Source organism: Streptomyces sp. NPDC045026, assembly GCF_056432625.1.
Window position 1 is genome coordinate 1 of the sequence record NZ_JBWKIS010000005.1, and the last position, 54,410, is coordinate 54,410.

57 protein-coding genes and 5 pseudogenes (1 of these 62 running past the window's edge) are annotated in these 54,410 nt (G+C 70.7%); 42 read left to right on the forward strand and 20 right to left on the reverse strand.

All coding sequences use genetic code 11. From position 1 onward, the window contains the following. The first annotated feature begins 164 nt into the window (after positions 1-164). Positions 165-329 (forward strand): hypothetical protein, encoded by a 165-nt coding sequence (locus AC07EJ_RS13065; protein ID WP_478884267.1) that lies wholly within the window; start codon positions 165-167, stop codon positions 327-329. 119 nt (positions 330-448) lie between these two features. On the opposite strand, the gene AC07EJ_RS13070 is transcribed toward AC07EJ_RS13065, so the two are convergent. Then, positions 449-1,471: a LacI family DNA-binding transcriptional regulator gene (locus AC07EJ_RS13070; protein WP_362898303.1), complete on the reverse strand. Its 1,023-nt coding sequence runs from the start codon at positions 1,469-1,471 to the stop codon at positions 449-451. Between the two features lie 23 nt (positions 1,472-1,494). Then, a complete protein-coding gene (locus AC07EJ_RS13075; RefSeq protein ID WP_478884268.1) occupies positions 1,495-2,367 on the reverse strand; it encodes a response regulator transcription factor in 873 nt (290 codons plus the stop codon). Positions 2,368-2,650: 283 nt separating this feature from the next. On the opposite strand from AC07EJ_RS13075, the gene AC07EJ_RS13080 reads away from it, so the two are divergent. The 11 genes from AC07EJ_RS13080 to AC07EJ_RS13130 all read left to right on the forward strand — a co-directional run bounded on the left by AC07EJ_RS13080 (position 2,651) and on the right by AC07EJ_RS13130 (position 10,941). Further along, positions 2,651-3,484, forward strand: a complete 834-nt coding sequence (locus tag AC07EJ_RS13080) for an alpha/beta hydrolase (RefSeq protein WP_478884269.1) — start codon at positions 2,651-2,653, stop codon at positions 3,482-3,484. Positions 3,485-3,546: 62 nt separating this feature from the next. Then, positions 3,547-3,801, forward strand: coding sequence for a MoaD/ThiS family protein (locus AC07EJ_RS13085; RefSeq protein ID WP_389480762.1), 255 nt, complete (start codon positions 3,547-3,549; stop codon positions 3,799-3,801). A gap of 5 nt (positions 3,802-3,806) precedes the next feature. Then, on the forward strand, positions 3,807-5,228 hold the full coding sequence (locus tag AC07EJ_RS13090; protein WP_389480760.1) for a chromosomal replication initiator protein DnaA: 1,422 nt from the start codon (positions 3,807-3,809) through the stop codon (positions 5,226-5,228). A gap of 126 nt (positions 5,229-5,354) precedes the next feature. Beyond that, complete coding sequence (locus AC07EJ_RS13095) at positions 5,355-6,083, forward strand: LmeA family phospholipid-binding protein (protein ID WP_389480757.1); 729 nt, start codon at positions 5,355-5,357, stop codon at positions 6,081-6,083. Between the two features lie 238 nt (positions 6,084-6,321). After that, positions 6,322-6,402 (forward strand): putative leader peptide, encoded by an 81-nt coding sequence (locus tag AC07EJ_RS13100; protein ID WP_351257108.1) that lies wholly within the window; start codon positions 6,322-6,324, stop codon positions 6,400-6,402. Positions 6,403-6,547: 145 nt separating this feature from the next. Further along, complete coding sequence (locus AC07EJ_RS13105; RefSeq protein WP_362898293.1) at positions 6,548-7,387, forward strand: sulfurtransferase; 840 nt, start codon at positions 6,548-6,550, stop codon at positions 7,385-7,387. Between the two features lie 49 nt (positions 7,388-7,436). Continuing rightward, positions 7,437-7,724: a DUF1416 domain-containing protein gene (locus AC07EJ_RS13110; RefSeq protein ID WP_328311485.1), complete on the forward strand. Its 288-nt coding sequence runs from the start codon at positions 7,437-7,439 to the stop codon at positions 7,722-7,724. Between the two features lie 276 nt (positions 7,725-8,000). Then, positions 8,001-8,384 (forward strand): hypothetical protein, encoded by a 384-nt coding sequence (locus AC07EJ_RS13115; RefSeq protein WP_389480754.1) that lies wholly within the window; start codon positions 8,001-8,003, stop codon positions 8,382-8,384. 14 nt (positions 8,385-8,398) lie between these two features. Then, positions 8,399-9,970, forward strand: coding sequence for a peptidoglycan-binding protein (locus AC07EJ_RS13120; protein WP_478884270.1), 1,572 nt, complete (start codon positions 8,399-8,401; stop codon positions 9,968-9,970). A 19-nt stretch (positions 9,971-9,989) separates the two neighbouring features. Further along, entirely contained in the window at positions 9,990-10,460 is a 471-nt protein-coding gene (locus AC07EJ_RS13125; protein WP_389480749.1) for a protease inhibitor I42 family protein, read from the forward strand. Positions 10,461-10,524: 64 nt separating this feature from the next. Next, a complete protein-coding gene (locus AC07EJ_RS13130; RefSeq protein ID WP_389480747.1) occupies positions 10,525-10,941 on the forward strand; it encodes a hypothetical protein in 417 nt (138 codons plus the stop codon). 15 nt (positions 10,942-10,956) lie between these two features. On the opposite strand, the gene AC07EJ_RS13135 is transcribed toward AC07EJ_RS13130, so the two are convergent. Both AC07EJ_RS13135 and AC07EJ_RS13140 read right to left on the reverse strand, forming a co-directional pair. Continuing rightward, the gene (locus AC07EJ_RS13135; protein WP_383086186.1) at positions 10,957-11,214 is read right to left on the reverse strand and encodes a DUF3099 domain-containing protein; all 258 of its coding nucleotides are present in this window, start codon (positions 11,212-11,214) and stop codon (positions 10,957-10,959) included. Positions 11,215-11,311: 97 nt separating this feature from the next. Then, a complete protein-coding gene (locus AC07EJ_RS13140; protein ID WP_100595624.1) occupies positions 11,312-11,674 on the reverse strand; it encodes a DsrE family protein in 363 nt (120 codons plus the stop codon). Between the two features lie 150 nt (positions 11,675-11,824). Here AC07EJ_RS13140 and AC07EJ_RS13145 point away from each other — a divergent pair, with 150 nt between their 5' ends. From AC07EJ_RS13145 to ygfZ, 6 genes are all read left to right on the forward strand, one after another. Then, positions 11,825-12,523, forward strand: a complete 699-nt coding sequence (locus AC07EJ_RS13145) for a hypothetical protein (protein ID WP_478884271.1) — start codon at positions 11,825-11,827, stop codon at positions 12,521-12,523. Continuing rightward, positions 12,520-13,455: a hypothetical protein gene (locus AC07EJ_RS13150; protein WP_478884272.1), complete on the forward strand. Its 936-nt coding sequence runs from the start codon at positions 12,520-12,522 to the stop codon at positions 13,453-13,455. Before AC07EJ_RS13145 ends, AC07EJ_RS13150 begins: the two co-directional genes overlap by 4 nt. Beyond that, positions 13,452-14,456 (forward strand): hypothetical protein, encoded by a 1,005-nt coding sequence (locus AC07EJ_RS13155; protein WP_478884273.1) that lies wholly within the window; start codon positions 13,452-13,454, stop codon positions 14,454-14,456. Before AC07EJ_RS13150 ends, AC07EJ_RS13155 begins: the two co-directional genes overlap by 4 nt. A 237-nt stretch (positions 14,457-14,693) precedes the next feature. Then, positions 14,694-15,266, forward strand: a complete 573-nt coding sequence (locus AC07EJ_RS13160) for a heme-binding beta-barrel domain-containing protein (protein WP_362898278.1) — start codon at positions 14,694-14,696, stop codon at positions 15,264-15,266. A gap of 73 nt (positions 15,267-15,339) precedes the next feature. Then, entirely contained in the window at positions 15,340-15,786 is a 447-nt protein-coding gene (locus AC07EJ_RS13165) for a Fur family transcriptional regulator (protein ID WP_389480739.1), read from the forward strand. Between the two features lie 34 nt (positions 15,787-15,820). After that, a complete protein-coding gene (gene ygfZ / locus AC07EJ_RS13170) occupies positions 15,821-16,786 on the forward strand; it encodes a CAF17-like 4Fe-4S cluster assembly/insertion protein YgfZ (protein ID WP_478884274.1) in 966 nt (321 codons plus the stop codon). Between the two features lie 53 nt (positions 16,787-16,839). Here the strand turns inward: ygfZ and dtd are convergent, their stop codons facing one another. After that, a complete protein-coding gene (gene dtd, locus AC07EJ_RS13175; RefSeq protein ID WP_389480734.1) occupies positions 16,840-17,265 on the reverse strand; it encodes a D-aminoacyl-tRNA deacylase in 426 nt (141 codons plus the stop codon). A gap of 140 nt (positions 17,266-17,405) precedes the next feature. Here dtd and AC07EJ_RS13180 point away from each other — a divergent pair, with 140 nt between their 5' ends. From AC07EJ_RS13180 to AC07EJ_RS13215, 8 genes are all read left to right on the forward strand, one after another. Then, positions 17,406-18,026, forward strand: a complete 621-nt coding sequence (locus AC07EJ_RS13180; protein WP_389480732.1) for an RsiG family protein — start codon at positions 17,406-17,408, stop codon at positions 18,024-18,026. An 84-nt stretch (positions 18,027-18,110) separates the two neighbouring features. Continuing rightward, positions 18,111-19,073: an asparaginase gene (locus AC07EJ_RS13185; protein ID WP_389480730.1), complete on the forward strand. Its 963-nt coding sequence runs from the start codon at positions 18,111-18,113 to the stop codon at positions 19,071-19,073. A gap of 164 nt (positions 19,074-19,237) precedes the next feature. Continuing rightward, a complete protein-coding gene (locus tag AC07EJ_RS13190; protein ID WP_389480728.1) occupies positions 19,238-20,491 on the forward strand; it encodes a GNAT family N-acetyltransferase in 1,254 nt (417 codons plus the stop codon). 70 nt (positions 20,492-20,561) lie between these two features. Further along, positions 20,562-21,449 (forward strand): GntR family transcriptional regulator, encoded by an 888-nt coding sequence (locus tag AC07EJ_RS13195; RefSeq protein ID WP_478884275.1) that lies wholly within the window; start codon positions 20,562-20,564, stop codon positions 21,447-21,449. Continuing rightward, positions 21,398-22,183: an HAD family hydrolase gene (locus AC07EJ_RS13200; protein ID WP_478884276.1), complete on the forward strand. Its 786-nt coding sequence runs from the start codon at positions 21,398-21,400 to the stop codon at positions 22,181-22,183. The genes AC07EJ_RS13195 and AC07EJ_RS13200 overlap by 52 nt, the downstream gene beginning before the upstream one ends. Before the next feature lie 153 nt (positions 22,184-22,336). Continuing rightward, positions 22,337-23,224, forward strand: coding sequence for a hypothetical protein (locus AC07EJ_RS13205; protein WP_389480720.1), 888 nt, complete (start codon positions 22,337-22,339; stop codon positions 23,222-23,224). Between the two features lie 26 nt (positions 23,225-23,250). Further along, the gene (locus AC07EJ_RS13210) at positions 23,251-23,892 is read left to right on the forward strand and encodes a TetR/AcrR family transcriptional regulator (protein WP_478884277.1); all 642 of its coding nucleotides are present in this window, start codon (positions 23,251-23,253) and stop codon (positions 23,890-23,892) included. Between the two features lie 32 nt (positions 23,893-23,924). Continuing rightward, the gene (locus tag AC07EJ_RS13215) at positions 23,925-26,012 is read left to right on the forward strand and encodes a HelD family protein (protein ID WP_478884278.1); all 2,088 of its coding nucleotides are present in this window, start codon (positions 23,925-23,927) and stop codon (positions 26,010-26,012) included. A gap of 9 nt (positions 26,013-26,021) precedes the next feature. On the opposite strand, the gene AC07EJ_RS13220 is transcribed toward AC07EJ_RS13215, so the two are convergent. The 3 genes from AC07EJ_RS13220 to AC07EJ_RS13230 form a co-directional block, all read right to left on the reverse strand. Further along, a complete protein-coding gene (locus AC07EJ_RS13220) occupies positions 26,022-26,486 on the reverse strand; it encodes a PPOX class F420-dependent oxidoreductase (protein WP_389480715.1) in 465 nt (154 codons plus the stop codon). Between the two features lie 49 nt (positions 26,487-26,535). Next, positions 26,536-27,981, reverse strand: a complete 1,446-nt coding sequence (locus AC07EJ_RS13225; RefSeq protein WP_393586602.1) for an MFS transporter — start codon at positions 27,979-27,981, stop codon at positions 26,536-26,538. A 140-nt stretch (positions 27,982-28,121) separates the two neighbouring features. Then, positions 28,122-28,607, reverse strand: a complete 486-nt coding sequence (locus AC07EJ_RS13230) for a MarR family winged helix-turn-helix transcriptional regulator (protein ID WP_393586604.1) — start codon at positions 28,605-28,607, stop codon at positions 28,122-28,124. Positions 28,608-28,729: 122 nt separating this feature from the next. Between AC07EJ_RS13230 and AC07EJ_RS13235 the strand changes: the two are divergent. The 4 genes and pseudogenes from AC07EJ_RS13235 to AC07EJ_RS13250 all read left to right on the forward strand — a co-directional run. Continuing rightward, positions 28,730-29,126 (forward strand): annotated as a pseudogene (locus tag AC07EJ_RS13235) (helix-turn-helix domain-containing protein); the annotation flags it as partial. A 276-nt stretch (positions 29,127-29,402) separates the two neighbouring features. Next, the gene (locus AC07EJ_RS13240) at positions 29,403-29,831 is read left to right on the forward strand and encodes a helix-turn-helix domain-containing protein (RefSeq protein ID WP_383882142.1); all 429 of its coding nucleotides are present in this window, start codon (positions 29,403-29,405) and stop codon (positions 29,829-29,831) included. A 28-nt stretch (positions 29,832-29,859) separates the two neighbouring features. Beyond that, on the forward strand, positions 29,860-30,456 hold the full coding sequence (locus AC07EJ_RS13245; protein WP_389480710.1) for a hypothetical protein: 597 nt from the start codon (positions 29,860-29,862) through the stop codon (positions 30,454-30,456). A gap of 128 nt (positions 30,457-30,584) precedes the next feature. Further along, complete coding sequence (locus AC07EJ_RS13250; RefSeq protein WP_116512297.1) at positions 30,585-30,926, forward strand: DUF2516 family protein; 342 nt, start codon at positions 30,585-30,587, stop codon at positions 30,924-30,926. A gap of 71 nt (positions 30,927-30,997) precedes the next feature. Here the strand turns inward: AC07EJ_RS13250 and AC07EJ_RS13255 are convergent, their stop codons facing one another. The 3 genes from AC07EJ_RS13255 to AC07EJ_RS13265 all read right to left on the reverse strand — a co-directional run bounded on the left by AC07EJ_RS13255 (position 30,998) and on the right by AC07EJ_RS13265 (position 34,701). Then, positions 30,998-32,254, reverse strand: coding sequence for a PP2C family protein-serine/threonine phosphatase (locus tag AC07EJ_RS13255; protein ID WP_389480869.1), 1,257 nt, complete (start codon positions 32,252-32,254; stop codon positions 30,998-31,000). A 376-nt stretch (positions 32,255-32,630) separates the two neighbouring features. Beyond that, positions 32,631-33,692, reverse strand: a complete 1,062-nt coding sequence (locus AC07EJ_RS13260; RefSeq protein ID WP_389480709.1) for a C40 family peptidase — start codon at positions 33,690-33,692, stop codon at positions 32,631-32,633. A 214-nt stretch (positions 33,693-33,906) separates the two neighbouring features. After that, positions 33,907-34,701 (reverse strand): class I SAM-dependent methyltransferase, encoded by a 795-nt coding sequence (locus AC07EJ_RS13265; protein ID WP_389480708.1) that lies wholly within the window; start codon positions 34,699-34,701, stop codon positions 33,907-33,909. 188 nt (positions 34,702-34,889) lie between these two features. Here AC07EJ_RS13265 and mshA point away from each other — a divergent pair, with 188 nt between their 5' ends. From mshA to AC07EJ_RS13280, 3 genes are all read left to right on the forward strand, one after another. Further along, positions 34,890-36,239: a D-inositol-3-phosphate glycosyltransferase gene (gene mshA / locus AC07EJ_RS13270; protein ID WP_393586610.1), complete on the forward strand. Its 1,350-nt coding sequence runs from the start codon at positions 34,890-34,892 to the stop codon at positions 36,237-36,239. Between the two features lie 7 nt (positions 36,240-36,246). Then, the gene (locus AC07EJ_RS13275) at positions 36,247-36,741 is read left to right on the forward strand and encodes a type III secretion system chaperone family protein (RefSeq protein ID WP_389480867.1); all 495 of its coding nucleotides are present in this window, start codon (positions 36,247-36,249) and stop codon (positions 36,739-36,741) included. Positions 36,742-36,955: 214 nt separating this feature from the next. After that, positions 36,956-38,608 carry a glycoside hydrolase family 55 protein gene (locus AC07EJ_RS13280; protein WP_478884366.1) on the forward strand — a complete coding sequence of 551 codons (1,653 nt, stop codon included), beginning with the start codon at positions 36,956-36,958 and terminating at the stop codon, positions 38,606-38,608. 421 nt (positions 38,609-39,029) lie between these two features. Here the strand turns inward: AC07EJ_RS13280 and AC07EJ_RS13285 are convergent, their stop codons facing one another. Beyond that, positions 39,030-40,328: an MDR family MFS transporter gene (locus AC07EJ_RS13285; protein ID WP_478884279.1), complete on the reverse strand. Its 1,299-nt coding sequence runs from the start codon at positions 40,326-40,328 to the stop codon at positions 39,030-39,032. Positions 40,329-40,534: 206 nt separating this feature from the next. Here AC07EJ_RS13285 and AC07EJ_RS13290 point away from each other — a divergent pair, with 206 nt between their 5' ends. Continuing rightward, positions 40,535-41,296, forward strand: coding sequence for a phosphoglyceromutase (locus AC07EJ_RS13290; protein WP_326775137.1), 762 nt, complete (start codon positions 40,535-40,537; stop codon positions 41,294-41,296). A 30-nt stretch (positions 41,297-41,326) separates the two neighbouring features. Here the strand turns inward: AC07EJ_RS13290 and AC07EJ_RS13295 are convergent. From AC07EJ_RS13295 to AC07EJ_RS13305, 3 pseudogenes are all read right to left on the reverse strand, one after another. Further along, positions 41,327-41,506 (reverse strand): annotated as a pseudogene (locus AC07EJ_RS13295) (hypothetical protein); the annotation flags it as partial. A gap of 20 nt (positions 41,507-41,526) precedes the next feature. Further along, a pseudogene (locus tag AC07EJ_RS13300) lies at positions 41,527-41,628 on the reverse strand (transposase); the annotation flags it as partial. Beyond that, positions 41,629-41,706: pseudogene (locus AC07EJ_RS13305) on the reverse strand (helix-turn-helix domain-containing protein); the annotation flags it as partial. Between the two features lie 223 nt (positions 41,707-41,929). Between AC07EJ_RS13305 and AC07EJ_RS13310 the strand changes: the two are divergent. The 3 genes from AC07EJ_RS13310 to AC07EJ_RS13320 all read left to right on the forward strand — a co-directional run bounded on the left by AC07EJ_RS13310 (position 41,930) and on the right by AC07EJ_RS13320 (position 44,439). Next, a complete protein-coding gene (locus AC07EJ_RS13310; protein WP_389480699.1) occupies positions 41,930-42,148 on the forward strand; it encodes a hypothetical protein in 219 nt (72 codons plus the stop codon). 626 nt (positions 42,149-42,774) lie between these two features. Then, positions 42,775-43,794, forward strand: a complete 1,020-nt coding sequence (locus AC07EJ_RS13315) for a CorA family divalent cation transporter (RefSeq protein WP_389480697.1) — start codon at positions 42,775-42,777, stop codon at positions 43,792-43,794. Positions 43,795-43,932: 138 nt separating this feature from the next. Next, positions 43,933-44,439: a DinB family protein gene (locus tag AC07EJ_RS13320; protein WP_389480695.1), complete on the forward strand. Its 507-nt coding sequence runs from the start codon at positions 43,933-43,935 to the stop codon at positions 44,437-44,439. A 12-nt stretch (positions 44,440-44,451) separates the two neighbouring features. Here AC07EJ_RS13320 and AC07EJ_RS13325 read toward each other — a convergent pair. The 5 genes and pseudogenes from AC07EJ_RS13325 to AC07EJ_RS13345 form a co-directional block, all read right to left on the reverse strand. After that, positions 44,452-44,556: pseudogene (locus tag AC07EJ_RS13325) on the reverse strand (IS5/IS1182 family transposase); the annotation flags it as partial. Positions 44,557-44,703: 147 nt separating this feature from the next. Beyond that, positions 44,704-45,957 carry a serine hydrolase domain-containing protein gene (locus AC07EJ_RS13330; RefSeq protein ID WP_478884280.1) on the reverse strand — a complete coding sequence of 418 codons (1,254 nt, stop codon included), beginning with the start codon at positions 45,955-45,957 and terminating at the stop codon, positions 44,704-44,706. Between the two features lie 195 nt (positions 45,958-46,152). Beyond that, the gene (locus AC07EJ_RS13335; protein ID WP_478884281.1) at positions 46,153-46,689 is read right to left on the reverse strand and encodes a hypothetical protein; all 537 of its coding nucleotides are present in this window, start codon (positions 46,687-46,689) and stop codon (positions 46,153-46,155) included. Between the two features lie 85 nt (positions 46,690-46,774). After that, positions 46,775-48,730 carry a YncE family protein gene (locus AC07EJ_RS13340; protein WP_478884282.1) on the reverse strand — a complete coding sequence of 652 codons (1,956 nt, stop codon included), beginning with the start codon at positions 48,728-48,730 and terminating at the stop codon, positions 46,775-46,777. Positions 48,731-48,976: 246 nt separating this feature from the next. After that, positions 48,977-50,413 (reverse strand): purine-cytosine permease family protein, encoded by a 1,437-nt coding sequence (locus AC07EJ_RS13345; protein ID WP_389480686.1) that lies wholly within the window; start codon positions 50,411-50,413, stop codon positions 48,977-48,979. Positions 50,414-50,581: 168 nt separating this feature from the next. Between AC07EJ_RS13345 and AC07EJ_RS13350 the strand changes: the two genes are divergently transcribed. The 5 genes from AC07EJ_RS13350 to AC07EJ_RS13370 form a co-directional block, all read left to right on the forward strand. Next, entirely contained in the window at positions 50,582-51,490 is a 909-nt protein-coding gene (locus tag AC07EJ_RS13350) for a LysR family transcriptional regulator (RefSeq protein ID WP_326775143.1), read from the forward strand. A 137-nt stretch (positions 51,491-51,627) separates the two neighbouring features. Beyond that, positions 51,628-52,164 (forward strand): flavin reductase family protein, encoded by a 537-nt coding sequence (locus AC07EJ_RS13355; RefSeq protein ID WP_389480683.1) that lies wholly within the window; start codon positions 51,628-51,630, stop codon positions 52,162-52,164. Further along, on the forward strand, positions 52,161-53,633 hold the full coding sequence (locus AC07EJ_RS13360) for a 4-hydroxyphenylacetate 3-hydroxylase family protein (protein ID WP_478884283.1): 1,473 nt from the start codon (positions 52,161-52,163) through the stop codon (positions 53,631-53,633). Before AC07EJ_RS13355 ends, AC07EJ_RS13360 begins: the two co-directional genes overlap by 4 nt. Then, on the forward strand, positions 53,630-54,052 hold the full coding sequence (locus AC07EJ_RS13365; protein ID WP_389480680.1) for a RidA family protein: 423 nt from the start codon (positions 53,630-53,632) through the stop codon (positions 54,050-54,052). The genes AC07EJ_RS13360 and AC07EJ_RS13365 overlap by 4 nt, the downstream gene beginning before the upstream one ends. Next, positions 54,049-54,410, forward strand: the 5' portion of a protein-coding gene (locus AC07EJ_RS13370) for a DUF1028 domain-containing protein (RefSeq protein WP_478884284.1). 316 nt of this gene lie beyond the right edge of the window; 362 of the gene's 678 nt are visible here — the first part of the coding sequence; the start codon lies at positions 54,049-54,051; its stop codon lies beyond the right edge, outside the window. Before AC07EJ_RS13365 ends, AC07EJ_RS13370 begins: the two co-directional genes overlap by 4 nt.

The following is a 54,410-nucleotide window of genomic DNA, read 5'->3' on the forward strand; positions in this document are numbered from 1 at the left end:
ATTCGTCACCATGCCCGTCCCCGCCACCCCCGCATAGCCGGAACCGAAGGGGAGATGCGACCCGTGACCGTCCCGTCGTAGGGGACAGTCGGGAGTGCGACAAGGCGTAAACGACTCGGGGCGAACACGCTCGGTCGTTTACGGCCGAGAAGGTGACCTCGTACGTGACGAACGGGGACGTGACCGGCGACGGTATCGCCGACGTCATGGCCCGTGACTCGGGCGGCACGCTCTGGCTCTACCCGGGCACCAACAAGGCGTCCGCCGACGTCTTCGGCGCGGGCAAGAGGCTGGGCACCGGGTTCAACCAGTACAACCTGATGTTCTGAGCGATCAGTACAACCTGATGTTCTGAACGATCACGCACCACGAGTGACACGCGGCACGCGCGCCGGTCCGGTGTTCCCGGGCCGGCGCGCGGTCGTGTCAGGTCAGGGGCAGCCGCAGGTCACGGGCAGCCGCACGACTGGCGGACGACCAGCCGCGAGGGGAACACCTTCAGGCGCTCACGCCGGGACCCGGCGACGCGCAGCGAGTCGTCGAGGACGAGGTCGACGGCGGACCGCGCCATCGCCGAGCGGTCCGACGCGACCGTCGTCAGCGGCGGATCCGTCAGACCCGCCTCCTTCACGTCGTCGAAGCCGGCGACGGCCAGCTCGCCCGGCACCTCGATCCGCAGCTCGCGCGCGGCCCGCAGGATGCCGAAGGCCTGGTCGTCCGTGGAGCAGAAGATCGCCGGCGGCCGCTGCGGCCCGGCGAGCAGCTCAAGCCCGATCTTGTACGCGTCGTAGCGGTTGTACGGCGCCTCGAACAGTCGCCCCTCGGTGGACAGTCCCGCCTCGTGCATGGCCCGGCGCCAGCCCTCGACGTGGTCGGAGACCGGGTCGCCGACGGACGGCGTCTCGGCCGTGCCGCCGAGACAGGCCACGTACGGGTGGCCGTGCTCGAGGAGATGGCGGGTGGCCAGCTGGGCGCCGCCGATGTCGTCGATGACGACCGCGACGTCGTCGATCGCCTCGGGCCGCTCGTGCAGCAGGACCACGCGCGCGTCCCACGCCTCTATCTCGGCCGCGGCCAGATCGTTCAGGCCGTGGCTGACGAGGATGAGGCCGGACACCCGCATGCCGAGGAAGGCCCGCAGATAGTGGACCTCGCGCTCCTCGACGTAGTCGGAGTTGCCGACGAGGACCATTTTTCCGCGCTCGGAAGCCGCCTGTTCGACGGCGTGCGCCATCTCCGCGAAGAACGGCTGGCGCGCGTCCGGCACGATCATGCCTATGAGGTCGGTCCGCCGCGACGCCATGGCCTGGGCGACCCGGTCGGGCCGGTACCCCAGCTCCTTGATCGCGGCGAGTACACGCTCGCGCGTGGCCGGGGCAACCGGCCTAGGTCCGTTGTTGATGACGTAGCTCACGACCGCGGTCGAAGTACCCGCCAGTCGCGCCACATCATCCCGAGTCACCTTGGCCACGCGCGGAGTCTACGCGGATGGACCTACCGCTGGGCAGGGCGTCCGGCGGCGGCCTGGTGAGCGGCCGCCCGGGACTGCTCGACCGGCTCCCGCACGGCACCGGAATCGGGCCCGGAGTCCGTGTTGCCGGCCTTCTCCGCGGGTGCCGCGTGCGCCGTGTGCTCTGCGGGATCCGGCTTCGGAGCGGCCGCCTTGGCCTTCGCCGCGTCCGCCGCCCGCTCGACCTTCTCGGGCGTCACGAAGCGGTAGCCGACGTTGCGCACGGTCCCGATCAGCGACTCGTGCTCGGGCCCGAGCTTCGCGCGCAGGCGCCGCACATGGACGTCCACGGTGCGGGTGCCGCCGAAGTAGTCGTAGCCCCACACCTCCTGGAGCAGCTGGGCGCGCGTGAAGACGCGGCCCGGGTGCTGCGCGAGGTACTTGAGGAGCTCGAACTCCTTGAAGGTCAGGTCGAGGACCCGCCCCTTCAGCTTCGCGCTGTAGGTGGCCTCGTCGACCGACAGGTCGCCGTTGCGGATCTCCATGGGGGAGTCGTCGGCGACGATCTGCTGCCGGCCCATCGCGAGCCGCAGTCGCGCCTCGACCTCGGCCGGTCCCGCCGTGTCGAGAAGTACGTCGTCGATGCCCCAGTCGGCGGTGACCGCCGTCAGGCCGCCCTCCGTCACCACGAGGACCAGCGGACAGCCGGGCCCGGTGGAGCGGAGAAGCTGACACAGGCTGCGTACCTGCGGGAGGTCGCGGCGCCCGTCGATGAGGATGACGTCGGCACCGGGGGTGTCGACGAGAGCCGGGCCCTCGGCGGGGGCGACCCGCACGTTGTGCAGCAGCAGGCCGAGAGCGGGAAGCACCTCCGTCGACGGCTGAAGGGCATTGGTCAGGAGCAGCAAAGAACTCATCGCGCCCCACCTGCCTGGGTCGTCCTAAGGTCCTGCACGTTTCGCTCGCCCATAACGTCTGGTTCCTCCTCGGTCCCTGCGAGGACGTTTACGGCACTGCTTCGTACTGCTTTGTTCTGGTACTTCGTACTGCTACTTACTTCTGCTGCTTCGTACTGTTTTCGGGCCCGCGCCCTGGGCCCTGTGCGCCTTGCGGTCCGCGTTCGTATACAACGCCGTCCGAAAGCACAAAAGGACCCGGGGGCTTCGCTGCCCGGATCCTCTGCCAAGGAGAATAGCCCACATGAGTTCCGGTCCGGCAGGTCAAGACGCACGATCTTCTGTGCAGCCGATCACTGCCCGCTCACGGCGCATGATCCTGCGCACGCGGGACGGCGTCCCGATCGAGGCCGCCTACGACCCCGGTCCGGGCCCGGCCGGCGGCCCGGTGATCGTGGTCGCGCACGGGTTCACGGGCGATCTGGAACGGCCGCATGTCCGGCGTGCGGCGGGTGTGTTCGCGCAGGGTGCCGCCGTGGTCACGTTCTCGTTCCGGGGGCACGGGCGGTCGGGCGGGCGGTCCACCGTCGGCGACCGGGAGGTACTCGACCTGGTGGCCGCCGTGGAGTGGGCGAGGTCACTCGGGCATGAACAGGTGGTGACGGTCGGCTTCTCGATGGGCGGTTCCGTCGTGCTGCGGCACGCCGCGTTGCACAGGGGGCGCACGGAAGCGCGCTCCGACGCCGTGGTCGCGGTGAGTGCCCCGGCCCGCTGGTACTACCGCGGGACCGCGCCGATGCGGCGGCTGCACTGGCTCGTGACGCGGCCGGCCGGCCGTCTCGTGGGCCGCTTCGGACTCCGCACCCGCATTCACCCGCACGAGTGGGACCCGGTGCCGCTCTCGCCCGTCGAGTCCGTGCCGCTGATCGCGCCGACGCCGCTCCTGATCGTGCACGGCGACCGGGACCCGTATTTCCCCCTCGACCACCCGCGGATGCTGGCCGCGGCCGCGTCCGGCGGCGCCGAGCTGTGGCTGGAGACGGGCATGGGGCACGCCGAGCACGCGGCGGACGACGCACTCCTCGCGCGGATCGGTGACTGGGCCACGGCATCATGGACGACGGCAACCGCCGAATAGACCGCATGTACAGACTGCGTGTACTGACCGCATGTACAGACCGCATGGGAGGAGCGCCGCGCATGGCCAACGGGACCATTCGCTACTGGGCCGCGGCCAAGGCGGCCGCCGGTGTCGCCGAGGAGCCGTACGAGGCCGAGACGCTGGCCGACGCGCTGGAGGGCGCGCGTACGCGACACCCCGGAGACCTGGTGCGCGTCCTGCAGCGTTCCTCGTTCCTGATCGACGGTGACCCCGTCGGCAAGCGCGGGCATGAGACGGTACGGCTTGCCGAGGGCGGCACGGTCGAGGTGCTCCCGCCGTTCGCAGGAGGGTGACCGCGATGAGTGACGAGCCGCACGAAGACGAGTACGGGCAGCAGCAGCCGCCCCAGCAGACCCAGCCGCCCCAGCAGACCCAGCAGTGGCAGGGCCAGACCTGGGACACCCAGGTCCAGTCCACGCAGCTGCCGCCCCGGGCATACGAGCCGGGCCAGGCCGCGTACGGCCAGGCCGCATACGGGCAGCCCGGGTACGGCCAGGCCCCGTATGGGCAGGCTGCGTACGGGCAGGGCCCGGTGAGCCAGGCCGGCCATGACCAGCACGCTTACGGCGACCAGCAGGCGTACGGCGACCAGCAGGCGTACGGGGCCCAGCAGTCGCACGGGGCCCAGCAGTCGTCGCATGGGGCCCAGCAGTCGTACAGCGGTGACCAGCAGTCGTACGGCGGTGACCAGCACGCCTACGGCCACGGGCAGGTTCCGTACGCCCAGGGGCCCGCTGTCCAGACGCCGGGCGGGGAGACTCCGCCGCCGGCCGCGACGCATGCCGCGTACGGGCAGACTCCGCCGCCGCCCGTGCCCGCGTACGGCCAGACGCCGGGCGCCCCCGGTGGCGACCAGCAGACGCAGGTCTTCGGGACGGTCGCGGCGGCTCAGCCGCTGCCGACCGCCGAGCCGGAGGCCGGGGCGAGCGCCTACGGGCCCGCCACCGTCACCGGCAACGCCCGCGTCACCGACGCGCAGCGCGCCCGCGCCGAGGGGCGGTCGCCGATCATCGAGCCCGGGATGCAGCCCGCCGCGCTGACCGCGCTGCTCGCGCTGCTGCTCGCCGGCGGCGCCGCCGTGGGCCAGTACGCGCTGCTCGTCCCGCTCGTGCTGCTGCAGGCCGTCACGGCGGCCGGCTGGTTCCGGCTCAACGGGATGTGGCCCGCCCGGCAGGGCATCGCGCTCGCCTTCGCGGGCGGCCTCGCCGCCGACGCGGCGCTGCTCGTCAGCGGCCGGGAGAACGCGCCCGCCGCGATCCTCGGCACCCTCGGTGTCTGGGTCCTGCTCACCCTCGTCCTCCAGCTCCGCAGCCACGCGGCCCCGGACGAGCGCATGTACGGCCTGATGGCGACGGTCGCCTCCGCGGCGCTCGCCATCCTCGCGACCGGACACCTGGCGGCCGACCCGGACGCCGTGACCGTCGGCGCCGTGGCCGTGGCCGTCGCCGTCCTCGCACGGGCGCTCCCGCTGCCGACGCCCGCCTCCGTGGCCGTCGCGCTGCTGGCCGCCGCGGGCGCCGGCATCGCGGCCGGCGGCATGGCGGACATGGGGTCCAAGGGCGCGCTCCTCGGCCTCGGCGCCGGTGTCTGCGCCCTGATCGGCCACCGCGTCGCGAGCTACGACTATCCGTCCCGCTTCGTGCACATGACGGCGGGCGTGGCCCTGCCGCTGGCCGCCGCGGCCCCGGCCGTCTATCTGCTCGGGCGGGTCGTGGGCTGAGCGTCCGGCGGGCGTACGGCCTGTCACAGCTGATCGACAAGAATCGGGCCGGGCCCCCTTCACGGGGGTCCGGCCCGTACTCTCGCGATCAGGAACTGTCGTCCAGGTGGGGGGAAACACCGGGTCATGCGTGCTCTGCGGATACTTCTGATCGTCGTCGTGATCCTGGGCGGCCTGTTCGTCATCGCCGACCGGGTCGCGGTGAACTACGCGGAGGGCGAGGCGGCCGACCGCGTACGCACCAGCGAGGGCCTCCAGGAGAACCCCGACGTGTCGATCAAGGGTTTCCCGTTCCTGACCCAGCTCGCGGGCGGCACCCTGGACGACGTGGAGATCGGCATCAAGGACTACGACGCGAAGAGCGGCGGTGAGACGATCCGGATCGCCGATCTGAAGGCCGAGATGCACGGCGTCCAGTTCAACAGCAGCTTCAGTTCCGCCACCGCCGACTCGGCCACCGGCACCGCCCGCATCTCCTACGCCGAGCTGCTCAAGGCCGTCAGGAAGCAGGACGCCGCCCAGGTCGCCCCCGGCGTGACGGCGCAGATCGAAGGCCTCTCCTACGGCGGCGGCGACAGGGTCAAGATCGAGGTCGCCCTGCGCACGCCGGTGGGCACCCTGCACCCCACCGTCCTCAGCTCGGTCAAGGTCACCGGCGGCAAGGTCTCGGCGCGTGCCGACAGCCTGCCCAAGGCCGGCGCGCTCGACCTGGCCGAGGGCCGGATCCGCGCCGTCACCGACTTCCAGCAGGCGATCGACGACCTGCCGGCCGGGATCAAGCTGGACCGGGTCGAGGCGGTCAAGGACGGCGTCGAGATCTCGGTGAAGGGTTCGAAGCTCGACCTCGTCGGGTAGGCACCCTCGAACTCGTCGGACAGGCCCCCGCAGACTCGTCGGACAGGCACCCGTAAAACGGCGCGTCCGCACTGCGAGACGGCGCCGTCCGCACAGCAGTGATCGGCGGAGCCCCAGCGGCCCCGGAGCCTGGGAAATGAGGCTCCGGGGCCGCACTCGTCTCGCATTGCGGACGATCGTGTCTCACGATGCGACATGCCGGTGACACGGCCACCCGTGCCTACCTACGATCGGTGGCATGAAGCGACAGGCGGATCTTACGAAGCGGCGGGCAGTAGACCTGTGCCGCGTCGCCGCCATGCTCTGTCGCACCGCCTGAGCGGGACGGCAACTCCCGCTTTCCCAGGCCCCTTTGAGGCCTCCCCTCGCGTGCGCCGAATGCCGCCCTTGTCCGCATGCAGGGCCGTGCCCGCACCGCACCCGCACTTCCGTACCCCGCCGTAACTGCCCCGGAGGAGAAAAAAATGAGCCGCAGCGACGTCCTGGTAGACGCCGACTGGGTCGAGGCCAACCTCGACAACCCGAAGGTCGTCATCGTCGAGGTCGACGAGGACGCTTCGGCGTACGACAAGAACCACATCAAGAACGCCGTCAAGGTCGACTGGCAGCAGGACCTCCAGGACCCGGTCCGCCGCGACTTCATCGACCAGGCCGGCTTCGAGAAGCTCCTGTCCGCGCGCGGCATCGCCAACGACGACACCGTCGTCCTCTACGGCGGCAACAACAACTGGTTCGCGTCCTACGCCTACTGGTACTTCAAGCTCTACGGCCACGACAGCGTCAAGCTGCTCGACGGCGGCCGCAAGAAGTGGGAGCTCGACTCGCGCGACCTCGTCGCCGAGATCGTCCAGCGCCCCGCCACCGAGTACAAGGCCAAGGCCCAGGACACCTCGATCCGCGCCTTCCGTGACGACGTCGTCGCCGCGATCGGCAGCCTGAACCTCGTCGACGTGCGCTCGCCCGACGAGTTCTCCGGCAAGCTCCTCGCCCCGGCCCACCTCCCGCAGGAGCAGTCGCAGCGTCCGGGCCACGTCCCGTCCGCGCGCAACATCCCGTGGTCGAAGAACGCCAACGACGACGGCACGTTCAAGTCGGACGACGAGCTCAAGGCCCTCTACGAGGACGAGCAGGTCGACCTGGCCAAGGACACCATCGCGTACTGCCGCATCGGTGAGCGCTCGGCCCTGACGTGGTTCGTCCTGCACGAGCTGCTCGGCCAGGCCAACGTCAAGAACTACGACGGCTCGTGGACCGAGTACGGCTCCCTCGTCGGCGTGCCGATCGAGCTCGGCGCCAACAAGTAACCCTCCCGTACCCCTCAGACAGACCTGACCGACCTTTTTGGAGAAGCACATGTGTGGAGCGAAGGCCGGCGGCCCCGACGCCTCGACGATCAAGCCCGGTGAGACCACCATCCAGGGCCAGGTGACCCGCGACGGCGAGCCCGTCACCGGTTACGTGCGCCTGCTGGACTCGACCGGCGAGTTCACGGCCGAGGTCCCCACCTCGGCGACGGGCCAGTTCCGTTTCTACGCGGCCGAGGGCACGTGGACGCTGCGCGCCCTGGTCCCCGGCGGCTCGGCGGACCGTACGGTCGTCGCCCAGACCGGTGGTCTCGCCGAGGTCGCCATCGCCGTCTGACGCGGCTCGCCGCGTGACGGCGGCGCAGATACGGCCGAGGGGCCGCACCTCCGGGGGTTGGACGCCTACGGAATCGAGGTGCGGTCCCTCGGCTTTGCGCGGTCCCTCGGCTCTGTGCGGAGCTTCGGAGCCCCCGTGCGGAGCTTCGGAGCCCGTGCTGAGGGGGCGTGTACATGGCGGCGTTCTGCTAATTTTCTTGAAGGCTGTGACCTGACTCAACTTCCTTGTCCGGAAGGCGCGTCGAGGTCGGGGACTCAAGAAATCGGGGGAAGGGCCATGACCTCTCCGGACGGTTACCAGGTCGGACACAAAGGCATGTCGGGCCAGGCCGGCGAACTCGACGGCGCGGGCCGCGACGTCGGCAAGATCGGCAAGGCGATCGCCAGCACGATGTGCTACTCGCAGGACGCGCTCGGCGGCTCCGACACCGCGCCCGCGTTCAACACGTTCGCGGCCGCCTGGGAGTCCGAGACCAAGGTCCTCGAAGCGGCCCTGCACGAACTCGCGGACAAGGTCCGCCTGTCCAGCCGCGCGTACTCCGGTTCCGACACCGGAGTCCGTAACGGCGCGAAGTCCGTGTCCGTGGGCTCCGCGGCCGAGGAGCGCGTCAGCACGATGCCGACGTACGCCGAGCGCCCGTCCGCGCTGTCCGGCTACTGACAGGGCCGGCGACCGTGACGGAATCCACGAACGACCGCAGGCAGAAGCTCAACGGCCTGCGCGACAGGATCTCTTCGGCCGGTAGCAAGAACGACCTGATCGACGCGATCGACGACGCCCTCGGCGTCTCGGGTCCGGTGGGCGAGCCGAAGGTGATCGAGGCCCTCGGCAAGCGCTACACCGGCCAGACCGACGAGGCCGACGCCGTCAGCGACCGGATCGACAAGATCGCCCGCAAGGGCCTGCCGCAGGTCTGGGTCGGTGACACGAGCGTCCTCGCCTCCGACGTGGTCGGCGCCGCCTCCCGCGACGCCCAGCAGATGATCGAGGCGTTCCAGGGCGGCGGCAAGGCCCTGATCGCGCTGTCCGACGCGCTGGAGACGGCGCAGACCCTGGACGGCACCGGCCGCGGCAAGCTGCGCGACGCCCGCGGGATGCTCGGCGGCAAGGACGGCTGGTTCGACGACTGGCACGAGGACGACGACGAGGAAGCCCTCCGTCTGAAGGCCCGCTCGCTGGCCTCCCACGGGGTCGACGACCTGCACAAGGCGGCCGCCGACGCCGACGACGCCGCCCGCGTCGCGGCCCGCGACCTCAACAAGTTCGCGGCCGAGGCGCGCGCCGGCCAGATGGCCACCGACGAACTGACCGCCGCCGACCGGCTCGCCCTCGCCGACACCGCCAACCCCGGCGGCGACCCCGAGCTGAACGAGATCCTCAGCGCCAACGACCTCGAACGCTCGGGCCGCGCCATGGAGAACATGTCGCCGGCCGAACGGGCGCGCATGGAAAGGCTGTTGGCGAGCGCATCGAGCCCGCAGGAGAAGGCGTACCTCATGAAGGCCCTCGCCTCGGGCCACGACATCGGCGAGGTCGAGAAGTTCGGCGGGAAGATCCACGGCAAGGACTCGGCGTGGCTCGCGGAGCACCTGACCCCGATCTCCACGGACTCCGTCGCCTCCGGCAAGGAGCAGCAGGATTTCCGCGGCGAGCTCTGGGACCAGGACGACGAGACCTGCGTCCCGTCCTCGACGGTCACGGCGCGCGCCCTCGTCGACCCGGTGTACGCCCTCGAACTCACCGGCGGCCCTGACGGCACCGACGACGACCCCGCCCACTTCCGCAAGCGCCTGCACGACGAGCAGTTCCGGATGAACGACGAGGGCGACGGCGAGATGGACGGCATGTGGTGGGACCGCCACCCGGCCGGCATGGACTCCGACGGGCAGGAGGAGATCTCCGACAAGGAGCTCGGCCCGCACACCGGAGACAAGTACGACCAGCAGGACATGGGCGGCGCCGACGACCGGCGTGGCGTCCTGCCCGAGATCGAGAAGTCCGTCGCCGACGGCAAGCCCGTGCCCATCAACATCACGCGCGTCGACGAGGACGGCAACCGTCACGGCCACAGCCTGATGATCATCGGGCAGGAGGACGGCAAGCTGCAGGTCTACAACCCGTGGGGCACCACGTCCTGGATCAGTGAGGACGATTTCATCAACGGTGATGTCCAGGCCGTCGCCGACGACCGTTACTCCAAGGCCCACCAGGGCGACGTCAACGTTGTCTACATCCAGCAGGACTGAACTCACCGTGCGAATGCGAATGCGAATCATTGTGCGTGCCGCGGCCGCTTCGGCCGCCGCCCTCGTCACCCTTTCCGGATGCGGCGGCTCCACCGGGCCCACCGCGTTCGGGCCGGGCGAGCGGAGCGTCACCGTCGACAAGGGCGACACGTTCACGCTGGAGGTGCCGGCCAACCCGGCCCTCGGCCAGAACTGGTACCTGGCGAGCCCGCGTCCCGACAAGGGCGTCGTCACGTACCAGGGCAGGCGCGAGGAGGAGGACGGGGGCGACGAAGACCTCATCGGCAGCGGCGACGGCGCCCAGTTCTTCGACTTCGAGGCGCACGCGTCCGGCCGGACGACGGTGAAGCTGCTGTTCTGCCCGCACGGCCTGTGCGGGAGCGCCGCGGAGGTGAGCGCGAGCCCGGTCCCGACGGCCACGACCACGGCGGCCCCGACGAGGTCGGACGACGAGGTCGCCTACTACGTCTACACGGTCACCGTCCGCTGACCTGCGGGAACGGACGATGGAGCGGACGGCGGAACGGCCCGACGGAACGGAACGACGGAACGGAATGACCATGGTCCACGACCGCTCCCCACGCACCGACGACGAGGTGCTCGCCGCCACCGACGTCCCGACACTGCTGCGCCACGGCCTCACCCGGGAGACCTTCCGCACCGCGCTCTTCGGCGACGGCGCGATCGCCGCGGCCGTCACCCTCGACCGGCTCGGCGTGCTGCCGCGCTCGGTGACGTACGTGGCGAAGATCGTCCGGGCCGGGGGCCTGGAGTACGCGGCCGGACTGGCCGAGCCGCTGCCGTCACGTGAGGCGTCCGCGTGCCTGCAGGACTGGCTGGAGACGGCGGCGCAGGCGGGAGGGGCGCCGGGTGACGAGGCGCGGGCGGCGCGCTGGCTGGAGACGGTGGCCGAGATCGTCTCGATGCGCCGCGCCGGCCGGGGCGCGACAGCGGGTCCTGAGCAGTCCTAAGCCTGAGCAGTCGTCCTAAGGCCGCTTCTTCCCGTCCAGCTCGTCCCACCACTCGTCGGACTTCGCGTCCCCGGACGGGTCGTCCCACCAGCGGTCGTCGGGGCCGCGGCGGTTGGCGACGATCGCCGCGACGGGCGGAATCACCATGGCCACGATGCACATCGCCACCGCGGCAGGCACGGACCACAGGCGCACGACGGCCCAGGCCAGGACGAACAGGCCGATGCAGAGGCCCATCATGGCGAAGTACAGGTGCCGACGCCGCGAGTACATGTCTCAAGCGTAGGTCCGAGCGGCGTCGATAGCCGCGTCGACGGCGGCGTCAATTGCCGCCTCAAGCGCCGCGTCAATGGACGCCTCAATGGACGCCTCAATAGACGAGCGCCTGCGTCCCGTCCGTCATCGCCTCCTGCACGAAGACCTGCGCGCCCGCGATCCGGACCCCCTCGATGACGTCCTTCTCCGTGATCTCGCGGCGGGCCGCGCACTGCGTGCACAGCGTGATCCGCCCGGCCGCCAGGATCGACTCGATCAGGTCGGGCAGCGGCGCGGCGTGCGGCAGCTCGAACTCGGCGGCGCGGCCCGGCAGCGCGAACCACGACGACTCGCCGGTCAGCCAGAGCGAGACCTCCACCCCGCTGGCCACGGCCACCGCCGCCACCGTGAAGGCCTGCGAGCAGCGTTCGGGGGCATCGGCCCCCGCGGTCACCTTGATCACGAGCTTGTTCGCCATGGCTGAATCGTAATCAACTCCCGTACAACCAGGGATGTTGCCTGTGGGTCTCCTGTGCGCGCGGATACGGAATCCGTGCTTCGAGTTCCGTGGGGGGACCCGTTGGATGACGAACGAATACCGCAGGGGGCGTCGGAACTGCCCGCGCCCATGGCACCGGACAGACCCCGGCGCCGCGGCCGCACCACCCTGCTGATCGCCTGCGCCGCCGTGCTCGGCGCCGTCGCGGGAGTGTGCACCGGGTACGTCGTACAGGCGGACCGGAAGCCGACGGCGCTGCCGCCGCTGTCCATGACAGTGGTCGGCCAGGCGAAGGGCGAGGGGCCCGAGGTGGCGCCCCGGCCCCAGGACGGTGACCTGCGCAAACTCCTCGTGCCCAGGCCTGCCGGGACGCAGAAGGCGGACGGGCGGCAGGGCTGGGTGAACCAGTACGACTTCGCGAACGGCTTCAGAGATCCGCGCTGGATCTTCGGGCAGCTCGCCGAGGGAGGCTTCCGCCGGGCCACGGTCGAGGCCTGGCAGCGCGGCCAGTCCACGACGGAGGTCCAGCTCATCCAGTTCCGGGACGACACCGACGCCGGCTCGCGCAAGTTCCTGGACGGCCAGCAGAGCTACATGGGCGACAGCGGCTGGGCGGGCAACGAGGGCGTGCCCCTCACCGGCAGCGGCAACGGCCGCGTCTACGTCTACGACAAGCCGCACACCGAGGCCGGCTACCTCCCGATGTACCAGGCCAGGGCGCTCGCCGCCCGCGGCGACATCGTCATGGACATCCGGCTGTACGACACCAGGCCGATCCCCGAGAAGACCGCGATGTCTCTCGCGAAGCGGCAGTTGGAGCGACTGTGAGCGACCTGGACACGCAGCTTCCCGGCCCCGACCCGGACCCCGGTTCCGACCCCGGGCCCACCCCCGACCCCGGGCCCACCCCCGACCCCGGGCCCACCCCCGACCCCGGGCCCACCCCTGTCGCCGAGGTTCCCGCCCTCGTCGCCGAGGTTCCCGCCCCCGTCGCGGGAGGCGGGGCCCGTCGCCGTCGGCCCGCCGTGGCTGCGGCCATGGCCTGTGCCGTCGTGCTCGCCGTCGGGGCCGGCGCCGGCCTCACCGTCATGAAGGTGCAGGCCGCCGACCGCTCGGCGCCCACCAAGGTCTGGGCGAAGCCGAAGGAACAGAAATCGGCGAAGCCCGGCCCGGCCAGGGCCCAGGGGCTCAGCGCCCGGCTGCTCCCGGTCCCCAAGGCCTACCGGCCGGGCCCGGACATCGACGAGTACGGCAACGACAAGGCCCTCACCGGCAGGGAAGCCGCCGCCCGCCTCAAGAACGGCGCGCGCAACCTGCCCTCCCGCCAGCGCGAGGAGCAGGGCAAGGCCATCGACAAGCTGAAGCTCAGGGGCCTGGCCATGCGCAGCTACCAGCTGAACGGCTCCGACGGATTCGTGACCGACTACCACCAGAAGTCCCTCGTCGTCGAGATGCAGCTCGCCCAAATGCAGAACCGCAGGGCCGGGCGTCAGCTCAAGGAGTTCCGGAGCGAGTTCCTGCGAACAGTCGGCGTGTTCCCGAAGGGGCCGAAGGTCAAGGGGCACAGCAACGCCGACTGTTTCCTCGCACCCAAGGACAGCAAGGGCAAGCTCGAAATGGTCGTCTGCAGCGCGTACGAGGACGACGTCCTGGTCACCACCACCGGGTACGGCCCCAAGCCGCTCGACACCGCTGAGGTCGCCGACCTGCTCGCCCAGCAGCTCGACCGCCTGACGTCGCAGGGAGGGCAGCTCGTATGAGCGAGACACTGCAGCCGGCCGAGACACCGCAGCCCGGCCAGACACCGCAGCCCGGCCAGACGCCGCGGCTCGGCGAGACGCAGGAGCCTGGCGAGACACCGCAGCCTGCCGAGTCCCCGCAGCAGCAGGACCCCGTAGCCGTCGAGTCCCCGCAGCAGCAGGACCCCGTAACCGCCGAGTCCCCGCAGCAGCCGGGACCGGTCCCCGCCGAGGTGCACACGCCCGCGCCCGCCCCCAGGGACCGGCGCGTCCTGCGCGCCGTGCTGCGCTGGACCGCCGCCGTCGTCGTCTTCGGCTTGGCCGGCGCAGCCACCGCGTACGGCGTCACCGAGCAGAAGCGCACCGACCTGCCGGGGCTGGCCACCGAGAGCGACGGCCGCTGGGACTTTCCGGCGATGGAGAAGCCCCCGCTGCCCGAAGGTTCCCCGGCCCCCTTCGCCGACGGCAACGACAGCGAGACCCACTACGCCGATCTGCGCAAGCTGGTCCTGCCCATGCCCCGGGGTGCCAGGCCGGACAGGACACTGGCCGGAAAGGACGGGTGGCTGCCCACTCCGGCGTACCTCGACGCGTACGAGAAGGAGGCGCGGCGGGACCTGGGGCAGCAGCTCAAGGACGACGGGCTGCGGCAGATCGCGGCCCGCGGCTGGACCACGCCCGACGGCACGCACACGCGGATCTACGCGCTGCGCTTCACCTCGGCGGCGTTCACGCGGATCGTCCACGCCGACCTGACGGACAACGTGTACTCCCCGGCGGACGCGCCGTACGCCGACGAGGAGTACGGCGGCTGGGCGGAGAAGGTCGACGTCCCGTACACGAAGCGGAATGTCTTCACGGAGGCGAAGCCGTACGGCAGGACGGCGGCGCGCTACGCCTACATCGAGGCCGGTGACGTCATCGCCCTGGTGATCCAGTCCGGGAAGGCGGGGAAGGCCGCCCTGCCGCCCCGGATCACCTTCCAGCAGACCGTCGTGCTGCAGAGCCAGCTCCTGGGCTGACCCTCCGCACCCCGGTTGGGTGACCTCACCGAGAGAGCCGGGCCCCACCCGACTAAAGTGGGGCCCGGCTCTGTACCTGCCCACCACCGCTCACCGAGGAGCACCCCGTGCTTGAGGCCTTCTTCTCCGCTCTCCTTGTCCTGGTCTGCGTCGGCGTTATCGCGTTCGCCGGGCTGACCGTGAAGAAGCTGTACCAGGGCCAGCGCTGACCCCCACCAGAGAGACGCTTCGCAGACCATGATCGAGATCCCGTCCGACCTGCACCCCGACCTCGTCCCCCTGGTGTTCCTCCTCGGTAACTGGGCGGGCGCGGGCGTCACCGACTTCCCCGGCGCCGAGAAGGCGAACTTCGGGCAGGAGGTGTCCTTCACCCACGACGGGCGGGACTTCCTCGAGTACCACTCGCACACCTGGATCCTCGACTCCGAGGGCAACAAGGTGAAGCCCCTGGAGACCGAGTCCGGGTTCTGGCGCATCGACAAGAACCGCAAGGTCGACGTCGTCATGGTCCGCGACGACGGCGTCGTCGAGATCTGGTACGGCGAGCTGGCCGACCAGAAGCCGCAGATCGACCTGGTCACGGACGCCGTCGCGCGCACCGCGACCGCGGCACCGCACACCGGCGGCAAGCGGCTCTACGGCTATGTGAAGAGCGACCTGATGTGGGTCGGCGAGAAGCAGACCCCCGAGGTCGAGCTGCGCCCCTACATGTCGGCCCAGCTGAAGAAGGTCGTCTCCCCGGACGACGTGGCCGAGATGGCCCGCAATCTCCCGGACCTGCCCGACGACGGCATCGCTTTCTTCAAGTAGGCCCCCGGTTACCCCCGGCCTGTCCGCTCTTCCAGTAGGCCCACAGCCTGCAAGTGGTCCTAGACTCGGCGGTGTGGTGAGCACCGAGGGAATCGACTGGAAGAGCGATCTGCGGCAGCGCGGCTACCGGCTGACGCCGCAGCGTCAGCTGGTCCTCGAAGCTGTGGACACCCTGGAGCACGCGACCCCCGACGACATCCTCTGCGAAGTGCGCAAGACGGCGTCGGGGATCAACATCTCGACCGTCTACCGGACGCTCGAACTGCTCGAGGAGCTGGACCTCGTCAGCCACGCCCACCTCGGGCACGGCGCGCCGACGTACCACCTCGCCGACCGGCACCACCACATGCACCTGGTGTGCCGGGACTGTACGAACGTGATCGAGGCCGACGTCACGGTCGCCGCCGAGTTCACCGCCAAGCTGCGCGAGACCTTCGGCTTCGACACGGACCTCAAACACTTCGCGATCTTCGGGCGCTGCGAGGACTGCGCGGGGAAGAAGACCGACCCGCAGGAATAAGCGCGTCCGCGTGCTCGTCGTAGTGTCTGTGAACATGAAGAGCCCCCTCCTGTCCCTGCCCGGCGCCGTTCCCGCCGAGGGCGTGGACGAAGGCGTCGCCGCGCACTACGGCGACCTGTTCCGCGAGCAGCGCACTCTCGCCGACGGCAACGGCCTCGTCGACCTCTCCCACCGCGGCGTCATCACCGTCACCGGCGACGACCGCCTCGCGTGGCTGCACCTGCTCCTCACGCAGCACGTCAGCGACCTCCCGGCCGGCCAGGCCACCGAGGCGCTCGTCCTCTCCGCGCACGGCCACATCGAGCACGCCCTGTACCTCGTCGACGACGGCACCACCACGTGGGCGCACGTCGAGCCCGGCACCCAGGAGGCGCTGATCGCCTACCTGGAGTCGATGAAGTTCTTCTACCGGGTCGAAGCCGCCGACCGCACCGAGGAGTTCGCGCTCGTCCATCTGCCGGCCGGTTCGATCGCGCCGGTCCCGGACGGCGTCGCGGTGCGCGAGACGGCGTACGGCCGCGACGTGTTCCTGCCGCGCGCCGACCTGGAGACGTACGCGGAGCAGAACGGGCCCGCGGTCGGGCTCCTCGCCCACGAGGCGCTGCGCGTGGAGAACCACCGGCCGCGCCTCGGCTTCGAGACCGACCACCGCACCATCCCGCACGAGCTCGGCTGGATCGGCACCGCCGTCCACCTCCAGAAGGGCTGCTACCGCGGCCAGGAGACCGTCGCCCGCGTGCAGAACCTCGGCAAGCCGCCGCGCCGCCTCGTCTTCCTGCACCTGGACGGCAGCGACGTGCACCTGCCCCCGCACGGCGCCCCGGTCCGCCTCGCGTCCGACGGGCCCGAGGGCCGCAAGCTGGGCTTCGTGACGACGTCCGTACGCCACCACGAACTCGGCCCGATCGCGCTCGCCCTGGTGAAGCGGAACGTGCCGGTGGACGCGGACCTCATCGTGGAGACGACGGCGGCCGCGCAGGAGACCGTGGTCGAGCCCTAGAACCCCTAGAAGCCATAGGAGTCCTAGAAGCCCTAGGCCCCTCAGAAGTCCGGCTACATCTCCAGAAGCACCGTGAACGGGCCGTCGTTCGTCAGGGACACCCGCATCTGCGCCCCGAACCGGCCCGTCGCCACGGTTGCCCCCAGGGCCCGCAGCTGCGCGACGACCTCGTCGACCAGCGGCTCGGCCACCGGTCCGGGCGCCGCCGCGTTCCAGGTGGGGCGGCGGCCCTTACGGGCGTCCCCGTAGAGCGTGAACTGGCTGATCACCAGGAGCGGGGCGTCGATGTCGCTGCACGACTTCTCGTCGGCGAGCATCCGTACGGACCAGAGTTTGCGGGCCAGTTGGGCTGCCTTCTCCTTGGTGTCCTCGTGCGTGACCCCCACGAGGACGCACAGCCCCTCGCCCTTGATCTCGCCGACCACTTCTTCGTCCACCACGACGGCCGCGCCGTCCACCCTCTGCACCACTGCACGCATACGGACCATCATGCCGTGCTCCCGAACCGCCCATCCGGGGCGGATTAGGGGCACTCGTGCACAGAGCGGCCACTTCGAGTGGCACGATGCCTCTACGCGGTGCACCGCGTCGGTCCGGTCGAGGGGACGGTAGGGACGCAATGAGCCACACATCGAGCATCGGGCAGCCTCCAGGGGCGCCCGTTTCGTTGACGCACGCCAGTCGCATCACCGGTACGAACCGCCTCAGCACGACGCGCCCGCCCACGCAGCGGGTCGGCAGCCCCGAGCTGCCACAGCCGCCCGCGCACGACCTGTCCGCGCTGCGGTTCCCCGAGCTGCGGACGCTGCGCCGCGAGGCCCAGCAGGACGAGGCCGACCTGAGCTACGTACGACGGCTGCTCCAGGGCCGTATCGACATCCTGCGGGCCGAGGTGGCGCGCCGCAGGGACCCCGAGGCGCCGGTCGTGGACCGGCTCTCCGAGATCCTCACCGACAAGGCCGCCCGGCACCGCTCCTCCGCCCGTCACGTCACCCTCGGCACGCCCCGCAGCGAGGAGTACCGGGGCCTCGCCGCCGAGATGCTCGCCGAGGTCGAGCTGTCGGACCTGGACGCCCGAACGGACGATGAGCTGGACACGGCGATGGGCCGCCTCGTGCGCTACGAGCAGCAGGTCTCGCGCCGCCGTCACCTGCTCCAGTCGACCGCCGACGATTGCAGCGCCGAGATCGCCCGCAGGTACCGTGAAGGCGAAGCACAAGTAGACGACCTGCTCGCGTGACGCGGCCGCACCGGTGATCCCGGTGGCCCGCTGCGGGGCGGGTCTGTCCATGGCCCGCCATGGACCCGCCCCGGAAGGCCACCGATGTCCCCCTCCTCCGCCGCCGCCATACCCCCGGTCCTCGCCGAGGTCGTCCGTTCCGGCTTCGTCGAGGGCCATCACCGAGGCAGCCTGGTCGTGCTGGCCGCGGACGGGACCGTGGAGCTCGCCCTGGGCGACGTGACCGCTCCCGTCTTCCCCCGCTCGTCGAACAAGCCGATGCAGGCGGCCGGCGTGCTGCGCGCGGGCCTAGACCTGTCGGGCGAGCGGCTCGCGCTCGCCGCCGCGAGCCACTCCGGTGAGACCTTCCACCGCGATCTCGTCCAGAAGATGCTGGCCGAGCACGAGCTGACCGCGGCCGAACTCCAGTGCCCGCCCGATCTGCCGCTCGACCCCGTCGAGACCGAGACGTACCTGGCGGCGGGCGCCGTACGGGACAGGGTCACGATGAACTGCTCCGGCAAGCACGCGGCGATGCTGGCCGCCTGTGACGCGAACGGCTGGCCCAAGGAGTCGTACCTCGACCCCGAGCACCCGCTCCAGCGCCTCATCCACGAGGTGGTGGAGGAGGCCGCGGGCGAGCCCGTCGCCGCGGTCGGTACGGACGGCTGCGGGGCGCCCCTGATGGCGATCAGCCTCACCGGCCTCGCCCGCGCCTTCCGCCACTTCGTGCTCGCCCCCGAGGGCTCGGCGGAGCGCCGGGTCGCCGACGCGATGCGCACCCACCCCGAGTACGTCGCGGGTACGCGCCGCCCCGACACCTGGCTGATGCGCGAGGTGCCGGGCGTCCTGTCGAAGATGGGCGCGGAAGCGGTCCAGGCCGTGGCGCTCCCGGACGGACGGGCGCTCGCCTTCAAGATCGACGACGGCGGGACGCGGGCGCTCGGCCCGGTCCTGGCCCGCGCGCTGCGGATGCTGGGCGTGGACGGCGAGGTCGTGGCCCGCATCGGCGAGGCGCCGCTGCACGGCGGCGGGGGCGTCGTGGGGGAGATCCGGGCGGTCTTCTAGGCCCTGCCGCCACCCAGGGCCCTGCCGCCACCCAGGGCCCTGCCGCCACCCGGGGCGGGGCCGCCACCCCGGGCGGGGTCGCCCCGGTAATCGGTGGCCCCGGTAATCGGGTGGCCGCGGTAATCGGGTGGCCCCGCCCAGCGGACCCCGCTTAGCGTGACGGGATGACCCGCGACGACACCGACGTACGGCTGATCACGGACGACGAGTTTGCCGACTGGTCCCGAGCGCTGAACACCGGCTTCCTGCGCAGTACCCCCGACTCGCGGGAGACCCTCGAAAGACGCAGGGAGCAGGGGCGCGGCTCCCGGATCCTGGGCGCGTTCGACGGCGGGCGCTGCGTCGCCACGTTCCGCTCGTTCCCGCAGGAGCTCACCGTGCCGGGCGGCGCGGCCGTCCCCGCCGACGCGATCTCGAACGTCACGGTCAGCGCCACGCATCGCCGGCGCGGCCTCCTGAGCCGGATGATGGCGGCCGACCTGGCTGGTGCGAAGGCCCGCGGTGACGTCGTCGCGACGCTCATCGCCGCCGAGTACCCGATCTACGGCCGGTTCGGCTTCGGGCCCGCCACGTCGCTCACCGAGTGGGCGGTGGACGTGCCGCGAGCCGGCCTCGACCGGCGCCGCCCGGTTCCGGACGACGGGGGCCGTATCGATCTCGTCGACGGCGAGGACGTCCGCAAGACGGGCCCGGAGCTGCACGAGCGGCTGCGCGCGAGCCGGCCGGGAGTCATCGACCGCGACGGGTTCTGGTGGCGCCGCAGTACCGGACTCCTCGAAACCCCCGAAGAGCCCTGGAAAGAGCCCTTCTACGCGGTCTACCGCGCGCCGAACGGCGAGGCCGAGGGCCTGGTCGTCTACGCCGTCGACGACAACTGGGGCGACACCAAGCAGCCGCACAACACGGCGACCGTGCGGGACCTGATCGCCGTCACCCCGGCCGCCGAGCGCGCGCTGTGGCACTACGTTTGCTCGGCCGACTGGATCGCGACCGTCCGCACGGGCTACCGGCCCCCGGACGACCTGCTGCCGCACCTGCTGCCCGACCCGCGCGCGGCCCGCGTCGTCACGCACGCGGACTGGCTGTGGGTGCGGATCCTGGACGTCGTACGGGCCCTGGAGGCGCGTACGTACGCGGGAACGGGATCGCTGGTCCTCGAGGTCGGCGACGCGGCCGGCCTCTCCGGGGGCCGCTACCGCCTGGACGCGGAGCCCGGGGGCGCGGTGTGCGCACCGACCTCGGAGGAACCCGAACTCACGCTGGACGTGAGCGAGTTGGGGACGCTGTGGCTGGGCGACGAGTCCGCGGTGCGGCTCGCGGCGCTCGGCCGCGTCAGGGAGGAGAGGGCGGGCGCCGCCGCCCTTGCCGACGCCCTGCTGCGTACGTCCAGGCGCCCGTGGTGCCCGGACATCTTCTGAGGCGCATGTGCTGCGGTGTGCTGAGGCGTGAGCAAAGCAACTCCCCGCGAGTGATGGCTAGTTGTAGCGTTTGGGCGTGACCCAGGAGAGCGTTGCGGCGAACGACGACAGAAGGCCCTCACCCCAGGAGATTGCCGACGACCTGCGGGATCGCATCGACGCCGGTGAGCTGCGTGCGGGCGAGCGGCTGCCGACGCAGGCGGAGCTGGCCGAGGAGTTCGGCGTGGAGCGCGGCGCCGTACGCCAGGCCCTGCGCGCCCTCCAGGAGGACGGACTGCTCAGCAACGTGAGCAAGGGCAGCCCGCCGAGGATCGCCGAGCAGGCCGCCCCGGCCCGCGACGAACCGCAGCGCACGATGGTCGGCCTGGCGCCGCGCCTGTCCGAGGCGTTCGCGGCGCCGCAGGTGCGGATCGACGCCGTCTGCCTCACCGCGGAGACCCTGATGCTGGCGCTCGGCGAGCCGCTGAGCTTCATCCACGAGGGCCGTATACGCCCCGACTCGGTTGACGTCCGCATCCTGCTGCCGAGCCGCGACATCTCCCTCGCCTTCCCCGTATCGGTCGAGGGCGCCGGCGACGGGGAGGGCGACCTCGTGCATCGGCGCTGGCTCGATCAGCGCAACGCGCAGGGCCAGGTTCTGCGCCACAACCTGCGCTCGCTGCGGTCCTCGCACGGCATCGAGGTACGGGTCACGTTCCGCGCGCTGCCCTTCACTCCGCCGGTCAAGCTCTACCTGCTCAACGGGAACGAGGCGCTCCTCTCGTACTACCTGGTCACGCGGCGCGAGGAGGAGATCGAGAGCGGCACGCTCGACATCTACGACACGCTCGGCACGGAGTCGCTCCTGTTCTCGTTCGAGAGGCGGGCCGGGCAGCGGGATACGGCGTTCGTGGAGGAATCGCAGAAGTGGTTCGACGCCCTCTGGGAAACCATCACCACGGACCTGACACTTTCCTAGTGACTTCAGATGCGGCGAAGCAGACTGTTCTGGTGGCTGAAGCGACGGAACCACTGCGCGAACTGATCAAAAGGGCGCGCTTCGTGCTCTTCGACTTCGACGGGCCGATCTGCCGGCTCTTCGCGGGGCACTCCGCGGAGCGGGTGGCCGTCGAACTGGTGCGGTGGCTCGAGGAACGCGGTCTGCACGGTCTGCTCACCGAGGAGGAGCGTGCGGATCCGGACCCGCACGTCGTCCTGCGCGCCGTCGGCCGTCGGCGCCCCGGCAGTGACCTGGTCGTCGAACTGGAGGAGCGCCTCACCCGGCAGGAGCTCACGGCGGTGGCCTCGGCGTGGCCCACGCAGTACGCGGACCCGCTGATCAGGACGTGGAGTGCGGTGGGCGCGCAGCTGGCGATCACGACGAACAACTCCCCGGCGGCGGCGTCCCGTTACCTGGACACACGCGGCCTCACGGACTGCTTCGGCCCGCACGTCTACGGCCGGACCCAGGACCTCCACCTCCTGAAACCCCACCCGCACTGCGTGCAACGCGCCCTCGGCGCCCTGGGCGCGCCCCCCGAAGCGTCCCTGCTGATCGGCGACGCCCCCTCGGACTTCGAGGCGGCGACCGCGGCGGGAATCCCGTTCTTGGGCTACGCCCGTAATGAACGCAAGGAGAAGGCGCTGAGGTGGGCCGGGGCAAAGCTGCTGGTCGAGTCGATGGAACCGGTGCTGCGGGTGTTGCGGGGCTGAGCAGGGTCAGGGCGAAGAGCCCGCCGGCTCCGTAACGCCACACGGCCGTCTTGTCCGGCTGTTGCCGAGCGGAGACCATGGCGTCCGGCGACTACGAGGTATCCACCGGAGCGTGAACGGCCCTTGGTGGCCGCTGACTTGAGGGGGTCACGTATGTCCGACGGGGGCAGCGGCACGTCCGAGAGGGGTGTCATCCGAGCGCTGCGGCGCTATCAGGTGCGCCTCGAAGCCTTGGTCACGCGGGTTCTGCTGCTCGGGATCGCGGTCACGGCGCTGGTCGCCCAGTTCGTGAAGCCGGTGGGGGACGCGCTGGAGGGCAAGTCGTATCTCGGTGGGGCTCTGCTCAGCCTTGTGGCGTATGTCCTCTATGACGCGTTGAAGGATCTGTCCTCGTCGGTCTCGCTGCCTGTGCGCAGCCTTGTGAACTCGCGGAAGCTCGGCGGATATGTGAGCGAGGCGTTCCGCGCCAGGAAGGTCGAGATCAGTTTTCTCGGCTACACGGGAGAGACGCTCTACAACGAGCTCTACCACCGGCTCGAGGGGTTGCTGGAGGACCCCGGCCCGACCAGGCGGGTCACTGTCAGGGTGCTGGTTCCGGATTTCGGGCAGCCGATGACGGTGCCCGCGCGGGTGGGGCAGGGCGGGGCGCCGGTGGACGATCCGGAGTTCCGCAGACGTCTGGAACGGCAGGTTCATGAGTACGACCAGATACTGGGCGGTCTCGCCGCACGCCTCACAGCTTTGGGCCGGATGACGGTCGAGTGTGAGTACCGGGTCTATTCAGGCATCCCGCGGGACAAGATCTGCATCTTCAACCGGGAGCAGGTGCTTCACGGCCTCTACAACGTGGTGGCTCGCACGGTGCTGAACAGCTCCGACCCCGGTTTCTATGACCCCAAGGGTTACAACACGGACCTGAATGTCTGGACCCGTGACGGTGCCACGGCGGACAACACGGATGTCGACCGCTGGATCAAGCACTTCGACGATCTGTGGTTTCTGGCGCCGGCGCCCTCCTGGCGAAGGGCGCCCGCCGCCTGACACCCGCCCTGCGTACCCTTTCGCCCATGAGTGGCGAGACCGGTGAGATGGGCCTCCGCGAGCGGAAGAAGCGGCGGATGTATCAGGCGATCTCCGAGGCGGCCATCGGGCTGTTTCTGGAGAAGGGGTTCGACAAGGTGTCCGTCGCCGAGGTGGCGGCCGCCGTCGAGATCTCCAAGCCGACCCTGTTCCGGTACTTCCCCACCAAGGAGGACCTGGTCCTGCACCGATTCGCCGATCACGAGGACGAGGCCGCGTGCGTCGTGGCCGGGCGGGGTGACGGCGTGACGCCGCTCGCCGCGCTGCGGGCGCACTTTCTCGACGGGCTGGAGCGGCGCGACCCGGTGACCGGGCTGAACGACCACCCCGCGGTGCTCGCCTTTCACCGACTGCTCTACGGCACCCCTTCGCTGGTCGCGCGGGCCTACGGGTATCAGGAACGGTCGGAGAAGATCCTGGCGGGCGCGCTCGGGGAAGGGGTCGGGGCGGCGCTCGGGGCCGGGCAGATCTTTGCCGTGCAGCGGGTTCTCGCCATGGAGAACTGGCGGCGGATCGCCGCGGGCGAGAGCGCCGACGCGGTGTGGCCGGATGCGGTGGAGGCCGCTGAGCTGGGGTTTCGGCAGTTGGGCGGCGGGCTCGGGGCGCTCAGTCATTCTGAAGACGAGTAAAAAATGTTACTCGGTTACGTTATTCTCGTTCGGTGACCGACTCCGCCGATCTCCGTGCCCTCGTCCAGGAACGCCACCACCACGACCTCTGCCGCGCCGCCCTCGCCGCGATGATCGAAGGCGCCGACGAACAGGTCGTCATCGGCGAGAACGCCTCCGCCTCCGGGGCCGACGCCGAAGTGCTCGGGTACCAGCTGCGCTCCAAGGCCAAGGAACTGCACGAGCTGCCCGAGGTCCCGCTGTTCTTCGGGCGCCTCGACTTCGCGGACGGGGACGGGGACCACGCCGGGCAGAGCTACCACGTCGGGCGGCGCCGCGTAGTCGAACACCCGGCCGCCCCGCCGCTCGTCGTCGACTGGCGCGCCCCCGTCTCACGCGCCTTCTACCAGGCCGGACCCCAGGAACCGCAAGGCGTCGCGGTCCGGCGCCGCTTCGGATGGGCCCCCGCCAGCAAGGGCGACTCCGCCGATCTGACGGGCCTGGAGGACGAGTGGCTCACGGCGGAGAGCGGGTCTGCTCCCGCCCACCCCTCCGGTGCGGGCAGCCGCATCGTCGCCCGCGAGATCGAGCGCCCCCGCGTTGGCCCCATGCGCGACATCGCCGCAACCATCCAGCCCGACCAGGACGACCTCGTCCGCGCCGGTCTCGCCACGTCCGTCTGCGTGCAGGGCGCCCCCGGCACCGGCAAGACGGCGGTCGGTCTGCACCGGGCCGCGTACCTCCTCTACACCCACCCCCAGCGCGTCCAGCGCGGGGGACTCCTGATCCTCGGGCCCAACCGCACCTTCCTCACCTACATCTCCGAGGTGCTGCCCGCGCTCGGCGAGAGCGGGGTGCGGCAGTCCACCATCGAGGAGATCCTCGTGGAGGAGAGCAGCACGGCGGTGGCCAGGGCACGGACGTACGAGGACGCCGAGGCCGCGGCCGCCGTGAAGCACGACGCCCGCATGGCCGACGTCCTGCACCGCGCCCTCTACTCGCGCGTGCGGCCCGAGGCCGCCGCCGACTCCCTTGCCATCGCGGACGGTTCGTACCGCTGGCGGGTGCCGGCCGGTGTGCTCGCGCGGATCGTGGCGGCCGTACGGGAGGAGGAGCCCCCGTACGCGATCGGGCGGGAGCGCGTACGCAGCCGGGCCGTGCGCCACCTTCAGGAGCAGGCCGAGCGCAGGTCGGGGCCGGTGAACAACCTCTGGCTGCAGAAGGTCGGCAGGGCGCGGCCGATGAGCGCGTACGTCGACGCGGTGTGGCCCCGGGTGCGGCCGGAGGAGGTCGTGGCCGGGCTCCTCGGCGACGCGGACGCGCTCGCCGCCGCGGCGGACGGGATCCTGGACGCCGGCGAGCAGCGGGCCATCCTGTGGGCGAAGCCCCCGCGCTCCGTGCGTTCGGCCTCCTGGTCGGCGGCCGATCGCGTCCTCCTCGACGAGGTCGCCGGGCTCCTCGAACACCCCGCCGGCTACGGGCACATCGTCATCGACGAGGCCCAGGACCTCTCCCCGATGCAGGCCCGGTCGATCGCGCGGCGCGCCGCGTACGGTTCGCTCACCGTCCTGGGCGACCTCGCGCAGGGCACCACCCCGTGGGCGGCCCGCACCTGGGGCGAGCTGCTCGGCCACCTCGGCAAGCCCGACGCCCTGGTCGCGCCCCTGACCACGGGGTTCCGGGTCCCCGGCGCGGTCGTCGCCCTCACCAACCGCCTCCTCTCCCTCCTCGACGTGGACGTGCCGCCCGCCCGTTCCCTCCGCCAGGACGGCGAGCTGAGGATCCGTCAGGCCGAGGACGTCGTCGCGGAGACCGTCGACGCCGTGCGCGAGGCGCTGGCGCACGAGGGGTCGGTGGGCGTCGTCGCGGCCGACGACGAGACGGTGCTGCTGCTGCGAACTGCCTTGACGAATAAGGGTATTGAGGTGAGCGGGCCGGATGATCCGCGGGCGCGCGTGACCGTCCTCGGGGCGTCCGTCGCCAAGGGCCTCGAGTACGACCATGTCGTCGCCGTCGAGCCGGCCGCCGTGGCCGAGGCCGAGCGCCGCGGCCTGCACCGGCTGTACGTCGTCCTGACCCGCGCCGTCTCCCGCCTCGACATCGTGCACAGCAGGCCGCTGCCGTTCCCTGCGGCACCCTGAGCCGCCCGCTCACTTCGGGATGTCGAGGGCCGTCCCGTAGAGGCGGGAGACGCGGAGCCTGATCACCACGCGGCCTTCCTCGACCAGCTGCGCAAGGAACTCCGCCTCCTGCCCCGGGTCGTCGAACCCCGGCGTCATGGCGAGCAGTTCGCGTCCGACGGCGTCCCCGGGCGAGGCCGTCACGCCCGACACCTCGGCCTCGCCCTCGGCGACCGCGAAGGACCACACGTCGGGGCCGCTGACGTGCAGCGCGGCATGCGGATCGCTCCGAAGGTGGCGGGCCTTGAGCCGGTCGGCCGTGGTGGAGACGCGCACGACGCGCTCCTCGGGGCTCCAGTGGTAGAGCACGGTGGACAGGTGAGGGTGCCCGGTGCGCCGGACACTCGCCAGCGTTCCGAACTGGCTGCGGGAAAGCAGCAGTTGGAGTTCCTTGTCGGTGAGGATCCGGGGTGCGGGGCCACTCTTCGCTGTCATGACGCCTCCGTCGGTGGGGGGTGTTGAGGTGGTGGGCGGATGGCCCTGATCAGGCCGTCGTACGGGGCCTGCGCAGCACCACGTAAGCGATCACGAACGCGGCGACGAGCAGCCCCGTACCGACCGTGAAGGCGAGGTGGTAGCCGCTGGTGAGGGCCTCGGCGCGGGTGGCGCCGTGTGCGGTGAGCGAGCGGGTGCGGGACGCGGCGAGCGTGGAGAGCACGGCGACGCCCACGGCCATGCCGATCTGCTGGGTGGTGTTGAAGAGGCCGGAGGCGAGCCCGGCGTCGGCCTCGCTCGCCCCGGACATGCCGAGCGACGTCAGCGCGGGCAGGGCGAGGCCGAAACCGGCCGCGAGGAACATCACCGGGAGGATGTCGGTGGCGTAGTGCGCATGGACGGGGACGCGGGCGAGGAGTCCGAGCACGCCGATCAGGAGCGCGATCCCGGTCAGCAGCACGTTCCGTTCGCCGAAGCGGGCATTGAGGCGGGCGGAGACGCCGAGGGAGACCGCGCCGATGACGGCGGCCGCGGGGAGCATGGCGAGGCCGGTCTCCGCGGCGCCGTAGCCGAGGACCTTCTGCAGGTAGAGGGCGACCAGGATCTGGAAGGAGAAGAGCGCGGCGACCATCAGCATCTGGACCAGGTTGGCCCCGGCGACGCTGCGCGAGCGCAGGATCCGCAGCGGCATGAGCGGCGTACGGGCCCTGGCCTGCCGGACGAAGAACCCGGCGAGCAGGAGCGCGGCGACGGCCCCGGTCCCGAGCGTGCGCGCCGAAGTCCAGCCGTACTCCTCGACCTTGATGACGGAGTAGATCCCGAGCATCAGTCCGGCGGTGACGAGCAGCGCGCCGGCCGTGTCGGCGCCGGCCCTGATCCCGAGGCCGCGGTCACGGGGCAGGGCGGGCACGGCGACCGCGAGGGCCGCGAGCCCGATCGGCAGGTTGATGAAGAAGATCCAGTGCCAGCTGAGCGCGTCGGTGAGCACTCCGCCCAGGACCTGCCCGATCGAGGCCCCGGCGGCGCCGGTGAAGCTGAACACGGCGATGGCCTTGGCGCGTTCGCGGGGTTCGGTGAACAGCGTGACGAGGATGCCGAGGCTGACGGCGGACGCCAGTGCGCTGCCGACGCCCTGGAGGAACCTCGCGGCGATCAGGACCGCGGGGCCCGTGGCCGCGCCCGCCAGGAGCGAGGCCGCGGTGAAGACGGCCGTGCCCACGAGGAACAGCCGCTTACGTCCGACGAGGTCGCCCAGCCGCCCCGCGAGCAGCAGCAGACTGCCGAACGCGATCAGGTAGGCGTTGACGACCCAGCTGAGGCCGGCCGGGGTGAACCCCAGATCGCTCTGGATGGCCGGCATCGCCACGGTCACGATGCTGCCGTCGAGGACCGTCATCAGCATCCCCGTGGCCAGGACGCCGAGGGCCGGCCACCGGGAGCGCTGGGGGGTGAGGAGAGAGGGACGGGCGCGCAGGGGTGCGGAAACGGCAGGCATTTACGGTCATCTCCTGTCAAAGGGCCGCGGCGGGAGCCGCTGCGGGCCGACGAGAATGACCGTAGCAGATAGTTTTGTTGCAGACTATCTTTTACGGATGCATGCCTGGGTGGGGGCGGGGGAAAGTGGGGGTCGGGGCGCTAGCGCTGGCGTGCCCTCCTGGCCGCCGGACGCGGGGTTTCCGACGGGGTGGCCAGGTGGTCGTCGACCAGGCGATTCAGTGCGCGCAGCAGAACCTCGCGCTCCGCCTCGGGGAGCGAGCCGAGCGCCTCCTCGTGGACGCGGTCGGCGATCGCCTGGCTCTCCGCGGCGACCCGCGCACCCTTCTCCGTGACCGCGATGATCCGCGCACGCCGGTCCCGTGCGGACGGGCGGCGCTCGGCGAGACCCGCCTTCTCCAGGGCGTCGACCGTCACCACCATCGTGGTCTTGTCCATGTCGCCGATCTCCGCGAGCTGCGCCTGGGTGCGCTCCTCCTCCAGGGCGTGCACCAGTACGCAGTGCATCCGGGCCGTGAGGCCGATCTCGGAGAGGGCCGCCGCCATCTGCGTGCGCAGCACATGGCTGGTGCGGTCGAGCAGGAAGGAGAGGTCCGGTTCGGTGCGGGTGGGCGCCATGGAGGTCATGGGTGCAAGGGTAGCCAATTCGATCCGTTGCGGATTATCTGTCGCGGTTGCGCAGTCGTGGCTTTGCGGGTGGTGCGGCCAGTGGCCGTACGGGGACCGGGGCCCGGCCGTACGCTGGCAGCGTGACGCTCGATGACCTCGTACGGCTGCGCCGGGCCCGGGACATGATGGACCGCGACTACGCGCAGCCCCTCGACGTCCCGGCGCTCGCGCGCGCCTCCCTCATGTCGCCCGGACATTTCTCCCGCAGCTTCCGGGCCGCCTTCGGCGAGACCCCGTACAGCTACCTGATGACCCGCCGTGTCGAGCGGGCCAAGGCGCTGCTGCGCCGGGGTGATCTGAGCGTGACGGAGGTCTGCTTCGAGGTCGGCTGTACGTCGCTGGGGTCGTTCAGCTCGCGCTTCACGGAACTGGTCGGCGAGACCCCGAGCGCGTACCGGGCCCGCAGTCACGACCCGGGCGCGGTCATACCCGCGTGCGTCGCCAAGATCCTCACCCGCCCGGTCAGGAACGGGCCCGTGGGAAACGCCCGGGTCCTCGACGGCCGAGTCCTCGACGGCCGAGTCCTCGACTCCCAACTCCCTGACGGCCGGATCTCTGACGGCCAGATCTCAGACGGCCAAGGCCCTGACGGCCAAGGCCTCGGCGGGGAACCGGAGACGGGTCCTCGCGTCCAGGGCACGGCCTAGCGCCTCTCGTCCGGATCATGCCGGGCTCGCCGCCTTCCGGGTGGCGTGGCGCACTTTTGCAAGCAGGCGCTTGCAATAGTTAGCAAGGTCGAGGCACTATCGAAACATGGCATCGCTCAACGTCGGTAATCTCGGTGAGTACCTGCGCGAGCAGCGCCGCAGTGCGCAGCTCTCGCTCAGGCAGCTCGCCGATGCCGCCGGGGTGTCCAATCCGTATCTGAGCCAGATCGAGCGCGGTCTTCGCAAGCCGAGCGCGGAGGTCCTCCAGCAGGTCGCCAAGGCCCTGCGGATCTCCGCCGAGACGCTGTACGTGCGGGCCGGGATCCTCGATGCGGAGCGGGAGCGGGAAGAGGTGGAGACGCGCGCCGTCATCCTCGCCGACCCCTCGCTCAACGAGCGCCAGAAACAAGTGCTGTTGCAGATCTACGAGTCCTTCAGGAAAGAGAACGGGACCGAGGTACAGCACGACAGTCAGGAACACCCCGCCGACGGCCCCCGCACGGCCGGGGGCAGCGGTGCCGAACCCTCAAGCTGAAGCCGATGTGATCCGGGAGGACCACGCCATGGCCATCACCGACGACCTGCGCAAGACCCTCAGCAACCCGACCCCCCTCTACTTCGCCGCCGGCACGGCCGAGCTCGCCTACCAGCAGGCGAAGAAGGTGCCCGGCATCGTGGAGCAGCTGCGTGCCGAGGCCCCGGCCCGGTTCGAGGCCGTACGCAACACCGACCCGAAGGACGTCCAGGAGAAGGCGGCCGGCCGCGCCAAGGAGGCCCAGGCGGTCATCCAGTCCAAGGTCACCGAGGTGCTCGGCTCGCTCGACACCGACCTGAAGAAGATCGGCGAGACCGCTCAGGACCTCGCCCTGCGCGGTGTCGGCGTCGCCGCCGAGTACGCCGTCAAGGCCCGCGAGACGTACGAGAAGGTCGCCGAGCACGGCGAGGAGACCGTGCGGGCCTGGCGTGGTGAGGCGGCCGGCGAGATCCTCGAGGTCGCCGAGGCCGTCGAGCCCGACGCGGAGCCCGTCTCCGTGGCCGACGAGCCGGCCGCCGCGAAGTCCGGTCCGGCCGACGCCTCCGCCAAGAAGCCGGTGGCGGCGAAGAAGGCCCCGGTCAGGAAGACGACGACCGCGAAGAAGACCGCGCCCTCCGCGAAGTAGCGGCAGGGTGAGGTGACGGAAGCGGTACGAAGCGTACCGAGGCGCGGGCCGGGCACTTACCGAGTGTCCGGCCCGTTCACCGGGTACGGTGGCCGCGTAGAACTGACCTGACTCGGGTGGTGGGCGTTGTGCTGATGTCGGCTTTCGGCGGCTTGATGTGGCTGCTCTACACCGCCATGCTCGTGCTCGCGGTGGTTGCTCTGGTGATGGCCGCGTTCTCGCGCGAGGACGCGTTCCGCGCGGCGGACAAGCAGAACAAGATGTTCTGGCTGATCATCCTCGGGATCGCCGTCGCCGTGAATCTGCTCGTCCCGATGCTGTTCCTCCAGCTCGCGGGGCTCGTCGCGACGATCGTCTTCTTCGTGGACGTGCGGCCCGCGCTCCAGCAGGTGTCGGGCGGCGGCCGGGGCCGCCGTGGCGGCGGCTCCAGCAGCGACGGTCCGTACGGGCCGTACAACGGCGGGCGCTGAACCCTCCGGACCTCTGAGCTGAGCCCTCCGGACCTCTGATGGGGGCGCGGTCAGCGCCCCCCGTCCAGGAGCTAGTTCCCCCGGTCCAGGAGGACGACGGCCACGTCGTCCGTGAGGTCGCCGCCGTTGAGGTCGCGGGCCTCGTTCACCGTCGCGTCGATGAGTTCCTCGCCGCGCAGCCCCTCCGCGAGCCCGCGGCGCACCATGTCCACCATGCCGTCCTGGCCCAGGCGCTGCTTGCCGTCGCCGACCCGTCCCTCGATCAGGCCGTCCGTGTAGAGCATCAGGCTCCACGTCGGTCCGAGCTCCACCTGCCGGCGCGGCCAGCGGGCGCGCGGCAGCAGTCCGAGGGCCGGTCCGTTGTCCTCGTACGGGAGCAGCTCGGCCGTCGGCGTTCCGGGGGTGCGGGCGGATCCGGGGACGCGGGTGTACGTGGGGCGGGAGATCAGCGGCGACGGGTGACCGGCCAGGCACAGGCCGGCGCGGCGGCCGTCGGGGGAGATGTCGACCGTGCACAGCGTCGCGAAGATCTCGTCGTCCGCCCGCTCGTGTTCGAGGACCTGCTGGAGCGTGGAGAGCAGTTCGTCGCCGCACAGTCCGGCGAACGTCAACGCCCGCCAGGCGATGCGCAGCTCGACGCCGAGCGCGGCCTCGTCGGGGCCGTGTCCGCAGACGTCGCCGATCATCGCGTGCACCGTGCCGTCGGGCGTGCGGACGGCGTCGTAGAAGTCGCCGCCGAGCAGCGCGCGGGAGCGGCCGGGGCGGTAGCGGGCCGCGAAGCGCAGCGGGGAGCCGTCCAGGAGTGGCGTCGGGAGCAGTCCGCGCTCCAGGCGGGCGTTCTCCTGGGCGCGCAGCCGGGACTCGGCGAGCTTGCGCTGGGCGACGTCGGCGCGCCTGCGCTCGACGGCGTAGCGGACGGCGCGGCCCAGGAGGCGGCCGTCCAGCTCGTCGCGGAACAGATAGTCCTGGGCGCCGACGCGCACGGCCTCGGCGCCGCGCTCCGCGTCGCCGGACGCGGTGAGGGCGAGGACGGCGTGGCGCGGCGCGAGCCGCAGGACGTGCCGGAGGGTCTCCAGCTCGTCGGCGTCCGTGCCGGCGCCGGGCGCGGGCAGGGCGAGGTCGAGCAGGATGCAGTGGACGTCGTCGGTGAGGAGCCGCTCGGCCTCGGTGAGGTTGCGGGCGGTACGGACGCGGATCGGCTTGCCCGCCGAGTCGGTCAGTTCGGGCACGCCGAGGGACGCGGTGGGGTCGTCCTCGATGACGAGGAGCGTCAGAGGGCCACCTCCGCCGCTCTGGGCGCCGGAGGCCGTGGGCTGCCGGGGCAGCATGACGGGCGGTGTCGGCACAGTCGGAGCCTGACCACCTTCCACGGCCGGGATCGCTCTCTGCCGCGGTACGGGTACGGGCATCGCTCGGTTCCTTCCCTCCCCCCGAGGGCGTGGTGGAGCGAAGGATCGTCGCACCACCGACGGTGGACCTTAGCGGTAGGCGGCGCCGCAACGGAATGGTGCGAGGCAAACCGCCACTGTCATATGCCGTGTCAGCTAACGCAATTGGGCACGCCAGCGCCCCCGGCAGGGGTTTCGGGGATGACGAAGGTCACGTGTCAGGGCTGCAACCGGAGCCGTTTCAGTGCCGTGGGTCACGTGGTGCAGGTCACCGGATGACATTCCGGCTCATAGCTCACGCATCCGGCTTCATGGCTCACGCGTCCGGGCGGACGACCCCGAGGATCGCCATCGAGCCCGCGCCCGCGATCGTGACGTTCCGGCCGGGCCGGGGGGCGTGCACGATCGCGCCGTCCCCTATGTACATCCCGACGTGGCTGGCGTCGTCGTGGTAAATGATCAGGTCGCCGGGGCGCATGTCCTTGATGCCGATGTGCTTGAGCTGCTTCCACTGCTCCTGCGAGGTCCGCGGGATCGGCCGCCCGGCCGCCGACCAGGCCTGCGAGGTCAGGCCCGAGCAGTCGTACGAGTCGGGGCCCTCGGCGCCCCACACGTAGGGCTTGCCGATCTCGCCGGTGGCGAACGCGACCGCCTTCTTGCCCCGCGCCGACGCGTTGCCCTTGATGTCCTTGAGGACCCCCGAGCTGAGCCAGGCCGTCTGCGCCTTGTACTCGGCCTGCTGCTCCAGCTTCTTCAGGCGCTCGCGCTCTTCCTTCTCCAGCTGTGACTCGATCTTCTCGGCGGCCGCGATCCTGCTCTTGATCTTCTTCTTCGCTCGGGCCTTCTCCTTGCGGTTGGCCTCGAGCTTCTTCCAGTTCCGCGTGGCGTCCTGGGCGTACGTCTGCAGGTCCTCCTGCGTCCGGGTCATCTCGCCCATGAGCCCCTTGGTGGCGTGCTGCCCCTGCCGCATCCGGTCCGCGCCGTCCAGGAACCGCGAGGGGTCGTCCGAGAGCATCAGCTGCGCCTCCGGCGGCAGCCCGCCGTCGCGGTACTGCTGGCGGGCCGCCGCGCCCGCGCGGGACTTCAGGCGGTCCAGCTTCTTCTGGCCGGCGACGATGTCCTTGGCCAGCTGGACGATCTGTCCCGACTGCTTCTCGGCCTTCTCCTCGGCCGCGTTGTACGCGTCCGTGGCGACGGCCGCGTCGTGGTAGAGCCCGTCGAGCTGGGCGCGGACCGCCTCGAGGTCCTTGCCTCTGTCGGCCGTTGACGGCGGCGCGGGCCGTGCGGGACTCGCGTACGCGGCGCCCGGCGCCGTCAGTACGGTCATCGCGCTGACCAGCGCCACGGCCGCCATGACTGTCGTCCTCCGCTTGCTCATCGCGCTCCGCCCCCAAGCCGGCAGTGACTGCCCACCAAAACTGATTTACCGTCAGTAACTTACGGATGCCCTGGGGATGGTGCCATGGCGGCGCCGAATGTGACAGAGCCGGGCAACAACTCCCTGTCCACTCCCGGCCCGCCCCCTCAGCCCCGTACGCCCCTGTCCCGCACCGTCTGACGTACGGCATCCGGAGATCGTTCCCCGCGGTCCGTCAGCCCCGTGGCGCCAACGCCTCCCAGGCGACCGTCACTTCCCCCTGCCGCCACCGCGAGGGCCGGTCGAGGACCGGCCAGTCCGCGCTCAGCGCCCGCGCCGTCCGGATCCACCGCTGCCGCGCCCCGTACGAGGCGTAGGGGGCGGCCGCCGCCCAGGCGCGGTCGAAGTCGCGCAGGAACGCGTGGACCGGCTCGCCCGGCACGTTGCGGTGGATCAGAGCCTTGGGCAGGCGCTCGGCGAGGTCGGAGGGGCGGTCGAGGGAGCCGAGGCGGGTCGCGAAGGTGACCGTGCGCGGGCCCTCCGGCCCGAGTGCCACCCACACGTGGCGCCGGCCGATCTCGTCGCAGGTCCCCTCGACCAGGAGTCCGCCGGGCGCGAGCCGTGCGGTGAGCCGCCGCCAGACGTCGGCGACCTGGTCCTCGTCGTACTGACGCAGCACGTTCGCGGCCCTGATCAGGAGCGGATCGTGGGGGAGGGGTACCTCGAAGCCGCCGTGCCGGAAGGTGAGGCCTTCCCGTTCGTAGGGGAGGGCGGCGGCGACGCGCGCGGGCTCGATCTCGATGCCCACCACGCACGTGCGCGGCGCCACGGTGCGCAGGCGCTGCAGCAGTTCGACCGCGGTCCAGGGTGCGGCGCCGTAACCGAGGTCGACGGCGACGGGATGGGTGGCACGGCGCAGGGCGGCGCCGTGCGTGGCCGCGATCCAGCGGTCCATGCGGCGCAGGCGATTGGGGTTGGTGGTCCCGCGTGTGACCGTTCCCACGGGGCGGGACGGAGGGCGCGGGCTCATGGGTAAGAGGGTATGCGGCCGGGCCTGACGGCCCAGGGTTGAGCCCCCGACGGTAATGATTCGGCAAAACGGAAATGGAGCGGAAGGCTCCGGTGTTGCAGGGGCTGAAGGAGGGTTCGTGCCCGGACTGCACGTCCGCGGTCGTGATCCCCCCGACGAGCCGTGCCCGCAGCAAGGAGGACCGCTACGTGAGCCAGTACGTGTCCAGGCTCCGCCGTTCCGGGGCCTCGTCCCAGCGGCTCAGGTTCCCCGGCGCGCACCGCAGACCGCGTCGCGTCGCCATGCTCAGCGTGCACACGTCGCCGCTGCACCAGCCCGGCACGGGCGACGCGGGCGGCATGAACGTCTACATCGTCGAGCTCGCCAAGCGCCTCGCCGCGATCAACATCGAGGTCGAGATCTTCACGCGCGCCACGACCGGCACGCTGCCCCCCTCCGTCGAGCTGGCGCCCGGCGTCCTGGTCCGGCACGTGGACGCGGGCCCGTACGAGGGCCTCGCCAAGGAGGAGCTGCCGGCCCAGCTCTGCGCCTTCACGCACGGCGTGATGCAGGCGTGGGCGGGCCACCGGCCGGGTTATTACGACCTCGTCCACTCGCACTACTGGCTCTCCGGTCACGTCGGCTGGCTGGCCGCCGAGCGCTGGGGCGTCCCCCTCGTGCACGCCATGCACACCATGGCCAAGGTCAAGAACGCCGCGCTCGCCGAGGGAGACACCCCCGAGCCGGCCGCGCGCGTCATCGGCGAGACCCAGATCGTCCGCGCCGCCGACCGCCTCATCGCGAACACCGCGGAGGAGGCCGACGAGCTGGTGCGCCACTACGAGGCCGAAGCGGGCAAGGTCGCGGTCGTCCACCCCGGGGTGAACCTGGACCGCTTCCGTCCCGCCGACGGCCGCGCCGCCGCCCGTAAGCGCCTGGGCCTGCCCCAGGACGCGCTCATCCCGCTCTTCGCGGGCCGTATCCAGCCCCTCAAGGCGCCGGACATCCTGCTGCGGGCCGTCGCCGTCCTCCTGGACGAGCGGCCCGAGCTGCGCTCGCGGATGGTCGTGCCCGTGGTGGGCGGCCCCAGCGGCAGCGGTCTGGCCAAGCCGGAGGGGCTGCAGAAGCTCGCCGCCAAGCTCGGCATCGCGGACGTCGTCCGCTTCCGCCCGCCGGTCGGACAGGACCAGCTCGCGGACTGGTTCCGCGCGGCCTCGGTCCTCGTCATGCCGTCCTACAGCGAGTCCTTCGGGCTCGTCGCCATAGAGGCGCAGGCGGCCGGTACGCCGGTGATCGCGGCCGCGGTCGGCGGGCTGCCCGTCGCCGTGCGCGACGAGACGACCGGCTTCCTGGTGCCGGGCCACGATCCGGCCGCGTACGCGCACCGGCTCGGCGAGTTCGCCGACCGTCCACAGCTTGTGGACAGCATGGGCGCCGCGGCGGCGGCGCACGCGCAGGGCTTCGGCTGGGACACGGCGGCCTCCGCGACGGCCGATGTGTACACGGCGGCCACCTACGAGCACCGCCACCCCCGTCACGTAACCTCGCTGCATGGCTGACAGCACCATGGCCGGCGCGGCGGCCGTCATCGAGCAGGTCCTCGCCGAGGCCGAGCTCGAATGGGAGAGCCCCGAGCCCGGCTCGTCGTACGTCGTGAAGCTGCCCGGGACGCGCAAGCTGTCGACGACGCTCTCGCTGCTCGTCGGCAAGCACTCGCTCTCGCTGAACGCGTTCGTGATCCGGCACCCGGACGAGAACGAGCAGGGCGTCCACCGCTGGCTCCTGGAGCGCAACCTCCGTCTGTACGGCGTGAGTTACGCGGTCGACCAGCTCGGCGACATCTACCTGACGGGCAAGCTGCCCCTCGCGGCCGTCACCCCGGACGAGGTCGACCGCCTCCTCGGCTCGGTCCTGGAGGCGGCGGACGGCGCGTTCAACACGCTCCTGGAGCTCGGTTTCGCGAGTGCGATCCGCCGCGAGTACGCCTGGCGGGTGTCGCGCGGGGAGTCCACGCGCAACCTCGACGCGTTCACGAATCTGACCCAGCGCCCCGCCAAGTAGCGCTTCGTCAAGTAGCCCTTCCCTCCCGCCCGTTCACTGTTGCACGCCCCCTTCCGCCGCGGGGGTCGCCGTGGCATGCTCGCGGCCGACGCGGACATGAACAGCGTTCATGTAGTTGAACGCCTTGGTTGAACGTCCTCGAAGCTGAATCGTGTGGAGGGTGGCGGCGGTGGAGAACCTCAGCAGACGCGGGTTGTTGGGCAGCGCGATCGCGGTGGCGGCCGTGACAGTGGCAGGAACCGGCGTGCGGGCCGCGACGGCGGGGTCCGTCACGGCAGGGGCCGCCACGGCGCGGTCCGGTGAAGTGCCGCCCATCTGGCGCGAGTTCACCCGCACTCCCTACACGCACCCGCAGATCCCGTACGTCGGCCGGGCCGGATACCGCGCCGGCCGCCACGGCTTCGCCCGCCCCCGTCTCGTCGCCGACGTCGTACGCGACTACGGCGCGCGCCCCGACGGCTCGGCCGACGCCGCCCCCGCGATCAACCGTGCCCTCGCCGACGCCGGACGGGCCGGCGGGGGCACGGTCCACCTGCCCCCGGGCACGTACCGCATCGACGACCTCATTCGCATCGGCCACTCCGGCGTCGTCCTGCGTGGCGCGGGCAGTACCCGTACCAAGCTGTACGCGACCCGCAGCCTCACCGAACTCGTCGGTGTCTACGGCTCCCGCTACGGCGGTGACAAGTCCAGCTGGTCCTGGGCGGGTGGACTGATCTGGCTCTGCCCCGAGGAGCGCTTCCGCACCCTCACCGACGCGATCAGGGCGAAGGCCTGGCCCTTCGAGGGTTGGACCGGCAACAAGCGCGACGAGTGGGACACGCTGACGGCGGTCGAACCGGCCACCCGCGGCTCCTGGTCGGTGACGGTCGCCGACGCGTCCCGCCTCTCCCGCGGCGACCTGGTCCTCCTGCGCCTCGTCGACGACCCCGGGCACACCCTCCTCGAACACATGGCGGGCGGCGGCCCTGGCCCCGAGGCGTACTTCTGGGACGACAAGACCAAGCTGACCTCGTACGTCCCCTACGAATGGCCCGTACGGATCGAATCCGTGCACGGCCGCCGCGTCACCTTCGAACGCCCGCTCCCCCTCGACGTACGCCCGGAGTGGGACCCGCGGCTGACCACGCACGTCGGCGCCCTGACCGGCTCGGGCGTCGAGGCGCTGACCCTCGAAGCGGTCGAGACCCCGCAGTCGCAGCACCTCCTCGACAAGGGCTACAACGGCGTCGCGTTCCAGTGCGCGTACGACTGCTGGGCCGACGACGTCACCGTCCGCCACGTCGACAACGGCTTCGGCCTGGTCGCCGCGTCCGCGTGCACCCTGCGCCGCACGCGCGTCGCGGGCCGCGGCTCGCACCATCCGTACTTCTGCCGCGAGGGCTCCCACGACAACCTCGTCGAGTCGTTCACGATCGAGCAGCGCACTGTCCCCGCCCCCGCGGGCACGCAGCTGCACGGCATCAACGTCGAGGGCCTGTCGTCGCACAACGTGTGGTCGCGCGGCGAGATGGAGATGGGCACGTTCGACTCGCACCGCGGCATGCCCTTCGCGAACGTACGCACCGACATCACGGTGAACAACGACGGCCGGCACGGCGGCGACGCGTCGGCGGGACCGCTCTTCGGGGCGCGCTTCACGCACTGGAACATCCGCGTCACGAACCAGCGCGCCGGCCTGATGCGCATCGACGGACTAGCGCCGTACAGCGCGACCGTCGCCGTCAACACGGTCCGCGAGTTCGACCAGACCGACGTCCCGGACTTCACCGGCGACCTCCACTCCCGCCTTGAGCTGTACGGCGACGGGGTGTCGGACACGGTCCGGCCACGGAACCTGTACGACGCGCAACGGGGGGTCGGCTGACAGCCTCGGCAGCGCCCGCCTCCTTGTTCTCAGTGCCAGTCACGTCCCTCGGCCACGCGGCGATCGTCCCCGTCCGGGGTTCCTTGGGCGCTTCGGGCGTTTCAGGGGTTTCCATCAGGCGGCCACCTCCACGCCGTGGATGCTGCGCGGTCCTACGTCGATCCCGTGCGTGGCCAGCCGCAGGGCTCGGCGCCGCTGTCGGCGCAGGCGTTCGTCGGGGGTGAGGAGGTAGGGGCGTACGAGGTGGGTGGCTTGGCCGGGGATGGGCCCGGCTGCTCATGGACCTCGGTCGCGCTCACGCCCAACGCAGGCAGTTCGGACGTCGGGCTCGTCGCCGGAGCTACGCGGTCCTGCAGAGCGAGCGGACGCGATGGGCTGAACCCGCGCTGCGCCCGGGGCGCGGTCTGTGAGCCTGACGAAGTCACGCCGCCTGAGCCGCGCTGTTCGAGGGGGCAGCAGCCTTCGGCTCGGGCAGCTCGGGCGGCTCCGGCGGCGCGGTCGGAGTCGTCGCCTCCGTCGGCAGCCCCCGCATCAGTACCCAGTAACCGAGCGCCGCGACCGTGCCGAGCGCCGCGCAGCCCGCCCACAGCCAGTTCGCGCCGAACCGGTCGATCGTGATGCCCGACGCGAGCGGGGCTACCAGGGCCGCCACCGACCACGACATCGCGTACATGCCCTGGTAGCGGCCGCGTCCGTGGGTCGGGGCGAGCCGTGCCACGAGGCCGGACTGCGTGGGGGCGTTGACCATCTCGCCGAGTGTCCACACGACGACGATCAGAGCGTACGCGGCCATCGAACCGGCGAACGCGGTGAGCGCGAAGCCGTAGCCGATGAGGAGCGAGGAGACCGTCAGCAGCCGGCCCGCGTCGCGCTTCTCGATGAAGCGGGTCAGCGGGATCTGGAGTGCCACGATGACGATGCCGTTGACGGCGGCGACGAGTCCGACGTCCGAACTGCTCAGCCCCGCCTGCCCCATGACGATGGGCAGCCCGGAGGAGGACTGGGTGAAGACGACGGAGATGAGGAACGAGAGGCCCACCATCAGCATGTAGCGGCCGTCGCGCAGGACCGTCAGCATGGTCACGTCGGCGACGGGCGCCGCGTCCTGGGCCACCGGTGCCTTCTCCGGCCGCGACTCGGGCACCTTCACGAACACCAGGACCGCGCAGGCCAGCGTCATCGTGGCCTCGACGAGGAAGCCGGCGGTGTAGCTGGTGGCGACGAGGAAACCGGCGTAGACGGACGAGACGGCGAAGCCGAGGTTGATGGCCCAGTAGTTGAGCGAGAAGGCCCGCACACGGTCCTTCGGCGCGACGAGGTCGGCCATCATCGCCTGCACCGCGGGACGGGAGGCGTTCGAGGCGACGCCGAGCAGGAAGCCGGTCACCGCGATCCCGGCGGGGTCGCGCACGAAGCCGAGGACGGCGACGGTCGCGGCGGTCGCGAGCTGCGCCGCGAGAAGAGTGGGCCGCCGCCCGATCCGGTCCGCGAGCACCCCGCCGAGCAGCGACGCGATCATGCCGCCGAGCCCGATGAGCGCGGCGACGAGACCCGCGTACGAGGCGGAGAAGTGGCGCTCGGTGGTCAGGTACAGCGCCATGAAGGTGAGGACGAAGGCGCCCAGGCGGTTGATCAGGGTGCTGGTCCACAGCCACCAGAACTGGCGTGGCAGACCGGACACACTCTCGTGTGCGGCCCGTCTGAGTGAGGTGACGGACATCGGGACGGATCCCCCCTGGGACATTCGGTGCTGTGTAAGCGGCGCTGATGGTATGCGTAACTTACGGGGGGTGGGGGCGGGGCAGCCACTCAATTGACGGCGACCGTCAATCGTCGGCGGGACCCGTCTCCGTACCGTCGGGCCCGTACCGTCCGGCCCGTGGCCGGGCGCACAGGGCGCCGGAGGCTTGGATTAGGCTCGGAGCCATGGCCGACGCACCGTACAAGCTGATCCTCCTCCGCCACGGCGAGAGCGAATGGAACGCGAAGAACCTGTTCACCGGTTGGGTGGACGTCAATCTCAACGAGAAGGGCGAGAAGGAGGCAGTGCGCGGCGGTGAGCTGCTCAAGGACGCAGGCCTGCTCCCCGACGTCGTTCACACCTCGCTCCAGAAGCGCGCGATCCGCACGGCCCAGCTGTCGCTGGAGGCCGCGGACCGCCACTGGATCCCCGTCCACCGCTCCTGGCGCCTGAACGAGCGGCACTACGGTGCGCTCCAGGGCAAGGACAAGGCGCAGACGCTGGCCGAGTTCGGCGAGGAGCAGTTCATGCTCTGGCGCCGCTCGTACGACACCCCGCCGCCGCCGCTGGCCCGCGACGCGGAATACTCCCAGTTCAACGACGCGCGCTACGCGACCCTCCCGCCGGAGCTGCGCCCGCAGACGGAGTGCCTCAAGGACGTCGTCGTCCGCATGCTCCCGTACTGGTTCGACGACATCGTCCCGGACCTCCTGGACGGCAAGACGGTCCTGGTCGCGGCCCACGGCAACAGCCTGCGCGCCCTGGTCAAGCACCTCGACGGCATCTCCGACGCCGACATCGCGGGCCTGAACATCCCGACGGGCATCCCGCTGTCCTACGAGCTCGACGCGGACTTCAAGCCCCTGAACCCGGGCGGCACGTACCTGGACCCGGACGCGGCCGCGGCCGCGATCGAGGCGGTCAAGAACCAGGGCAAGAAGAAGTAGCTTTCGCGATCATGCCCCCGACCTGCGTTTTCATCGCGGATCGGGGGCATTTTCACGGCCTGGGCCCTCTCTGGGCCCTCCGCTCTCCGGGTCCTGAGGCCGGAGCGCTCGCCCGAGAGCCTTCCGGGCCCGGTCTCGGCTGCTCGGCATGAGGTGCGCGTACACCTTCAGCGTCAGGCCCGGATCGGAGTGTCCGAGGTGCTCGGCGACGAGGTTACGGCGGTTGGAACCTCGACGGGGTTGAACTCGGGAGCGTAAGGGGGCAGCTGGTAGACGGTCAGCCATGACCGGGCGGCGATCAGCTCGCGCATGGTGCGGCTGACGTGCGTGTGATCAGCGGCTTCGAACCGCACTTGCTCACGCCGAGCCCGCTCCTCGGCCGCCTGCCCACCGCCATCGGGATACCTCAGCTTCCCGGCACAGCGCATCCCACGGGAGCCGTCACGACCCGACGTAACCCGCACCGTTCGAGATCTCCTGGTGCCTGTCTGGCGGGTGCGGGCTCGCGTCACCGACCCCGCACCCGCCAGCTATGTCACCCGAATGGCGCAACAACATGGGCGTGCCACCCACATGGGTGAAGGTCAAGCTGACTAGTGCCCCGATTGAGGCAATACGTGAAAGGGGAACCAAATGCGCATTCGACGAATCTTCGCCGCCGTCATCGCCACGGCAGCCCTCGCCGGACTCGGCCTCACAGGCGCCGCCACCGCCACCGCCACCGCCGGCAGCGTCACCCCGGCCAGCGTCACCCCGGGTGAGTGCACGGACGGCGGCGGAACGATCGATCGGTCGACGCCCGTGCTCCCGACCTGCAGGGGCGGTATGTACGACGGGCAGACGGTCGACTAAACCCCACTAGGGCCCGTTGTGAAAGTGGATCGGCGCCCCGCAGCCACGCGCTGCGGGGCGCTCCCGCGCGAGCGTATCCAGGAGAGTCGCAGGGACCGTGCCGACCCGTCGGGCACGCTGGGTCGGAGTCGGCCCGGAAGCACGTGGCGGGTGGGAACTCCCCATCTCGGCTGCCGGCTCGCGGCTCGTCATGATGAGCGAAGGGACGGACTGGCGCTCGCCTTCGAGGGCGCGCTCGCCCATGACGAGCGCCTGTTTGAACCGCTGTCGCAGTCCAGCAGGAACTCGATGCGTCCGTCTCGGGTCCTTCGGACGTCGATGGTGGCGCGCCCCGTCGCGAAGGTTCCACCATGCAGCGTCAAGGCAAGCTCCTTGTCAGGCGCTAGCAAGAAGAAGCAGCTGAAGTAGTAGCTTCCGTGATCATGCCTTCCAGCTGCGCATAGGGCGCTGATGGGAGGCATTTTCATGGCCCCCTCGTCCCATCCTGCGAGTGATCTCGTCACCCGTCCGGTTCGCACGGTGCCGCATATGACTGTGTCCGAGTGCGGCGATACCGGACCGCGCTCACGCTGGGACCGTCGGAGTCGTGACCAACGGTGAGGGCCATGATCGTAACGATGGTGTCTATGCCAGAGGTGACCGTCACGCGTACCGACGTGTCCGAGGCACGTGAGCGGCTCGCCACGGCCCGCTTTCTGATCGTCGACATCGAGCTGCCGGAAGAAGCGCCGGAAGAAGCACCGGCGGATGCGGATGCGGATGTGGGTGGCGCTGGGGATGCGGATGGCGAGGCTCTGGCGCGTCAGCTCGGCCTGGAGGCTGACGACCTGGACTGGTTCGGCAGGAAGGACGAGCCCGCGCGGGCCGATTTCCTGGGGAAGAAGGCCGGGTTCGTCATGCCCGTGGTCCACGACGACCAGGTCGCCTACATCCACGCGCTGGTGACCGAGCAGTTCCTGGTCACCGTTCACCGTGGCCAGGCGGGCCTGGCGTCGAACATCTCCGCGCAGCTCCGGCACGAGAGGCCCCCCGACGTCGTGGCCGTGCTCTTCCTGCTGCTCCAGGAGGCGCTGGCGACCTTCCGCCGGGCCGCCGTGCAGGACCTGCTGCTGGCGGAGGAACTCGAGGACGAAATGTTCGAGCAACGGCGCCCCGAGCAGGTCTACCGCCTGTCAAAGCTGCGACGGCGCTCCGCCCTCCTGCACCACTCGCTGCTTCCCTACCTTCAGGCGGTGGACGAGGTCTTCACCCGCCGGATGCTGAACCCCAAGTTCCCGGAGGAGCGGCAGAGGCTCGCCCAGGAGTTCCAGAACGCGGCGAGGCTGGTCCTCACGGATATCGAGTCCCTCCAGGATGCCTCCCGTCGTGCTTACGCCAGCTACTCCTCCCTCGCCGCGGGCGAGCAGAACGGCGTGATCAACCGGCTGGCCATCGTGTCGACGATCTTCCTGCCGCTGACGTTCCTGAGCGGATTCTTCGGTATGAACTTCACCTACCTGACCGACGAACTGGAGAGCAGGGTCGTCTTCTGGCTGCTCGCCGTGGGGCTTCAGGTGGCCGTCCTGTGCGGGGCCTTCTACGTACTGCACCGCACCCGCATCTGGCGGCGGCTGAGGGACGAGGACCAGGGGCCGGACGAGGACTAGGGACGGGACGAGGACTAGGGCTAGGGCTAGGGCCTGTCCGGCGGATCGTGTCGGGCGGCCGGCGGTGGTGGAGCAGGTTGGGCCCTCCGCGAAAAAATGTCTCGACATCGGTCGGGGTGATCGGTGACGCTTCGCGCGATGACCAGAATCGATGACACGCCGCCCGCGTGGGACGAGCGCACTCAGCTGACCACGTTTCTCGACTACACACGGGACACCGCCCGCGCCAAGTGCGAGGGCGTCTCCGCGGAGAACGCCCGCAAGGCGCTCCTGCCGGGCTCACCGCTGATGACCATGAGCGGAGTGATCAACCACCTCCGCTGGGTCGAGTACTACTGGTTCCAGGTGGTCTTCCTCGGTGAGGAGGACCGGGCCCCCATGACGGATGAGGACCCCGACCGCGAGATGCGTATCGCCGTCGACTTCCCGCTCACGCAGTTGCTCGACGAATACGCGGAACAGAGCGCCCACTACCGCGAACTGGTTGCCGGGAACGGCCTGGACAAGCAGGCCCAGCGAACCATCCGCAACGGCCTCTACGTCGACCTGCGCTGGATCCTCCTCCACCTCACAGAGGAGACAGCCCGCCACAACGGTCACCTGGACATCCTGCGCGAGGTACTCGACGGCACAACCGGCTACTAGATCCGGCGGAGATCACGGGCGGAGCCAGAGTCGGATCGAGGCGACGGTGACGGTGCCGGTGCCGTGGAAGATGTAGCCGCGCTTGTCGAAACCTGTGGGCCGGCCGCCCTTGCTGCCCCCCATGTCGGCGGTTGGCCCGCGCGGGTAGATCCAGCCATGGCACGCCAGTGCGCGGTGGCCGGACCACCGGCCGCCGCGCAGCGGCCCTAGGGCCTTTCGTTGGTTCAGGGCGGATCAGGGCGGATCAGGGAGAAGAAGGCTTCGTCACTTGGCCGCCGGCTGTGCCGGGAGGTTGAAGACGTTGGCCGGGGAGACGATTTTGGTGATCGCCTGGCCGACGAGGGTGCTCGGCTCCGAGTTGTCGTGGTTGACGTCGGTGTTCAGGACCACCACGAGGGTCGCCTTGGCCGACGGCAGGTAGATCGTCAGGGTCTCGTAGCCCGGCAGGGAGCCGTTGTGGCCGATCCATCCCTGGACGTTGAAGATTCCGAGGCCGTAACCCGCGCCCGGGATCGTGGTCTTCGGTGTGATGAGGCGCTGCTTCTGCGCGGCGGGGCTGATCATCGCGTCTCCGTCGGGGAACCTGCCCGTGGCGACCGTGGGTGCCCAGGTGCGCAGGTCGTTCAGCGTGGAGATCATCGCGCCCGCCGCCCAGCCCCAGGACGGGTTCCAGTCGGCCGAGTCCTCGATCTTTCCGCTCGCGGTCTGGTTCGTGTAGCCCTGCGCGTGCGGCTTCGGGAACTCGCTGCCGGTCGGGAACAGCGTGTGGTTCATGCCGGCCGGGGTGAGGATGTTGTCCTTGATGTACTCGTTGAGCGGCCGGCCGCTCTCCTTCTCGACCACGAGTCCGAGCAGGATGAGGTTGGTGTTGCAGTAGTAGAACTTCTCGCCCGGCGCGAACAGCACGGGGTGCTTGAACGAGTAGTCGAGGAGCTGCTGCGGAGTGAACGGCCGCTCCGGATTCGACGTCAGCGCCTTGTAGAAGTCCTCGTCCTCCGAGTAGTTGAAGAGTCCGCTGCGCATCTCGGCGAGCTGCCGGATGGTGATCTTGTCCCCGTTGGGGACGCCGTCGATGTACTTGCCGATCGGGTCGTCGAGGCCGACCTTCTTCTCGTCGACGAGTTGCAGTATCGACGTGACGGTGAACGTCTTGGTCTCGCTGCCGATACGCATGTACAGGTCGGGCGACATCTTCTGGCCCGTGCTCTTGTCGGCGGTGCCGAAGGACTTCACGTACTCGCCCTTGTCCGGCGTCCACACGCCGAAGGTCACGCCCGGCACATTGGCCTCACGCATGACTTTCTGCACGGCGTCGTCGAGCTCCTTCTCCACGGCGGGAGTGAGCTTCTGGACCTGGCCCGCAGCTGCCGACCCGGAATCGGACGGTGAGGGCGGGTCGGTGGCGCGGAGGGCGGAGGCGGGGGCGGAGCTGGAGTTTGCGGAAATGGAGGCCGGTGTGGCGAACGCGGGCCCGCCCGCTATAGGCACGGCGAGCGTTCCCACCGCTACGGCGGTCACAGCCCCCTGCGCAATCCTCGGCTCGAGTGCGTCATGAGCTGACTCCCGCCGTATGAGGAAGAACCCACAGAACCCACAGGAAGAACCCACAGAACCCACAAGAAGAACTCAGGACCATCGTAGGGCGGGGCCCCACTCGCCGCCTGTCCAGTCACCACAGGCACCGCAGGCACCGCCTTTCCAGAAGCGGCCCCGTCAGTCGACCCCGCGCAGATAGACCCGGCTGTGCTGCGCATCGACCGGATGCACGGCCACCTCAAGGGAGTTCAACTCCCCGGCGCAGGGCGCGCACACCGGCCCGCCGCGCACGTCCGCGAGCGTCTCCGGTTCCTTGAGCCCGAGGTGCGCGAACGGCGTCATGGGTTTCACCGTCTCCGCGAGGGGCTCGGCGCGGTGGGCGAGCTCCTGCTCGGGCGCAAGCCCGCGCAGGAACGCGCCCACGCGCGCGGTGGGCACCGTGAAGGCCAGAAGCAGCCCGTCGTCCTGGAACCCGTTCTGGTGGGCGGCACGCCGGTCCGTCGCCTCGGCGGGGATCCGCACGTGCATCCGGCCGCCGACGTCGGCGGCGGTCACGCCCGGCTTCCAGCGGGGGACTTGCGTACGCGCGTCTGCATCGCGTGCGGTGCCGCCCGAGCAGGCGGTGAGCACGACGTATGCCGAGAGGCACAGCGCGCGCAGCGCACCGGCGGTCACGCCTCGCAGGGGAAGCACAGAGAAGAGCCGTACCTTCATCGCGCCTCCCCCTCCGAATCTTGGCGGACTTTTCCGGGGCCCAGTTGTACCGCTTCCGGACGTGACATTGACGCCAACCAGCGCATCACTTCGTGAAGTTGAGGTACTTCCAGGATCCGTGCGTCGTCGAGTTGACGTTGTCGCCCGACGAGGCGTTGACGTACGAGGAGCGCATGCGGGCGCGGACTCCGGACTTGTCGGGGGCCGGGAGGCGGACGGCCGACCTGCCGTCCGTGGCGAGGGCGAAGTATTCCGAGCCCGACGAGTACCACTTGCCGTTCGAGTAGACCTCGAGCTCGAAGCGCTGCTCGCGGCCCTTGTAGTAGGTCATCGTCGTCGTGAAGACCGGGTCCGTGGACTTGTGGAAGTAGTAGTACGTCGTCGAGCCGATCTTGCCCGTCTTGTAGTGCTTGGCCACCGACGTGGAGATCTTCACCTGGGCGTACGCGGTCGACTTCGCCGTCTTGGAACCCGTACGGGAGTCGCCCGCGAAGACCGTGGTCACCTCGGTGTCGCGCTTCATGTCGACGGTCGCGGACAGGTTCCCGGAGGAGTTGACCGTGCCCTTCTTGATCAGGGTGTTCGGCTTGTCGGAGCCGTACGGGTTCGCCCAGATCTCCACCGTGCGGTTCTTGTACGTCGAGCCGAGGTGCGCGGTGAACGAGACGTCGGCACCGTAGCCGTAGACGTTGCCGTTCTTGTTGAGGGTCAGCGACGCGGCGGTGCGGGAGACCGAGACCTTGTCGGACGCGGTGACCGCCGCGTGCTCGGCGTCGCCGGCGTAGGCGACCTGGTACGTGACCGTGCCGCCGGCCGGCGGGGTGTCGCTGAAGGAGTACGAGCCGTCCGCCTTCACCGTGACCGGGGGCAGCTCCTTGCCGTTCGGGCTGTCCAGGTCGGTGCGGGTGACCTTGAGCGCGACGCCGCTCGGCAGCGGCACGGTCGCCGAGAGCTTGCCGGACACGGTGAGCTTCTTGCCGCGCGTGGCGGTGGAGGGGGCGCTCGCCGTGAGGGTCGGCACGTTGAGCGTCGTGTCGGTGAGCGCCTTCAGCGTGTAGCCGCCGCTCGTCCCGACGAGCGCGAAGATCCGGGAGGCGTCCGGAGCCCAGGCCAGGTCCGCCGTGCCGCTCGTGCTCGTGGTGTACGTGCGCAGCGGCTTGGCCGCGCCGGGCCGGTAGACGGCCAGCTTGTCGCCGTTGGTCTGGGCGACCAGTCCGTTCGCGGCGACGTCCGCCCGCTGCCCGGAGGGGTACGCGCCGGAGGCGGTGAACTTCCCGTCCGCGTAGGCGTCCCGCTGGAAGCCGTTGACCAGGACCTCCGGGGCGCCGGGCACGAGGTCGATGTCCCCGATGCCGCTGTTGAGCGTGTAGTCGCCCTGGTAGAAGGCGCGCAGCTGCGGCGTGGTGCCCGAGACGTCGACGACGGCCATCGAGTCCGACGAGATGCCGGTCTGGCCGACCGCGAGGAGGCCGGGCGAGGCCGGGTCGGTGTCGAGGAGCGCCGGGTCGTGGATCATGGCGCCGGCGGGCAGCTGCCCCATCGCCACGGCGCCGCTCCCGCCCGCCGGGTCTGCGGCCGGGTCCACGGCCGGATCCACCGAGCCCAGGTTGCCGTCCCACTGGTCGCCGTAAGAGAACCATGCCTTGCCGCCCGCGAAGGCAAGGTGGCGCGGGCCCTTGTCGGTGGCGACGGCGTAGCGGGACTTGATGTCGAGGGTGGCCGCGTCGAGCGCGACGACCTCGTGGCTGCCTTCGGCCGCCGCGTAGAGGGTGGCGCCGTCGTCGGATACCGCCAGGCCGGCGACCCCTGAGATGCCGCTCACCGAGTCGACGACCGCGCCCGTGTAGTCGGCGGCCACGATCTTCCCGGCCGAGCGGTCGCCGACGAACACCCGGTGCAGGGCGCCGTCGGCGACGATGCCGCCGGGCGAGGCGACCGTCGCGGTCGCGGCCGAGGCGGAACCGGCCGCGGCGACGCTGAGCGCCGCCGAACTGAAGAGGACCGCGAGCGCTGTCGCGGTCGAGATGCTGCGCGTACGCATGTGAGTCGTGCCCCCACGATGAGAAACCCGGTGGATGACCGGGTGGTGATGAGAGTGAGCCGCCGCGCGGCACCCGCACGACGGCGCCGGTGAGGGCGCGGCGCGTGCGGGGCGCGGCTGCTTCGCGCAGCGTATGGCATGAACGGGGCAGGTGGGGAGGGGGTTGTCCCCGGTTCGCCGTTCAGGTCGTGGTGCGCCGTTCCGTCAGCGGTGTGCGCTCAGGCAGCGGTCGTCACGCGTCCGCCGTCACGCGGTCGCGTGAGCCGACTCCGCCGTCGACCCGGTCTCCGTGTCCGTCACTTCGCTCCCGTCCCGCGCCGCCACCCGCCGCGCCCACACGTAGTACACCGGCGCCGTCACCACCAGCCCCACGAGCCACGACAGGTCCGCGCCGCCGAGTGGGGCGACCAGCGGGCCCGTGTACAGCGACGTGGCGACGAACGGGAGTTGGACCGCGATGCCGATCGCGTACGACGTCAGGGCCACCGGGTTGAAGCGGCCGTAGCGCCCGCCGTCGGGAGCGAAGAGGTCGCCGAGCGCGTAGCGCCCGTGGTGGACGAGGTAGAAGTCGATGAGATTGATCGCCGTCCAGGGGACGAGGACGACGAGCAGAACGAGTACGAGGTTCACGAAGCTGGAGACGAAGTCGCTGGACAGCGCCGTCGCGATGATCAGCGCGCCCACGAGGACCACCGCGGAGACGACGCCGCGAGCCCTCTGGCGCGGGGTCCACGCGGGCCGGAACGTCTGGCAGACGGTGATCAGGGACAGCACCGCGCCGTAGAGGTTGAGCGCGTTGTGGTTGATGACCGAGAAGAGGAACAGGAGCAGGACGACCGGGCCGAAACCGCCCGCCGCGCTGTCGAAGCCCGCCACCGTGTCGTCCGTGCCGGGCGACGCGAGGCCGATCACCGTACCCGCGAGGAACGGCAGCGTGGAGCCGAGGCACGAACCCCAGTACGTGGCCCAGAAGGTCGACGCCGTACGGACCGTGCGCGGCAGGTAGCGCGAGTAGTCGGAGACGTACGGGGCGAAGGCCAGCTGCCACAGGGCGCTCAGGGACACCGTCGCCAGCCAGCCCGCGAACGTGAAGGAGCCGGCGGAGAAGAAGCCGTCGGGCAGGCCGCGCGCGACCACCACGGCGAGGCCGGCCAGGATGCCCGCTCCGAGCACCCACGTCGCGATCTTGTTGAGGGTGTGGATGAGGCGGTAGCCGACCCAGCAGATCAGGGCCGAGCCGAGCGCCCCGAGCACGATGCCCGCGTCGACCGGCACCGCGGGCGCGAGGCCGTGCAGGGACTTGCCGGCCAGGACGATGTTCGAGGCGAAGAAGCCGATGTACATCGCCGCCGCCACGACCACGATGAGCAGGGCGCCCACGCTGCCGAACTGCGCCCGGCTCTGGATCATCTGCGGGACGCCGAGCTGCGGGCCCTGCGCCGAGTGCAGTGCCATGAAGACGGCGCCGACGAGCTGGCCGGCCAGGATCGCGAGGACGCTGGACCAGAACGACTGGTGGAAGACCTGGACGCCCATGGCGCCGGTGACCAGCGGCAACGGCGCGATGTTCGTGCCGAACCACATCGTGAACAGGTCACGGACGCGGCCGTGACGCTCGCTCTCGGGAACGTGGTCGATGGTGTGCTGCTCGACGGCCGGGGCCGCCTCGGGTGTGGCGGGCATGCGGACTCCCTGTCCGGAAAACGAGGGGGCGGGCGGGGCGTTCGGGCGTGCGGGTTGGTTGGGGAGTCTCGCCACCCTCGCGTTCCTCGGTCAAACATCGATTTCCCGGGAGTTACATCTGTTTTCTCGATGCAGACAGACGGCGGACGCTGCGTGCACAATCCCGCCATGGCCAAGGACGCGAACTTCACCCTCGTGCAGCTGCGGTACTTCCTCGCCGCCGCCGAGCTCGGCAGCATGACCGCCGCGGCGCACCGCATCAACGTCTCGCAGTCCGCGGTCTCCACTGCCGTGCACCACCTGGAGCGCGAGCTCGGCGTGCAGCTCCTGATCCGCCGGCACGCGAAGGGCCTGGAGCTGACGGCCGCGGGGGAGCGGTTCCTGCACGAGCTGCGCGGCTTCCTCACGCACGCCGACGAGCTCGCCGAGTCGGCCAGGAGCCTGGGCGCCGACCTCGTCGGCGAGCTCGCGGTGGGCTGCTTCCAGACGCTCGCCCCGTTCTATCTGCCGCGCCTGCTGCGGGAGTTCGGCGAGCGCCAGCCCGCCGTACGCGTCGAGGTCGTCGAGGGCGACATCCCGGCCGTGCAGGAGAGCCTGCGCACGGGCGCCTGCGAACTGGCGCTGCTCTACGACATGGATCTCGACGCCGACATCGAGTGCGAGGTCCTCGCGATGGCCCCGCCCTACGCCCTGGTCCCCGAGGGGCACCGGCTCGCCGGCGGCGGCCGGGCCCGCCTCGCCGACCTCGCGGACGAGCCGATGATCCTGCTCGACCTGCCCGCCAGCCGCGACTACTTCCGCTCCGTCGCCGCCAAGGCCGGCGTCGAGCCGCGCATCAGCCACCGCACCCGCAGCTACGAGACCGTGCGCGCCCTGGTCGCCGCCGGATACGGCTGGTCGCTGCTCAACCAGCGGCCCGCGCACGACCGCACGTACGACGGTTCGAGCGTCGTCGCCCTGCCGCTCGCCGACCCGCTGCCCGCGCTCCCCGTCGTGCTGGCGAAGCTGCGCGGGGTGCGGCTGACGGGCCGCGCCCAGGCGTTCGCGACGGCGTGCCGGGAGGCTCTGCGCGCCTGAACGCCCAGCTCAGGCCCGAGCAATTCCAAGCATCTCTGAAACCGATGCAATAGCGCTGAAAGATCTGTTGTACGGATGCAGGTCCCGGCTCCCATAGTGGTCCCACCACAGCCCACTCGCTCCGAGGGAGGCCGCTCGTGACCATTGCTCCGGACCAACTCCTCACATCCCGCCAGGACTTCGTGGCCGCGATGGGGAACGCCGCGACGGGCGTGACCGTTGTCTCCACAGAAGGACCGGCCGGTCGCTTCGCCCAGACCGTCTCCGCCATGTGCTCCGTCTCCGCCGACCCGCCCTCACTCCTGGTCTGTGTGAACGAGCGGAGCCCCCTCGCCGCGGCCGCCGTGCGCAACGGCGTCATCGCCGTGAGCGTCCTCGCCGCCGGCCAGGCCCACGTCTCCGACGTGTTCGCGGGCCGCCCCGCCCACGGCAGCGGCCCCTACGACTTCGCCAGCGCCGAGTGGGACGTCCTCGCCACCGGCGCCCCCGTCCTGCGCGGCGCGGCCGCCGCCTTCGACTGCCGCCTCGCCGACTCCGTCACGCAGGGCACCCACCAGGTCCTGTTCGGCGCGGTCGTCGCCTCCGCGGTCTCCGGCGCGCACCCCCTCGTCCACCACGCCCGTACGTACGCCACCCCGAGCCCCCTCAACTCCCTCAAGGAGCACGGCGCATGATCCGCACCGGAGACCAGTACCGCGAGTCGATCCGCGACGGCCGCGACGTATGGATGAACGGCGAGAAGGTCACCGACGTGACGACGCACCCCGCGTTCAAGCCGCTGGTCGACATACGCGCCCGGATCTACGACATGGCGCACGACCCGGAGACCCGGGACTCCATGACGTACAAGGACGAGGCGACCGGTGAGGTCAACGCGATCCAGCAGAAGCCGCCGTGCACCCGTGAGGACTGGGACGCGAAGCGGGCCGCGACGGACGCCGTGCTGAGCGACGTCGGCGGTGTCGTGACCCGCGTCGGTGACGAGACGATCGGCGAGGTCTGGTCGCTCATCGACGGCCAGGACGTCCTCAACGCGATCAACCCGGCGTACGCGGAGAACGTCAAGCGGCACATCGACCACGCGCTGTACGCCGACCCCTTCCACGTCTCGGCGAACACCGACCCGAAGGGCGACCGGTCCAAGCGCCCCCAGGACCAGGACCCGGACATGCTCCTGCACGTCGTGCGGGAGACGGACAGCGGCATCGTCGTGCGCGGCGCCAAGTACGAGACGGCCGCCGCCTACTCGAACCAGGCGTTCACGAAGCCGACCATCGCGAACTGGGGCGACTCCGAACTCTCCGACTACGCCCTCGGGTTCATCGCCGACATGGGCTCGCCCGGCCTGAAGTACATCTGCCGTACGGGCTTCGCCGGTACGAAGCCGCCCGCCGACTACCCGGTCTCCAGCCGCTTCGACGAGGTCGACACCCTGGTCGTCTTCGACGACGTCGAGATCCCCTGGGAGAACGTCCTCTTCTACCGGGACACCAAGGCCGCCACCTTCATCCGCGCCACGCTCCACCGTTACAGCGCGTTCGCGTTCACGCAGCGCAATCTGCGGCTCGCGGACCTGATGATCGGCGCCGCGCTGTGGAACGTGAAGCAGACCGGCCTGGAGAAGCAGCAGGCCGTACAGGAGAAGCTGGCGACGCTGGCCTGCTACCGCGAGGGCATCAACGCGCACCTGACCGCGTCCATCGCGATGGCGGAGCCCAGCCCCGGCGGGCTGCTCATGCCGAACCAGTCGCTCCTGTACACCGGCCGCGTCCTGGCCTGCTCGCAGCTGCACGAGATGATGCACATCGCGCGCGAGCTGTGCGGCGGCCAGATCTGCATCACGCCCGACAAGGCGTCCTTCGACCACCCGGACACCAAGCCGTGGCTCGACAAGTTCTACTCGATCAACGAGCACTGGGTCGCCGAGGACCGCCGCAAGCTCCTCGCGTACGCCCGTGACCTGCTCAACTCGGACTACGCGGGCCACCGCCTGACGTTCCAGCTCTTCGCGCAGTCCCCGCCGTTCGCGCACCTCGGCGCGGTGTACCGCAACTTCGACTGGGAGGGCCCGCTCGACCTGGTGAAGGACGCGGCCGGACTCAGCGACAACGTGCTGGGCACGCTCGGGAGGAAGGCCAAGTGACGACCCACCGGCGCATCCGCCCCTTCGACACGGCGGACACGTACCCCGAGCAGGACCTGTCCAACGACCTCGCGCAGGCGGTCGTCGCCGACGGCACCGTCTATCTGCGCGGCCAGATCGGCCAGGATCTCGACACGCGCGAGAACGTCGGAGTCGGCGACGTCGCCGCCCAGGCCGAGAAGGCCATGGCGAACATCGCGATGCTCCTGGAGGAGTCCGGCAGCCGCCTCGACGACATCGTCAAGATCACCGTCTATCTGACGGACATCCGCTTCCGCGAGCCCGTCTACCGCGTCATGGGCCGCCGGCTCAAGGGCGTCCACTACGTCTCCACGGGCCTGGTCGTCTCGGCGCTGGCCCGCCCGGAGTGGCTCGTGGAGATCGACGCGACGGCCGTCATCCCGAAGGAGCGCCGATGACGTTCTCGATCGCCGCGCGGTGCCCGCGCACGGGCCGGTTCGGGGTGGCCGTCACCTCGTCCTCGCCGGCCGTCGCCGCGCGCTGCGCGCACGTACGGCCCGGAGTGGGCGCGGTCTGCTCGCAGAACGTCACCGACCCGCGCCTCGGCACCCGCCTGCTCGACCTCCTGGAATCCGGGGTGCCCGCAAGGACGGCCGTGCGTGAGGTCGCGGCACAACCTCACGCCGAATGGCGGCAGTTGACGGCCTTGGGCGTCTCCGGTCCCGGCGCGGTCTTCTCGGGCGCGCGGACCCTCGGCACGTACGCGGAGGCGGTGGGCCCCGACGCCGTGGCCGCGGGGAACCTCCTGTCGGGCCC

Bases quoted from the DNA above. Each gene is read 5' to 3' on its own strand.
- AC07EJ_RS13075 (WP_478884268.1), bottom strand. From the start codon at position 2,367: ATGAGTTCTTTGCTGCTCCTGACCAATGCCCTTCAGCCGTCGACGGAG.
- AC07EJ_RS13080 (WP_478884269.1), top strand. From the start codon at position 2,651: ATGAGTTCCGGTCCGGCAGGTCAAGACGCACGATCTTCTGTGCAGCCG.
- AC07EJ_RS13085 (WP_389480762.1), top strand. From the start codon at position 3,547: ATGGCCAACGGGACCATTCGCTACTGGGCCGCGGCCAAGGCGGCCGCC.
- AC07EJ_RS13090 (WP_389480760.1), top strand. From the start codon at position 3,807: ATGAGTGACGAGCCGCACGAAGACGAGTACGGGCAGCAGCAGCCGCCC.
- AC07EJ_RS13095 (WP_389480757.1), top strand. From the start codon at position 5,355: ATGCGTGCTCTGCGGATACTTCTGATCGTCGTCGTGATCCTGGGCGGC.
- AC07EJ_RS13100 (WP_351257108.1), top strand. From the start codon at position 6,322: ATGAAGCGACAGGCGGATCTTACGAAGCGGCGGGCAGTAGACCTGTGC.
- AC07EJ_RS13105 (WP_362898293.1), top strand. From the start codon at position 6,548: ATGAGCCGCAGCGACGTCCTGGTAGACGCCGACTGGGTCGAGGCCAAC.
- AC07EJ_RS13110 (WP_328311485.1), top strand. From the start codon at position 7,437: ATGTGTGGAGCGAAGGCCGGCGGCCCCGACGCCTCGACGATCAAGCCC.
- AC07EJ_RS13115 (WP_389480754.1), top strand. From the start codon at position 8,001: ATGACCTCTCCGGACGGTTACCAGGTCGGACACAAAGGCATGTCGGGC.
- AC07EJ_RS13125 (WP_389480749.1), top strand. From the start codon at position 9,990: ATGCGAATCATTGTGCGTGCCGCGGCCGCTTCGGCCGCCGCCCTCGTC.
- AC07EJ_RS13130 (WP_389480747.1), top strand. From the start codon at position 10,525: ATGACCATGGTCCACGACCGCTCCCCACGCACCGACGACGAGGTGCTC.
- AC07EJ_RS13135 (WP_383086186.1), bottom strand. From the start codon at position 11,214: ATGTACTCGCGGCGTCGGCACCTGTACTTCGCCATGATGGGCCTCTGC.
- AC07EJ_RS13140 (WP_100595624.1), bottom strand. From the start codon at position 11,674: ATGGCGAACAAGCTCGTGATCAAGGTGACCGCGGGGGCCGATGCCCCC.
- AC07EJ_RS13145 (WP_478884271.1), top strand. From the start codon at position 11,825: ATGGCACCGGACAGACCCCGGCGCCGCGGCCGCACCACCCTGCTGATC.
- AC07EJ_RS13155 (WP_478884273.1), top strand. From the start codon at position 13,452: ATGAGCGAGACACTGCAGCCGGCCGAGACACCGCAGCCCGGCCAGACA.
- AC07EJ_RS13160 (WP_362898278.1), top strand. From the start codon at position 14,694: ATGATCGAGATCCCGTCCGACCTGCACCCCGACCTCGTCCCCCTGGTG.
- ygfZ (WP_478884274.1), top strand. From the start codon at position 15,821: ATGAAGAGCCCCCTCCTGTCCCTGCCCGGCGCCGTTCCCGCCGAGGGC.
- dtd (WP_389480734.1), bottom strand. From the start codon at position 17,265: ATGCGTGCAGTGGTGCAGAGGGTGGACGGCGCGGCCGTCGTGGTGGAC.
- AC07EJ_RS13180 (WP_389480732.1), top strand. From the start codon at position 17,406: ATGAGCCACACATCGAGCATCGGGCAGCCTCCAGGGGCGCCCGTTTCG.
- AC07EJ_RS13185 (WP_389480730.1), top strand. From the start codon at position 18,111: ATGTCCCCCTCCTCCGCCGCCGCCATACCCCCGGTCCTCGCCGAGGTC.
- AC07EJ_RS13190 (WP_389480728.1), top strand. From the start codon at position 19,238: ATGACCCGCGACGACACCGACGTACGGCTGATCACGGACGACGAGTTT.
- AC07EJ_RS13205 (WP_389480720.1), top strand. From the start codon at position 22,337: ATGTCCGACGGGGGCAGCGGCACGTCCGAGAGGGGTGTCATCCGAGCG.
- AC07EJ_RS13210 (WP_478884277.1), top strand. From the start codon at position 23,251: ATGAGTGGCGAGACCGGTGAGATGGGCCTCCGCGAGCGGAAGAAGCGG.
- AC07EJ_RS13220 (WP_389480715.1), bottom strand. From the start codon at position 26,486: ATGACAGCGAAGAGTGGCCCCGCACCCCGGATCCTCACCGACAAGGAA.
- AC07EJ_RS13225 (WP_393586602.1), bottom strand. From the start codon at position 27,981: ATGCCTGCCGTTTCCGCACCCCTGCGCGCCCGTCCCTCTCTCCTCACC.
- AC07EJ_RS13230 (WP_393586604.1), bottom strand. From the start codon at position 28,607: ATGACCTCCATGGCGCCCACCCGCACCGAACCGGACCTCTCCTTCCTG.
- AC07EJ_RS13240 (WP_383882142.1), top strand. From the start codon at position 29,403: ATGGCATCGCTCAACGTCGGTAATCTCGGTGAGTACCTGCGCGAGCAG.
- AC07EJ_RS13245 (WP_389480710.1), top strand. From the start codon at position 29,860: ATGGCCATCACCGACGACCTGCGCAAGACCCTCAGCAACCCGACCCCC.
- AC07EJ_RS13255 (WP_389480869.1), bottom strand. From the start codon at position 32,254: ATGCTGCCCCGGCAGCCCACGGCCTCCGGCGCCCAGAGCGGCGGAGGT.
- AC07EJ_RS13260 (WP_389480709.1), bottom strand. From the start codon at position 33,692: ATGAGCAAGCGGAGGACGACAGTCATGGCGGCCGTGGCGCTGGTCAGC.
- AC07EJ_RS13265 (WP_389480708.1), bottom strand. From the start codon at position 34,701: ATGAGCCCGCGCCCTCCGTCCCGCCCCGTGGGAACGGTCACACGCGGG.
- AC07EJ_RS13275 (WP_389480867.1), top strand. From the start codon at position 36,247: ATGGCCGGCGCGGCGGCCGTCATCGAGCAGGTCCTCGCCGAGGCCGAG.
- AC07EJ_RS13285 (WP_478884279.1), bottom strand. From the start codon at position 40,328: ATGTCCGTCACCTCACTCAGACGGGCCGCACACGAGAGTGTGTCCGGT.
- AC07EJ_RS13290 (WP_326775137.1), top strand. From the start codon at position 40,535: ATGGCCGACGCACCGTACAAGCTGATCCTCCTCCGCCACGGCGAGAGC.
- AC07EJ_RS13310 (WP_389480699.1), top strand. From the start codon at position 41,930: ATGCGCATTCGACGAATCTTCGCCGCCGTCATCGCCACGGCAGCCCTC.
- AC07EJ_RS13315 (WP_389480697.1), top strand. From the start codon at position 42,775: ATGCCAGAGGTGACCGTCACGCGTACCGACGTGTCCGAGGCACGTGAG.
- AC07EJ_RS13320 (WP_389480695.1), top strand. From the start codon at position 43,933: ATGACCAGAATCGATGACACGCCGCCCGCGTGGGACGAGCGCACTCAG.
- AC07EJ_RS13335 (WP_478884281.1), bottom strand. From the start codon at position 46,689: ATGAAGGTACGGCTCTTCTCTGTGCTTCCCCTGCGAGGCGTGACCGCC.
- AC07EJ_RS13340 (WP_478884282.1), bottom strand. From the start codon at position 48,730: ATGCGTACGCGCAGCATCTCGACCGCGACAGCGCTCGCGGTCCTCTTC.
- AC07EJ_RS13345 (WP_389480686.1), bottom strand. From the start codon at position 50,413: ATGCCCGCCACACCCGAGGCGGCCCCGGCCGTCGAGCAGCACACCATC.
- AC07EJ_RS13350 (WP_326775143.1), top strand. From the start codon at position 50,582: ATGGCCAAGGACGCGAACTTCACCCTCGTGCAGCTGCGGTACTTCCTC.
- AC07EJ_RS13360 (WP_478884283.1), top strand. From the start codon at position 52,161: ATGATCCGCACCGGAGACCAGTACCGCGAGTCGATCCGCGACGGCCGC.